This is a genomic window from Streptomyces sp. NPDC053474 (assembly GCF_044544845.1).
Classification (GTDB): Bacteria; Actinomycetota; Actinomycetes; order Streptomycetales; family Streptomycetaceae; genus Streptomyces.
This window is the reverse complement of record NZ_JBITXV010000003.1, coordinates 230,150-287,820: the sequence shown is the minus strand read 5'-3', so window position 1 is coordinate 287,820 and position 57,671 is coordinate 230,150. Positions and strand designations below refer to the sequence as shown.

Here is a 57,671-nt window from a genome sequence, read left to right as displayed (position 1 = left end):
GCGGCGAGCCCGGTGATCATCGCGTCGGCGTAGCCCGCGTGCGGCTCGCCTGCCCGCGGCTGCGCGGGGATCGCCCGGGCCTCCTTGGCCGGGGGCCGCCCGGCGTAGAGCAGCACGCCGTGCAGCCGCTCCTCGCTGGTGGGTGGGCCGGGGTGGAGCAGGTGGACCCCTGGAAGCAGTTGCTGCCAGGGGCCGCCGGGGCGGCAGTGCGCGCTGATCTCGGCGGCGCCGACGCCGTGCGCGCGCAGCTGGGCCGCGCTCATGACGCGGCGCTGGGCGTCGGCGAGGTGGCGCAGGGGGCGGGGGGAGAGCGGGGTGTTGTGGTTCATGCCGTGGCCATTCCCGGTGCCGATCCGTCCCCTAACCGCTGTTACAGTCCCGTCGACAAAACCGGACAAGCCCGTCCTAAAGTACGGGAGTTCGAGGACCGAAAAGGTGCGGTTCGGGGAGCGTGCGGCCAGGACGGAGTGCGTCCGCTTTCTCGCGCCACCCCCTTGTGGGCGGTCGGCCCCGTCGTCATACTCGGCGCGATGCTTGGCATGGACGCGACGTAACCCCGTCGGCGGTCCGTGCCAGGAACCGGTAACTCCCCGGAGCCGCACCCGACTTGGGCGGCTCCATCCCCCCATGGAGGTACTGAGTGACACCCCCACGAGCAACCACACGGCGCCTCGTCCTCACCGGCATCGGCGTCGCCGCCCTCGTCGCGGGCACCCTCACCGCGGCGACCACCAGCTCGGCGGCATCGGACCCCACTCCGAAGGCCCTCGGCGCCACCGCGGCGGGCAGGCTCGCCGACACCCTGACCGACGGCCTCCCCGGCGGCACCGCGGGCGCCTACTACGACGCCTCCGCCAAGAAGCTCGTCGTCAACGTCCTCGACGAGGCCGCGGCCGACCGGGTCCGCGCCGCCGGAGCCGAGCCGCGGACGGTCACCCACTCCCAGGCCCAACTGGACGCCGTCCAGCGGGCCCTGGGCGAACACGCGGTCCCCGGCACGTCACGCGGCACGGACCCGGTCCTCAACAAGGTCGTCGTCACCGCCGACTCCACGGTCAAGGGCGCCGCCCTCGACCGGCTGAAGCAGCGCGTGGCGGCACAGCACGGCAAGGCGGTCCTCAAGCGCACCGCGGGGAAGTTCCAGCCCCTCATCCGCGGCGGCGACGCCATCTGGAGCTCCAGCGGCCGCTGTTCGCTCGGCTTCAACGTCGTCAAGGACGGCCAGCCCTACTTCCTCACCGCGGGCCACTGCGCCTCCCTCGCGGGCACCAGCTGGTCCGAGACCCGCGGCGGTCCCGTGATCGCCCAGGTCGAGGACTACGGCTTCCCCGGGCGCGACGACGCCATCGTGAAGTACACCGCGAACGTCGCCCACCCGAGCGAGGTCAACCTCTACAACGGCGGCTCCCAGCAGATCACCGGGGCCCGCCAGGCCGTGGTCGGCGAGCAGGTACAGCGCAGCGGCTCCACCACACACCTGCACGGCGGCACCGTGCAGCGGCTCAACGTGTCCGTCTCCTACCCGCAGGGCACGGTCAACGGCCTGATCCAGACCAACGTCTGTGCCGAGCCCGGTGACAGCGGGGGCTCGATGTTCGCGGGCAGCAGCGCGCTCGGTCTCACCTCCGGTGGCAGCGGCAACTGCTCCAGCGGCGGCCAGACCTTCTTCGCGCCGGTCGTGGACGCGCTCTCGCGCTACGGAGCGCAGATCGGCTGACGCCCGGTCTCCCGGTCCTCCGGGGCTGGGGCCGCACTGCCGCGGCCCCAGCCCTCCGGGGGAGCGGTCAGGCGGTGCCGTCGCACGCCTGGGCGCGCAGGGCCCGGGCCAGGTCGTCGCGGGACTCCAGGACGAGGCGGCGCAGGGCCGGCGGCGCCGCCTCGTGCGCGGAGAGCCACGCGTCGGCCGCGGCCACCGTCTCCGGGCTGTCCTGGAGGTGCGGGAACAGGCCCCGCACCACGTCCATGCCGATCTGGATGGACCGCTCCGCCCAGACCCGCTCGATGGCGGCGAAGTACTTCGGGGCGTACTCGGCGACGAGCCCGCGCTGCGAGGGCTGCGCGAAGCCCGAGATCGTCGCCTCCACCAGGGCGTTGGACAGCGCGTCCGACTCCACCACGGAGGCCCAGGCCTGCGCCTTGACCGCCGCCGACGGCCGCGCGGCCAGACAGCGGACCTGGTGGCGCTTGCCGGAGGCCGTGTCGTCGCGGGAGAGCTCGTCCGCGAGCGCCCGCTCGTCCGCCACCCCGTGCACCGCGAGCGGCAGCTGGAACGCCCAGCGCAGCTCCTGGTCCACATCGAGGCCGTCGATCTTCGCGGTCCCGTCCAACAGGCCCTGGAGGAGCTGGAGGTCGGCCTCCGACGAGGCCACGGAGGCGAAGAACCGCGCCCACGTCAGCTGGTGCTGGCTGCCCGGCTCGGCGATCCTGAGCTCCCGCAGCGCGCCCTCGGCCAGCAGCCGCCCGCCCGCCTCGCGCCAGCCGGGCGCGGCGTAGTGCGTGTGGGCCGTGCCCGCCCAGGCGTGCAGCATCTGGAGCACGCCGATGTCCGTCTCGCGCCCGGCGAACCGCAGCACGAGCCCGACGAAGTCCCGCGCGGGCATGAGCCCGTCCCGCGTGAGGTTCCACAGCGCCGACCAGCACAGGGCGCGGGCGAGGGGGTCGGTGACGTCGCCGAGGCGCTCGCGCAGGGTGGCGAGCGAGGTCTCGTCGAAGCGGATCTTGCAGTACGTCAGGTCGTCGTCGTTGACCAGGACGAGCTCGGGGGCCTCGGCGCCGACGAGCTCCGCGACCGTGGTGCGCGGGCCCTCGACGTCCACCTCCGCGCGGGCGTACCGCACGAGGTCGCCCGTCTCCGAGCGGCGGTACAGGCCCACGGCCACGCGGTGCGGGCGCAAAGTCGGGTGGCTCTCGGCGGCCTCCTGGACCACGGCGAGCTCCGTGACGCGGCCCTCCGCGCTCAGGGTGACCTGCGGGGTGAGGGAGTTGACCCCCGCCGTCTCCAGCCAGGCCCGCGACCAGGCGGCCATGTCGCGCCCGCTGGTCTCCTCCAGGACCGAAAGGAGGTCGCCGAGGCGGGTGTTTCCGTACGCGTGGCGCTTGAAGTAGCGGCGGGCGCCCTCCAGGAAGGCGTCGCGGCCCGCGTACGCCACGAGCTGCTTCAAGACGGAGGCGCCCTTGGCGTACGTGATCCCGTCGAAGTTCAGCTTGGCGTCCTCCAGGTCGCGGATGTCGGCCGTGACCGGGTGGGTGGAGGGCAGCTGGTCGGCGCGGTACGCCCACGCCTTGCGGTTGTTGGCGAAGGTGATCCAGCCGTTGGTGAACCGGGTCGCCTCGACCATCGAGAAGGAGCCCATGAAGTCGGCGAAGGACTCCTTGAGCCACAGGTCGTCCCACCAGCGCATGGTGACCAGGTCGCCGAACCACATGTGTGCCATCTCGTGCAGGATGACGTTCGCCCGGCGCTCGTACGACGCCTGGGTCACCTTGCCGCGGAAGATGAACTCCTCGCGGAAGGTCACGCAGCCCGGGTTCTCCATCGCGCCCAGGTTGTACTCCGGCACGAAGGCCTGGTCGTACTTCCCGAAGGGGTAGGGGAAGTCGAAGTGGTCGTGGAAGAAGTCCAGGCCCTGCTTGGTGACCAGGAAGACGTCGTCCGCGTCGAAGTGCTTGGCCAGGCCCTTGCGGCACATCGCGCCGAGGGGGATCTCCAGACGGGTGCCGTCCTCGAAGACGCGCTCGTAGGAGTCGGTCACGTAGTGGTACGGGCCCGCGACGACCGCCGTGATGTACGTCGAGATGGGCTTGGTCTCGGCGAACTGCCAGACCCCGTCCACCTGCTGTCCCGCGCCGTTGCTCCACACCGTCCAGCCCTCGGGCGCCTGGGCGGAGAAGCGGAAGGGGGCCTTCAGGTCGGGCTGCTCGAAGTTCGCGAAGACGCGGCGGGAGTCCGCGGGCTCGTACTGCGTGTAGAGATAGACCTCGCCGTCCTCCGGGTCGACGAAGCGGTGCATGCCCTCGCCGGTGCGGCTGTAGGCGCACTGGGCGTCCACCACCAGCTCGTTCTCCTCGCGCAGGTCCTCCAGCGCGATGCGGCTGCCGTCGAAGACCTCGGACGGGTCGAGGTCCTTGCCGTTCAGCGAGACGGCCGTGACGCTCGGGGCGATCAGGTCCGCGAAGCTCGCCGCGCCCGGCTCGGCGCAGCGGAAGCGGATCGTGGTGACGGAGCGGAAGGTGCGCGGCGCGGTGTCGCCCTCCTGGCTTTCGCCGACCGCCGACCGCAGGTCGAGGAAGACCTCGTACCCGTCGACGGACAACAGCGCGGCCCGCTCCTGGGCCTCGTCGCGGGACAGATTCTCACCGGGCACGGGCGGCACTCCCTCGTGGCTCGCATGACTCTCGTTGGAATGCCTCTGATCCTCGCACGTGCCCCGGTCGGCGGACATCCGGGAATGCCCGGCCACACCCCTGACGTTGCCCTGGCCAGGCTTCGCACACATTCCCTAGGGAGAGACATGTCCGCGTCCTCTGCGACCACCGAGAACGGCAAGACCCCCGTCGACTTCTGGTTCGACCCGCTCTGCCCCTGGGCCTGGATGACCTCCCGCTGGGTCCTGGAGGTCGAGAAGGTCCGTGACATCGAGGTCAGCTGGCACGTGATGAGCCTCGCCGTGCTCAACGAGGACAAGCTCGACGAGCTGCCCGAGGAGTACCGCGAGATGCTGGCGACCAAGGCCTGGGGCCCGGTCCGCGTGGTCATCGCCGCCCAGCAGGAGCACGGCGCGCAGGTGCTCGGCGACCTCTACACCGCGCTCGGCACCCGCATCCACAACCAGGGCGAGGGCCCCACCAAGGAGGCCGTCGCCGGTGCCCTGAAGGACGTCGGCCTGCCCGAGTCCCTCCTCGACCACTGGGACGAGACCCCGTACGACGCCGAGCTGCGCGCCTCCCACAACGAGGGCATCGAGAAGGTGGGCCAGGAGGTCGGCACGCCCGTCATCGCCGTCCCCGGCGCCGACGGCGAGCAGATCGCCTTCTTCGGCCCGGTCGTCACCCCCGCCCCCAAGGGCGAGGCGGCCGCCCGGCTCTGGGACGGCACCCTGCTCGTGGCCTCGACCCCGGGCTTCTACGAGATCAAGCGCACGCGGACGCAGGGCCCCCTTTTCGACTGAGAACCGAGACGCACCGCAGCCATCAATTGAGCAACCCCGGTGGCGAGCAACCAGGTCCGCGAGAGCGGCGCCGGTTTAGGCGCAAAAGGGTGAAAGGCCCCCGCGAGTCACGTCCTCGCGGGGGCCTTTCGTTCATCCGCCTGCCGACGCGAAGGTTGAGAAGACGATCACAAGGCAGGACGTGTCACGCGGGCGCGGGGCCCGCGGGGTGGCTCAGGGGGCCAGGAGCAGGCTGTTCACGCGCTGCTTGGCGGCCTCGTAGCGCTTGGCCACGTCCTGCCAGTTGACGACCTGCCACATGGCCTCGATGAAGTCCACCTTCTGGTTCTTGTACTGCAGGTAGAAGGCGTGCTCCCAGGCGTCGAAGACCAGGATCGGCGTGGAGCCCTGGCCGACGTTGCCCTGGTGGTCGTAGATCTGCTCGACGATCAGGCGGTTGCTGAGCGGCTCGTAGGCGAGCACGCCCCAGCCCGAACCCTGCGTCGTCGCCGAGGCCTTCGTCAGCTGCGCCTTGAACTTGGCGAAGGAGCCGAAGGACTCGGTGATGGCGTCCGCGAGCTCGCCCACCCCGTCGGCGTGGGTGGGCTCGCCACCGCCGCCGTCCTTGGGGCTGTTCATGTTGTGCCAGTAGATGCTGTGCAGGATGTGCCCGGAGAGGTGGAAGGCCAGGTTCTTCTCCAGGCCGTTGATGGCGCCCCACGCGTCCTTGTCGCGTGCCTCCGCCAGCTGCTCCAGGGTGTCGTTCGCGCCCTTCACGTATGCGGCGTGGTGCTTGTCGTGGTGCAGCTCGATGATCTGCGGGTTGATCACCGGCTCGAGCGCCGCGTAGTCATACGGAAGTTCAGGGAGCGTGTAAATGGCCATGAGTGAGCCCTCCGACCGTGCTCCGCGGGGGACCGTGCCGTATCGCCCGGTGCCGCGGCGCACCTCTTATTGCGACCTATGTGCAAGTGCAGGCTAGCAGCAGGTGGTGCCGGAAGTTGATCAGCCCTTGGCCCTAGGTCGCGAGCCCCGGTCCGCCGGAACGGAAACGGCCGAAGGCCGGTCCGCAGGAGCGGACCGGCCTTCGGCCGTCGGGTCGGAAAGGGGCAGGAAGGTGCGGAAAGGGCTGGAAAGGGCTGAAAAAGGGACGGAAGGAGTCGGGTCAGGCGCTCGGCGCCGTCTCGCGGCCCTCCGCCATCCTCTGCCGCACGTAGCCCACGACCATCAGGAGCAGCGTCAGACCGCCCGTGTAGTACAGCTGCGTACGGGTCTCCTCCTCGCGGGCCATCAGGACGAACACCGTGGCCATCCCGGCGAGCGCCACGTACGTCAGCCAGGGGAAGAGCCACATCTTCACGACGAGCGTCTCGGGGGCCTCGCGCTCCAGCTTCTTGCGCAGCCGCAGCTGGGCGGCGGCGATGAAGAACCAGACGACGAGGATGATCGCGCCGATGGTGTTGAGCAGCCACTGGAAGATGTCGTCGGGCCGCCAGTAGCTGAGCAGCACGCACAGGAAGCCGAAGGCCGACGAGGTGAGGACCGCGATCCGCGGCACGCCGCTGAAGAGCCGCCCCAGGGCCTTGGGGCCCTGGCCGCGCTGGACGAGCGAGTTGGCCATGCGGGAGGCGCCGTAGATGTTGGCGTTCATCGCGGAGAGCAGGGCGACCAGGATGACGACGTTCATGATCTGGCCCGCGCCGTCGATGCCGAGGTGGTCGAGCGTGGCGACGTACGGGCCCTTGGTGGCGACCTCCTCGGAGGTCCAGGGGAGCAGCGTCACGACGACGGCCATGGAGCCGATGTAGAAGATGGCGATCCGCCACATCGCGGTGCGCACGGCCTTGGCCACGCCCTGGACGGGGTGCTCGGACTCGGCGGCCGCGATGGTGACCGTCTCCAGGCCGCCGTAGGCGAAGACGGAGGCGAGCAGGCCCACGATGAGGCCGTCCACGCCGTTGGGCATGAAGCCGCCGTGCCCGGTGAGGTTGGCGCTGCCGGGCGCGTCGGTGTCGGGGAGCCAGCCGAGGATCGCGAGCACGCCGATGGCGAGGAAGAGGACGATCGCGGTGATCTTCAGGGCGGCGAACCAGAACTCGAACTCGCCGAAGTTCTTCACGGCCGCGAGGTTCGTGGCGCAGAACATCAGCATGAAGAGGGCGACCCAGGCCCACTCGGGCACGCCGGGCACCCAGCCGTGCACGATCTGCGCGGCGCCGATGCCTTCGAGGCCGACGGCCACGCAGAGCAGGAACCAGAAGGACCAGCCCGCCGTGAACCCGGCCCAGGGGCCGAGGGCCCGCTCGGCGTGCACGGAGAAGGAGCCGGACGCGGGGTTGGCCGCCGCCATCTCGCCCAGCATGCGCATGACGAGCATGACCAGGGCGCCGGACAGCGAGTAGGCCAGGATGATCGAGGGCCCCGCGGCGGCGATGGCCTTCCCGGAGCCCACGAAGAGCCCGGCGCCGATGACGCCGCCGAGGGCGATCATCGACAGATGACGCTGCTTGAGGCCGTGTCCGAGAGGGGCGTCGGCCTGGGGTGGTGCGTCTTTCACGGACGTCTGAGACATGGGCGTCCCTGTTCGCTAGCGGGGAGACGGAAGGAAGGAACCGCGCGGGAACCACAGGGGGAAGTGGGGCACAGTCTGAGCACGGGCACCGCTCACAGGGAACAGTTGACCGGTATACGGACACGACGCTCACACAAGGTGAAGACGTCTTCACGATTTCGTCATACTCGCGTGATCCAGCGGGCTGATTCCGTCGCGATGTCCCACCGGTGTCATGCGCCGTTCGTAGAAGAGTTACGTACGGCGCGTACGTCGCGTCGCCCACTCCCGCAGGAGCGCCACCGCGATCACCACCGCCGTGGCGCCCGCCGACCACAGCAGCTGCGGGCGCGCGCCGTCGTCGCGCAGCATCAGCGCGATCACCACGCCCATCCCCGCGAGCGCCGCCCACGTCAGCCAGGGGAAGAACCACATCCGCAGGGTGAGCCGCTCCGGCGCCTCGCGCTCGATGCGGCGGCGAAGGCGCAGCTGCGAGAGGGCGATCAGCGCCCAGACGAAGAGGAGGGCCGCGCCGACCGAGTTGAGCAGATACAGGAAGACGGAGTCGGGCCACTTCAGATTGAGCAGCACCGAGACGAAGCCGAAGGCCACCGAGGCGAGCACCGCGCGCCGCGGCACCCCGCCGCGCGACACCTTCAGCAGGCCCCGGGGCGCCTCGCCGCGCTCGGCGAGCGAGAAGACCATGCGCGAGGCCCCGTACAGATTGGCGTTCAGGGACGACAGGAGCGCCACGAACACCACGATGTTCATCAGGGTCCCGGCCGAGGGGACGCCGATGGAGTCGAGCACCTTCACATACGGGCTGAACCCGGCCTGCTGCGCCGTCCACGGCAGCACCGTCACGATGACCAGCATCGAACCGACGTAGAAGAAGAGGATGCGGTACACGGCGCTGCGCACCGCGCGGGCCACGGCGCGCACCGGGTCGTCGGACTCGGCGGCCGCGATCGTGACGATCTCCAGGCCGCCGAAGGCGAAGAGGACCACGACCACGCCGGAGATCACCCCGTCCCAGCCGAGCGGCAGGAAGCCGCCCTCGCCGGTGAGGTGGGTGAGCCCGACCGGGTCGGTGTCCGGCAGGAGCCCGAACACCGCGAGGAGCCCGAGCACCAGGAACGCGACGATCGCGAAGACCTTCAGGGCGGCGAACCAGAACTCGAACTCGCCGAAGTTCTTCACCGCCGCGAGGTTGGCGCCGGTGAAGAACACCATGAAGAGGAGCACCCACGCCCACTGCGGCACGCCCGGCACCCACGCGTGCGCGATCCGCGCCGCGCCGGTGGCCTCCACGGCGAGCACGACGACGAGCAGGAACCAGTACATCCAGCCGACCGAGAACCCGGCCCAGCGGCCCAGGGCCCGCTCGGCGTGCACGGAGAACGCGCCCGACGAGGGCATCGCCGCCGACATTTCGCCGAGCATCCGCATCACGCACATCGCGAGCGCGCCCGCGATCAAATACGACAGGACGATGCCGGGCCCGGCGACCGCGATCCCGGCGCCCGAGCCGACGAAGAGCCCGGCCCCGATGACCCCGCCGAGGCCCAGCATGGTCAGGTGGCGCTGCTTGAGGCCGCCGCCGAGGGGCTCGGCGGGGCCGAAGGGGTCCGCGGGAGCCGTCGAGGGCGCCCCCGAGTCGGGCCGCTGGTGATCGTGCATCGGGCTCAGCTGACTCTCAGGGTGCTCGGGGTGCTCAGAGGCGAGTTGGTGAGACTCCACAGTCTCACCGGCGCGTGCCCCTGAACGCAAAACCCGGCCCCGGCATTCCTGACCTCCGTGACCAGCATCACGCCCGGCCGGGTGTGGGCCGCGCCCTTTGTGCGGAGCCCACCAAGGCGGAGCCGCTCCCTTTGTCATCCGCGCCCCCTGATGGGGCACCCGCCCCGGGGTTAGGGTCAGGTCGTCCCACGCACCACCTGCCCCCAGACGTCCCAGAACCGCGGAGTCCCGATGAGCACAGCCGCCGCCACCACCCGCCCGGGCCAGGTCCTGGCCGACCTGATCCCCGCCTCCCGCCTGCGCGACGCGACCCTCGTGCTCGGCGGCGCCGCGCTCACCGGCCTGGCCGCCCAGATCTCCGTGCCCGTGCCGGGCTCGCCGGTGCCGGTGACGGGGCAGACCTTCGCCGCGCTCCTGGTCGGCACGGCGCTCGGCGCGCGCCGCGGCCTCCTGTCGCTCGCGCTGTACGCCCTGGTGGGCATGGCGGGCGTGCCGTGGTTCGCCGAGGCCAGGTCCGGCTACGGCATGCCCTCGCTCGGCTACGTCCTCGGCATGGTGCTCGCCGCCGCGGCGGTGGGCTCCCTGGCCCGGCGCGGCGCCGACCGGAACGTGCTGCGCACGGCCGGGACGATGGTCCTCGGCTCCGCGATCATCTACGCCGTCGGCGTGCCCTACCTGGCCGCGTCCACCGGCATGTCCCTGACCGAGGCGGTCGCCGCGGGCCTCACCCCGTTCCTCATCGGCGACGCCCTCAAGGCGGCCCTCGCCATGGGCGCGCTGCCGCTGTCGTGGAAGCTGCTCGGCGACAAGAGCTGACCCGGCGCCGGGGGCCGGGCGGCGGTCGCCGCCCGGCGGTTCAGCCGACGTTGTAGTTCCGCCTGAAGAGGTTCGCCGGGTCGTACGTGGCCTTCAGCCCGGCGAGCCTCTTTCGCGTGTCCGCGTCGTACACGCCCTCGGGGCGGTCGCCGCCCGCGAAGGCGAAGTTCACCGACCGGCCGACGGCGTGCGGGGCCAGCGGGGCGAACGCCCGCGCGTGCAGCTCCCGCAGCGCTTCGCGGTCCGTGCCCTCCAGGGGCGACAGGATCCGCACCGCCCAGGCCGCGCTCCGGTGCGGCACGGCGTTGTCGTGGTGGACGGGCCGGGCGAGCGCGCCGCCCAGGTGGTTGAGCTGGACGACGTGCATGCGGTCCGCGGCGGGCCCGGTGAGCGCGAGCAGCCGCTCCGCGCCCGGCAGGTCGAGCTCGGTGAGCATCAGGTTGTCGCCGTAGTAGGCGTGCGGGAAGTCCGGGTCGTTGTGGATCGTGTGGCTCTCCGTGTACGGCAGCTCGCGCAGGCTGTCCGAGACGGTCGGCCCGAGCGCGCGCAGCGGCGCCACGAGCCGCTCCCCGTCCTCGGCCGGGCCGGTGTAGGCGACGCGTACCGTCACCAGATAGCGGCCCCGCAGGTGCGGCGGGAGCTGCTCCATGTCCGGGTAGACCAGGGCGGCGACCGACGAGGTCAGCTCGTCGGGCACGAGCCGGGCCCAGGCGGCGTAGCCGCGCAGGAGCGCCGCCGGGTCGACCTCGCGGCCGTCGAAGGCGAGGGCCCCGCCGTACAGGCGCGCCACCGGCACCAGGCCGATCTCCAGGGCGGTCACCACGCCCAGGGTCGCGCCGCCGCCGAGCAGGCCCCAGAACAGCTCGGGTTCGCTCGCCGCCGTCACGTGCCGCAGCGTGCCGTCCGCCGTCACGACGTCCACCGAGCGCACGTGGTCGGCCGCGTAGCCGAACTCCCGCGCCAGGATGCCGATCCCGCCGCCGAGGGTGTACGACACGACGCCGACACCCGGCGCCGAGCCGTTCAGCGGGGCCAGGCCGTGCTCGGCGGCGGCCGCCACGACCTGGGACCAGCGCGCCCCGGCCCCGACCCGCGCGGTGCGCGCCCCGGCGTCGACGGCCACGGAGTCCATGCGGCGCGTGCTGATCAGGACGCCGCCCAGCGCGGCGTCCGGCAGGCCGTGCCCGGTGGCCTGGACGCCCACGGGCAGGTCCGCGTCGGCCGCGTACCGCACGGCGGCCACGACGTCCTCGGCGTCCGACGCGGCGAAGACCACGTCCGGCCGCTGGGTGAAGCCCGTCTGGAAGCCCGCGACCTCGTCCTCGTACCCCTCCTGGCCGGGGCGGAAGGTGAGTCGCTTGGCGGTGGGGTCGCTGAGTTCCACGGGTACCTCCGTCGTGCGTGGTGCGCGGCGATCGCGCTGACGGAGGTCACCCTGCCGCCGAAACCTGACAGGCGCCGTCAAGTTTTCCGCACCTGGCGTCGGCTCGCCCGCACACGGCGGCGGGGTGCCGCCCGGGCCCGAGCCCGGACGACACCCCGCCGCCGTGAACCGATGAGTAGTACCGAGTACTACGGAGTGCTACGAGTACTACGAGGAGACCCGCTCCCGGGGCGCCACCTTCTCGCGGACCAGGGCGATGCCGAGGACCAGGGCGCCGACGAGCAGCGAGAGCACCATCTGCTTGCGCCCGGCGTCGTCGTACAGCATGTAGACGATCACGAACGAGATCATGCCGATGGTGACCCAGGTCAGATACGGGAACAGCCACATCTTCACGACGAGCTTCTCCGGCTGCTCGCGCAGGATGATGCCGCGCATCCTCAGCTGCGTGAAGCAGATGACGAGCCACACGAACAGGGCGACCGCGCCGGACGAGTTCAGCAGGAAGTCGAAGACGGTCTTGGGCCACTGGTAGTTGAACCACACGGCGGCGAAGCCGAAGACGACCGAGCCGAGGATCGCGGCGCGCGGCACGCCCGAGGCGGTGGTGCGGGCGAACGCCTTCGGGGCGTCGCCGCGCTCGCCGAGCGAGAAGGCCATGCGCGAGGCCGTGTACAGGCCGGAGTTGAGGCAGGAGAGCACGGCCGTCAGGACGATCACGTTCATGACCTGGCCGGCGTGCGGGATGCCGATCGAGTTCAGCGCGGCGACGTAGGAGCCGTCCTTGACGATCGTCTTGTCGTTCCACGGCAGGAGCGTGATGACCACGAAGATCGAGCCGAGGTAGAAGACGCCGATGCGCCAGATGACGCTGTTCGTGGCCTTGGTGACGGCACGCTGCGGGTCCTCCGACTCACCGGCGGCCAGCGTGACGATCTCCGAGCCCATGAAGGAGAAGACCACCATCAGGACGCCGGTGAGGATCGCGCCCGCGCCGTTGGGCATGAAGCCGCCCGCGTCGGTGAGGTGCTTGAAGCCGTCCCCCGGGTTGTCCGAGCCGGGCAGCACGCCGAACACGGCGAGCAGGCCGATGAGGACGAAGCCGCCGATCGCCACGACCTTGATGCCCGCGAACCAGAACTCGAACTCGCCGTAGGAGCCGACCGAGACGAGGTTGGTGGCGGTGAGCACCACCATGACGATGAGCGCCCAGCCCCACTGCGGGACCGCGGGCACCCACTCGTTCAGGATCACGGCACCGGCGGTCGCCTCGACGGCGAGCACCACGACCCAGAAGAACCAGTACAGCCAGCCGATGGTGAAGCCCGCCCAGCGCCCGAGGGCCTGGTCGGCGTAGGCCGAGAAGGAACCGGAGGACGGCCGCGCCGCGGCCATCTCGCCGAGCATCCGCATCACGAGCACCACCATGGTGCCCACGAGCGCGTACGACACCAGGATCGCGGGGCCCGCGGCCTTGATGCCCGAGGCGGACCCGACGAAGAGACCCGCTCCGATCACGCCACCGATGGCGATCATCGACAGATGGCGGTTCTTGAGTCCGGCCTTGAGGCCGTCACCGTCGCCGTTCCCGCTCCCCGGCCGGGGTTTCACAGGCCCGCCGGGGGTGCTGTCTTCCTTCGCAAGGGACGGTTGCGAGGTCATAGGCAGATCCTTTGGTTCACGGGCAAGAGCTCCCGCATTAAAAGCTCATGGGCGTACGGGACGAAAGACCCGTCTCCGGATCGTTGTATTCAGCGGAATGCAGAGTGAACGATCGGTCACTGACGATGACCGGGCACCGGATTGGCCTGAACCAATCGGTGTCCGCAGGGCGCCCGAAGAGCTGCCGAAGAGCGGCCGGAGACCGGACCCACGACGGCTTCCCGCCGCCGCGCATGCCACACTCGGATCCATGCGCGTGTACCTCGGCTCCGATCATGCCGGTTACGAACTCAAGAACCACCTCGTCGAATGGCTCAAGGCCCACGGCCACGAGCCCGTCGACTGCGGGCCCCACATCTACGACGCCCAGGACGACTACCCGCCCTTCTGCCTCCGCGCCGCGGAGAAGACGGCCGCGGACCCCGACTCCCTCGGCATCGTCATCGGCGGCTCCGGCAACGGCGAGCAGATCGCCGCGAACAAGGTGAAGGGCGTGCGGGCGGCTCTCGCCTGGAGCGAGCAGACGGCGGCGCTCGGGCGCGAGCACAACGACGCGAACGTGATCTCCATCGGTGGGCGCATGCACACCCAGGCCGAGGCGACCAAGTTCGTCGAGATCTTCCTCGCCACGCCGTACTCCGGTGAGGAGCGGCACACCCGCCGCATCAAGATGCTCGCGCGCTACGAGACCTCGGGGGAGCTGCCCCCCATCCCGCCCCACCACCCGCAGGCCTGACCTCTCGCGAGGCGCCCCAGACCCGCCCCTTCCCGAAACTGGGGGCTCCGCCCCCAGACCCCCGCTCCTCAAACGCCGGAGGGGCTGGATCGTCCAGCGTGGTCTGGGGCGCCACCCGCGAGGCCCCCGACAGGAGGCGACGCCGTGCCGGAAGGGCACACCATTCACCGGCTCGCGGCCGATCACCGGAGCCGGTTCCAGGGGCACCCCGTGCACGCCACCAGCCCCCAGGGCAAGTTCTCCGACGGCGCGGCCCTCGTGCACGGCCAGCCCCTGGACACCGCGGAAGCGCACGGCAAGCACCTCTTCCTCGGCTTCGCCGCGTCCGGCTGGGTCCACATCCACCTGGGCCTCTTCGGCAAGTACACCTTCGGCGACGCCCCCGCCCCGCCGCCCACGGACACCGTCCGCCTGCGCCTGGCGAACGCCGCCCACTACAGCGACCTGCGCGGCCCCACCACCTGCGCGCTGATCACCGATGGCGAGAAGCAGGAGATACACGCCCGCCTCGGCCCGGACCCGCTGCGCCCGCAGGGCGGCGAGAACGACCCGGACAGGGCCTGGCGCCGCGTCTCCCGCAGCCGCACCACCATCGCCGCCCTCCTCATGGACCAGAAGGTCATCGCGGGCGTCGGCAACGTCTACCGCGCCGAGGTCCTCTTCCGCCACGGCATCGACCCGTACACGCCCGGCAAGGACCTCACGCACCGCCAGTGGACCGCGATCTGGGCGGACCTGGTGGACCTGATGCGCGAGGGCGTGCGCAACAACCGCATCGACACCGTGCGGCCCGAGCACACCCCCGAGGCCATGGGCCGCCCGCCGCGCGTGGACGACCACGGCGGCGAGGTGTACGTGTACCGCAGAGCCCGGATGGCCTGCCACATCTGTGGCGGCGAGATCCGCACCGCCGATCTCGCCGCCCGCAATCTGTTCTGGTGCCCGCGGTGCCAGCGCGGAAAGGGCACGTCAGCACGCCGGTGAAGGGCCAGCGTGGCTAGAAGCCGTGCGGCAGCCAGGGCGCGACCTCCGATCCGAAGGCCAGGCTCGCCTCCGCCAGGGCCCCGGGGCGCAGCTCCCGCACCCGGCCCGCCCGGGCGAGCTCCGCGAGGGTCACGCCGCCCAGGTACGCCGAGCCCAGCTCGCGCACCGACAGGGCGAGGTCGGCGGGCGCCTCGTCGTCGGCGCGCTTGCAGGAGGCCCCCTTGGGGTCGCCGGTCAGCCGCCAGCGCCCCTCGTTCCAGGGGCAGAAGGCGTCCGTGACGTCCAGGACCACGTCCACCGGCGCCCGGTACGTCCGTGCCTCCAGGGCCGCGCCGACCTCCACCGGACGCACGTGCAGCGAGTCGCGCTGCACGAGGCCGCAGCGCCGCACGTCCGAGACGAGGTGCAGCAGCGGGTCGTCCACGGGGCGGTTGAACACCTCGATCCGCGAGGTAAGGTCGATGTCGAAGAGCAGGCGCCACAGCGCCGCGTACGCCGCCGGGTCCAGGGCCTCCACGGCCCGCAGCCGGACCACGCCCTGCGGGCCCCGGACGTCCCAGTCGGGCTTGACCGCGAAGTACGCGTACCCGACGACCTCACCGGCGCGCTCCGCGAGCACGCACTGCAACGGCGAGGCGCCGTCGCGGTCCCCCGCCGGGTCGAGGAGCGGAAGGCGCTCCCAGCCCGGCTGCCGCGCCAGCATCCCGGGGCGGCCGGGCACCACGCGCGCGTACACGGCCTCGCAGGCCGCCGCGGCCTCGGCGGGCACGGCGTACCGCAGCCGCACCTCGTCCGTGCCCGCGGGCACGGACAGGCGCACCCGCGCCGTGTCGATCGACGCCTTGAACGACCACGTCGCCACGCCGTATCCGAACCGGCCGTAGATCGCGGGCTCGGACGCCGTCAGGACCGCGAGGGCCTCCCCGCGCTCCCGCAGGTCGTCGAGTTGCCGCCGCATCATCGAGGTCAGCAGCCCGCGGCGGCGGTGCGTGGCCGCGACGCTCACCATCGTGATGCCCGCCGCGTCCACCAGGGCCCCGCCCGGCACGGACATGCGGAAACTGAAGGCGCCCGCCGTGCCGACGCACTCCTCGCCGTCCCAGAGGCCGAGGGAGCGGTCGTACTCCGTCAGGTCGTCCCACAGCTCGCGTTCCTCCGGAGCCTCGGAGAGACCGCCGAAGGCCCGCTCCAGCGTTCCGTACCAGCGGTCCCAATCTCTCTGGCTCAACTCCCGCAATTCTGCTGTCATATGCCATGCCTACCAGGGCTCCTGGGACGCGGCGAGATGTTTTCCGCGTACCGGAACGCGCGTGTGGACGCTGGGAGCGGAGATACGGGCGAGGTGCCCCTGAAGGGGGACAAGAGGTACCTCCCGTGCGAAGCGCCTGGCCCGGTGGATAGGGTCCACGAGCAATGGCGGTACGACGAGACAAGCGCGAGCGGCGCGCACCGCGTGAGCGGCGCGCCGCAGCCGAGACGTTCCCGGCCCGGATGAAGAAGCGGCTCCACCGGGCCCGCATAGGGCTGCGCAAATCCGGAGTGGACTACTTCCGGGGCGACGGCTCGGACTGGGTGGCGCTCGCCGCGCTGCTCCTGACCGTGCCGGTGATCACCGTGTGCACGATCGTCAACCCGGTGTGGTTCTCGCCCTCCGTCCTCGTCCTGCCGATCGTCGCGGGCGGACTGCTGCTCAGGCCCTCCAGCCTCCTCGGCCTGTACGCGGCGTCCGCGGCCGCCCTCATCGTGGAGTCCGCCCGGCTCGGGCCGTACACCGAGGGCCCGGCCCGGGTCACCCCCGGCACCGTCCTGACCGTCGCCGCGTGCGGATTCTTCGGGCTGCTCATCGCCCAGTTCCGCAGCCGGGTCGGCGTGCCCTGGCGCGGCGGCGGAACGATGCTGTTCGACCTGCGCGAGCGCATCCGCGTGCAGAGCAAGCTGCCGAAGCTGCCGCGCGGCTGGCACCGCGAGATGGCGCTGCGCCCGGCGGGCGGCCAGTCCTTCTCCGGCGACTTCGTCGTCGCCGCCCGCACCAACGGCGGCCGCACCCTGGAGGTCGTCCTCACGGACGTCTCCGGCAAGGGCATGGACGCGGGGTCGCGGGCGCTGCTCCTGTCCGGCGCGTTCGGCGGCCTGCTCGGGTCGCTCCCGCCGCACGCCTTCCTGCCCGCCGCCAACGGCTATCTGCTCCGCCAGGACTGGGACGAGGGCTTCGCCACCTCCATCCACCTCGTCCTCGACCTGGAGACCGGCGACTACGAACTCCTGTCCGCCGGGCACCTCCCCGCGCTCCAGCTGAGCGCGGGCACGGGCCGCTGGGAGGAGAAGGCCGGGGAGGGCCCCCTCCTCGGGGTGTACGACGGCGCCCAGTTCGACCCCGTCAAGGGCTCGCTGCGCCCCGGTGACGTCCTCATGCTGTTCACCGACGGCATCGTCGAGACCGCCGACCGCGATATCGCCGAGGGCATCGACCGGTTGACGGGGGAGGCCGACCGGTATGTGGCCGGGGGCTTCCACGGCGCCGCGTGGCACCTGATCGAGGCGGTCGCCAAGGACGTCAACGACGACAGGGCACTGCTGCTGATCTGCCGCGAGGGCTAGTCCTTCGCGGGGCGCCCCAGACCCACCCCTTCCCGGTCCGGGGGCTCCGCCCCCGGACTCCCGTTTGTCGGCGCTCCGCGCCTCGTCCTCAAACGCCGGACGGGCTGGAACCTTGGGGCGGGACTGGGGCGCACCCGCGAGGCCACAGCCTGGTGGGGTTTCCCCCACCCCCGATCCGCCGGGCCACCTCATGGCCCCCCGTACCCCCGAATCCGTACGTTCGACACATCAGGCACCCACAGAACGACGGAAGGGCTGGGCAGGCCATGGGGCTGCGGAAGAAGAAGCGGCGGGACGAGAACACGGCTCCCGCACAGGGATGGGCACCGCCCGCCCCGCAGCAGGCCCCCGGCCAGAACTGGGCGGTGGAGCTGCGCGGCGTCCGCCGCCAGTACGGCCGCGGCGCCCGGGCCGTGCACGCCCTGCGCGGCATCGACCTCGCCCTGCCCCGCGGCAGCTTCACCGCCGTGATGGGCCCCTCCGGCTCGGGCAAGTCCACGTTCCTGCAGTGCGCGGCGGGCCTGGACCGCCCCACGGCGGGCACGGTCCACCTCGGCGGCACCGAGATCACCGGCATGAGTGAGAACAAGCTGACGGCCCTGCGCCGCACCCGCCTGGGCTTCGTGTTCCAGGCCTTCAACCTGCTGCCCTCGCTCACCGTCGAGCAGAACGTCCTGCTGCCGATGCGCCTCGCGGGCCACCGCCCCGACCACCGCAAGGCCGCCGACGTCCTGGCCCGCGTGGGCCTCGGCGACAAGGGCAGGCGCCGCCCGGGCCAGCTCTCCGGCGGCCAGCAGCAGCGCGTCGCGATCGCCCGCGCCCTGGTGACCGAGCCGGACGTGGTGTTCGCCGACGAGCCGACGGGCGCCCTGGACACCACCACGGCCGCGGAGGTCCTCGGCCTGCTGCGCTCGGCCGTCGACGGCATGGGTGCCACCGTGGTGATGGTCACCCACGACCCGGCAGCCGCCGCGTACGCGGACCACACGCTGTTCCTGGCCGACGGCCAGATCGTGGACCGCCTGGAGGGCGCCTCGGCCGCGCGGATCGCGGACCGGATGCGCGCCCTGACCGTGCCCGCGGCCGCGCCCACGTACGCGGGAGTGGCGGCGGCATGAGCCTCGTCCCGAACGGCCTGGCCCGCGCGGCCGTCCGATTCAAGCCCGCCGCGTTCGTGGGCACGTTCGTCGCCCTGATGATGGCGTCCCTGATCGTGTCGGCCTGCGGCATCCTCCTGGAGACGGGCCTGCGCGCCTCCGTGCCGCCCACCCGCTACGCGGACGCGCCCGTCGTGGCCGCCGCCGACCAGCGCGTCCACTTCGGCAGCGGCGACAACGCCTCCACCACGCCGGTCCCGGACCGGGCCCGCCTCGACGGCTCCCTGGTCGCCAAGGCCGCGGCGGTGCCCGGGGCGCGTACGGCGGTCGCGGACGTCACCTTCCCCGTCGCGCTCCCGGCGAAGGGCGGCGACAGGGCCCTGACCGCGCACGGCTGGGGAGCCACCGCCTTCACCGGCGAGAAGCTCACGGCGGGCCGCGCGCCCGCCGCGGGCGAGGCCGTCCTGGCCGATGCCGGGGCCCGCGTCGGCGACCGCGTGACGCTGACCACGGCCGAGGGCCCGCGCGCCGTCCGGGTCTCCGGCACGGTCTCCGGCGCCGCCGAGCCCACCGTCTGGTTCGCCGACGCCGACGCGCTCCGCCTCTCCGGGCACCCGGGCCGCGTCGACGCGATCGCGGTCCTGCCCAAGGACGGCGTCACCGAGGCGGCCCTGAAGGCCCAGGTCGCCAAGGCCCTCGACGGCAAGGCGAAGGTCTACACCGGCGAGGACCGCGGCGGCGTCGAGGACCCCTCGCTCGTCGGCGCCGAGGAGCTGCTCACCGGCCTCGGCGGCTCCTTCGGCGGCATCGCCGCGGTGGTCGCCGTCTTCACCGCGGCGGGCACCGTCGCGCTCTCCGTCGGCCAGCGGGCCCGCGAGTTCGCCCTGCTGCGCGCCATCGGCACGACCCCGCGCCAGGTGCGCCGCACCATCGCCACCGAGACGCTGCTCGTCGCCCCGCTCGCGGGCGCCCTCGGCTGCCTGCCCGGCATCGCCCTGGCGACTTGGTGGTTCGGGCAGCTCAAGGACCGCGGCGCAGTGCCGGACGCGGTGGACCTCGCCGTCTCCTGGATCCCGCTCGTCACGGCGGCGGGCACGGCCGTCCTCACCGCCCTGCTCGCCGGGTACGCGGCCGCGCGCCGCCCCTCCCGCATCAAGCCGGGCCAGGCCCTCAGCGAGGCCTCGGTGGAGCGGCTGCGGCCCGGCTGGATCCGTACGCCGCTCGGCGTCGCCGCGACCGTGGGCGGCATCGTCCTGTCCCGGGTCGCAGCCACCTCGACCGGCGACGACGCGGCGAACGCGGCCCTCGGCGTCGTCATGCTGTTCATGCTGGCGGTGGCGCTGCTCGGCCCGCTGGTGGCGCGCGGCTGCGCGGCCCTCTTCGGCCTGCCGCTGCGCGGCGCGGGCGCCTCCGCGTCCCTCGCGGCCGCCAACTCCCGTACGAACGCCCGCAGGCTGGCCTCCGCCATCACCCCGATCGTCCTCGCCATGGCGTTCGCCTCCACGCTCGTCTTCATGCACACCAGCGAGGACAAGGTGACGGCGGACCAGCAGCGGGAGGGCATCACCGCCGACCACATCGTCACGTCCGGCTCGGGCTTCGGCCCCGGCGCCGTGCGCGATGCGGCGAAGGCCCCCGAAGTGACCTCGGCGGTGGGCCTGTTGAAGACGTCCGTGCTCATCCCCATGGGCTCCGGCGGCGACCGCTGGCTGCAGTCCGCGTCCGCACAGGGCGTCACCGGCTCCGCCGCGGACCTCGCCGCGGTGCAGGACCTGAACGTGAAGAGCGGCGAACTGACCCTCCGCAAGGGCGAGATCGGCCTCGACGCGAACCTCGCGAGCTCCGCGCACCTGAAGACCGGCGACCGCGTCGAGCTGCGCCTGCCCGACGGCACGAGGATCCGGCCGACGCTCGCGGCGACCTACGAGCGGGGCCTCGGCCTCTCCCAGGTCACGCTGCCCGCGGCCGCGGTGCGCCAGCACGTCACGGCCGCACTCGACACGGAGATCTGGACGAAGGGCGGCACGGCGGCCGGGCTGAAGTCCCTCGGCACGGTCAGCGACCGGGACGGCTACACCACCGCCCAGTCCCTCGACCGGAAGCTCAACGCCTGGGCCAACACCGTCATGGCGGCCGTCCTCGGCGGCTTCGCGGCCGTCGCCGCCGTCAACACGCTGGTGATGACGGTCCTCGACCGGCGCCGCGAGCTCGGCATGCTGCGCCTGATCGGCTCGACCCGCGGCCAGGTGATGCGGATGGTCCGCTGGGAGGCGCTGCTCGTGACCTGCGCGGGCGTGATCATCGGTACGGCCATCGCGCTCGCCACGCTGGTGCCGATGGTGCGCGGCCTCACCGGGGAGTCCCCGTACATCCCGCCCCTGCTCTACGCGTCCTTCGCGGGCTCGGCGATCGTCCTGGGCCTCCTGGCAACGACCCTCCCGGCCCGCGCCGCACTGCGGACGACGGTGTAACACCATCACCCAGCTGTGGGCAGCTGGTCCGCCCAGGGGGCGAGTGGGGCATCCCCTGCTCGAGCGGAGCCGAGAGCTTGGGGAAGGGTGGGCACAGCCCCAGGCGCCGAGCAACTGTTGCGCCTGGGCTGTGCCAGAGGGGCCTACCGGGCGCCCGCCCCGGCCCGTTCCCGCGCGACCTCAGTCGCATCGCGGCGGAACGCCCACTCCATCCGAGGCTCCATCGCGAAGCGGAACACCCGCCGCACCACCGGCGTGCACAGTGCCGTGACCACCGCCGCGGCCACCACCGAGACGAACACCTCGCCCACCGGCCGGTGCAGCCACGGGTAGTCCTCGAACCAGCCCCAGAACCGGGAGCCCTTCGCGAGGAACCCGTGCAGCAGATACCCGTACAGGGTCCCCGCGCCCAGGACGGTGAACCACATCCTCCGCCGCGGCACCCACGCGAAGAAGCACGCGGTGAGCACCACGGAGCAGCCGAAGAGCGCCAGCGTCATCACGACGCCGACCCACCACGGCACGCCCAACTCCTGGGCGCTGTCGCGCCGGTAGAACCACACCGACGTCATGCGCGGCGCCGCCCAGTAGGCGAGCGCGACCGCGCAGGCGAAGACGGGCACCGACAGGATCCGGACCTCGCGCCGCCGCACCAGCTGGAAGTGCTCGGGCTTCAGGAACAGGCCGAGGACGAAGAACGGCATGAACTGCAGGACCCGTTGGAGGTCCAGGTCGTCACCGATGTCGGGGGAGATGACGGCGAGCAGGGCCACGCCCAGGGAGAGCGGCACCGGCCAGCGCACGACCTTCCACAGCGGGACCGTGAGGCGCCACACGAACAGGGCGATCAGGAACCAGGTCAGATACCAGGGGTCCAGCAGGCTGATCGGCTGCGTCGGGTCGTCGTCCGCCCACCGCTTGAAGAAGGTGTAGGCGACCTCGAAGACGACGTACGGCACGGCGACGCCCGTCACCAGGCGCTTGAGCCGGTCGGGCCGCATGTCGAAACCGCGGGAGAAATAGCCGGAGATCAGGATGAAGGCCGGCATGTGAAACGTGTACACGGTCATGTACAGCGCCTCGGCGGTGCGGCTGTGATCGGTCAGCGGCTCCCACGCGTGGGCCATCGCGACGAGCACGATCGCCAGGTACTTGGCGTTGTCGAAGAACGCGTCGCGCTGCTTGGCGGGGCGTCCGGCGGAGCCGGTGGCGGAGCGCGGGGCGGGAGCGGCGGGGCGGGAGGAGGGGAGGGGGGAAGCGGGTGCGGGGGAGTGCGGGGCCGTTTCCTGTACGGGGGGCAGCGGGGCCCGGTGCCGACCGTGCGGCTGCACGGAGTTCGTCACAGGCCCTCCCACCAAGAGCTCGGTGAGACGATCCGGGACCGCACTGCGCTTACGGGGGTCATGGCAGCGTGGAACATCTGGGGCACCCTAGCGCCGCCCCGCTGTTCCCGTAAAACTCTCGGCTCATTCATTCGTGCAATGCCTCGCCAATACGCTCGTAACGACGTCGACAACCCCGGCCGGTCCGTCCGTCCGCCGCTCGGCCGGGTTCGCGCAATTAGGTCCCGGGTACCCGGAGCGAAAGGCCGAAAACTCACTGATCGCTGTCCGATACGTCACCACTCGTACCGCTTAAATCGTGCATAACGCCTGCGGGCGACTCTGGTGAAATGTCCTGGTTGATCGGTCCGTGATGGGTTATGGGAACCCGCGCGATGTGTTCTCGGCCACCATTCGAATTCCCGGTGAACTGCCGGTGCGGGAGCCGGTGCGCGGGGCCGTAGGACGATGGCTGGCCATGGAAACGATCACGTCGAATTCGCCCTCCAGGGGAACCGTCGAATTGCCGTGCGGATGCGGGTGGCGCCCGTGCGGCACGCCCCCCGCGACCCTCCGCGGCACGGGCGGGACGGGTGCGTCACTGGTCAACGCGTGGCCGACGATGTGTCACCGGCCGCATAGGGCGGTCGTGTTGGTGGCACGATGGTTCCTGGCGGGGGAGTGCGGGGCCGTACCCCCCGGGCGGGAGAGCGACCGACCTAGGGTGTGATGAGTGTGGCCATTTCGCTGTCAGTGGTACTGCTGTTGGCGATCGTCCTCGTCTTGATGATTCGTCAAGGGAACATCAAGGTATGGCCCGCCATCGTCGCGGCGACTTTCGGCTTCACCCTCGCCTCGACGGGAATGGCAGACGACATCCAGGAGCTTCTCAACTCCTTGGCGGAGACCATCGGCGACATACAGTTCTGACGGCTGAGGGCCGGGCACGGCGACACGGGGGGTCTGGGAGCGGTGGCGCTGCGGGAAACGGACCCCGAGGCCGTCGGCGGCTATCCGGTCGAGGACCGCCTCGGCTCGGGCGGGATGGGCGTCGTCTATCTCGCGCGCTCCGCGTCCGGGCGGCGCCTCGCGGTCAAGGTCGTGCACGCGCAGTACGCCGACGATCCGGAATTCCGCACCCGGTTCCGCCGCGAGGTCGAGGCCGCGCGGCAGGTCAGCGGCGCCTTCACCGCCCCCGTCGTGGACGCCGACGCGGACGCGCCGAGCCCGTGGATGGCCACGCTCTACATCCCGGGCGAGAACCTGGGCGAGTACGTGCGCCGCCACGGCCCGCTGCCCGCGGAACGCCTCCCGGAGCTCGCGGCGGGCCTCGCCGAGGCGCTGCGCGACATCCACCGCGTGGGTGTCGTCCACCGCGATCTGAAACCGGCCAACGTGATGCTGGCCGACGACGGCCCCCGCGTCATCGACTTCGGCGTCTCCCGCGCCGCCGAAGCCCTCGCCGGAGACCCCCTCACCCAGACCGGCCGCGTCATGGGCACCCCGCCCTACATGTCCCCGGAGCAGCTCACCTCGCCCCGCGACGTGGGCCCCGCGTCCGACGTCTTCTCCCTCGGCTCCGTCCTGGTCCACGCCGCCACCGGGCGCGGCCCCTTCGACGACGTCTCCCCGTACGAGACGGCGACCCGCGTCGTCAAGGGCGAAGCCCGGCTCGACGCCGTACCCTCCGACCTGCGCGCCCTGGTCACCCTCTGCCTGGCCAAGCACCCCAAGGAACGCCCGACCCCGGACGAACTCCTGTCCCTGCTGCGGGGCGAGCCCGTGCCGCCGCGCCCCGCACCGCCCGCCGAGGACGAGCCCGCACCGCGCCCGCGCCGCCGCCGTAGGTTGCTGGTCACCGGGGCGGTGGGCGGGGTGCTCGCCGCCGCGCTGACCCTGGGCGCGGTCCAGTGGCTCAAGCCGGACGACGCCAGGGCCCGGGCCCTGCCGCCCGGCTGGCGGGCGTGGCAGGCGCAGGACGCCCGTACGCGAGACGGCGGGCAGAGCCCGTTCAGCCGCTGCCTCGCCGCCGGTGACGGCCTGGTGTGCGCGGGCGGCGGCGCGAAGGCCGTGCGCTTCTCCCTCGCCACCGGGAAGCTCGCCTGGGGCGGCGAACCCGTCGAGGGCGGGGGGATGGTGGCCGGGGAGGGCACCGTCTTCGGCACCTCGGACGACCGCAAGCGCAGCTACGTATACAGGGACAAGTCGGCCCGGCGCGCCGGGGACGATACCCCTGACCCCGTCTACGAGCTCCAGGCGCTCGACAGCCGGACCGGCGCGGTGCTGTGGAGACGAGTGCCCCTGTGGAACCAGGAGGCGGCGTCCGCACCCAACTCCGACCCGGAGCTGGGCGACGTGGCGGTCGTGAAGGACGGCCTCCTCGCCCGCTACGGCGCCGAGGCGGACAGGTACGCGCTGCTCGCCGACCGCGCGAAGGGGAAGCCGCGCTGGCAGCGCCCCCTGCCCGTCCCGGACAACTGCGGTGTCGACTCCGCGGACGGCCACGGCTATCTCATCTGCCTGTCCGAGAAGGAGACCCGTGTCTCGCACCTCGATCTGGCTACGGGCAAGCCGGACTGGACCGTCCGGCTCTCCGGCGTGCTGCGGCTCCTCGGGCGGGCGGACGGGCGCCTTGTCTTCGCGCAGAGCGGCGTGGGGCAGCTGGGCGGGGGCCTGGTCTTCGCCCGGGAGAGGGGTGACGAGACGCTCCGCACCCTGGCCACCATCGACGTGACCTCCGGCGGGCACGCGGTCCGCTCCGTGCGCCTCTCCCACCGCCAGCCCTCGGCGGCGACCGCCACCCTCAGCGGCGGCACCGTCTACTACACGCTCTGGAGCGGCCGCGTCAGCGCCGTCGACCCGCGCTCGGGCCGTCAGCTCTGGAGCAGCGACTCCGAGGTGGAGAACCCGGGCCCGCCGCTCGCCGGGGAGACCCACGTCTTCCTGGCGTCCCCCAGCGGCCGCCTCGGCGCCCTGGAGCGGAGTACGGGCAAGGTGGACTGGTCGAGCCCCGCGCGCAGCACCGACGTGCTGTCCTCCTCGGACACCCCCGGCGCCCCGCTGACCCTCGTCGGCGACGCCCTCTACGTCCCCTACGGCATCCGCTCCGTCTACAGCCTCGACATCCGCCACCCGTGACCCCGTGCGCGGGCGTGAAAAAGCCTCCGGCCCGGGGCGCAGGGCGGAACCTGCACACCGGGCCGGAGGCCGTGGAGCGGGCGACGGGAATCGAACCCGCGTAGCTAGTTTGGAAGACTAGGGCTCTACCATTGAGCTACGCCCGCACAGCTGGTGCAGCGGCTCGCAGATCGGCGAGCGCGGCACGGCATGCATCGTAGCGGGTCACGGCGGTCCGCCGCACACCCCCGTCCCCGCGCTCTTCGCGCGCTCCCGCAAGCGGGCGCCGCACCCCCCGCGGGCATGTACCCTACGTGTCGCACCGACGGGGTGTGGCGCAGCTTGGTAGCGCGTCCGCTTTGGGAGCGGAAGGCCGTGGGTTCAAATCCCGCCACCCCGACCAGCAGATTTTTCCAGCTCAGTGGCCGGTTTCCCGGGCCGAAGATCCGGATGTGGGCGCTCCGGCCGGTTTCGCGGCCTGTCTTCGGCCCGTCTTTCAAGATCGCATTGTGGGTCGGCTCCCGCGTGCCGTTACTATGCAAGCTGTGTGCCCGTGTGTCTCTCGACCGGGCAGAAACCCAAGCAGTCAGCCCACAAGGAGACCGAACCGTGAAGAGCGCCGTGGAGACCCTGAACCCGACCCGGGTTCGGCTCACTGTCGAGGTGCCCTTCGAGGAGCTCAAGGACAGCCTCGACGCGGCGTACAAGAAGATCAACCAGCAGGTCACGGTGAAGGGCTTCCGTAAGGGCAAGATCCCGGCCCGGGTCATCGACCAGCGGTTCGGCCGCGGTGCTGTGCTGGAGGAGGCCGTCAACGACGCCCTCCCGAAGTTCTACACGGAGGCGGTCAACGAGGCCGAGCTCAACGTCCTGGGCCAGCCCGAGGTCGACATCACCGAGCTGAAGGACAACGAGACCCTCAGCTTCACCGCCGAGGTCGACGTCCGCCCGACCATCGAGATCCCGGACTACTCCGGCATCGAGGTCGAGGTCGACGCGGTCGAGGTCAGCGACGAGGACGTCGACAAGGCCGTCGAGGACCTGCGGGGCCGCTTCGCGTCCACCGCGCCGGTCGAGCGCGCCGCCGAGGACGGCGACGTCGTGACGATCGACCTGGAGGCCAAGGTCGACGGCGAGGTTCTGGCGGACGGCGTCGCCAACGGCGTCTCGTACACCATCGGCTCCGGCGAGCTCCTCGAGGGCATCGACGACGCCGTGAAGGGCCTGGCGGCCGACGGCGAGGCCACCTTCACCTCCGAGCTGAAGGGCGGCTCCGCGGCGGGCAAGGAGGCCGAGGTCACCGTCAAGGTCACCCAGGTCGCCAAGCGCGAACTGCCGGAGCTGGACGACGACTTCGCGCAGCTGGCGTCCGAGTTCGACACCCTGGACGAGCTGAAGGCCGACAGCCGCAAGCGCCTGGAGACGGCCCGCCAGTTCGACCAGGCCACCCAGGCCCAGGAGCGCGTCCTGGACAAGCTCCTTGAGCTCGTCGAGGTGCCGGTCCCCGAGAAGCTCCTCGAGGACGAGATCCGCACCCGCAAGCACAACCTGGAGCACCACCAGCTCGGCCAGATGGGCCTCGACCTCGGCAAGTACCTGGAGATCCAGGGCAAGTCCGAGGAGGAGTTCGACACCGAGACCCGCGAGCAGGCGGTCAAGGGCATCAAGACCCAGTTCATCCTCGACGAGCTGGTCAACAAGGAGAAGCTGAACGTGAACCAGGAGGAGCTCACCGAGCACCTCATGCGTCGCGCCCAGTCCTCCGGCATGAGCCCCGACCAGTTCGCCCAGGCCGTCGTCGAGGGCGGCCAGGTGCCGATGCTCGTCGGCGAGGTCGCCCGCGGCAAGGCGCTCGCGGTGGTCGTCGAGGCCGCCACGGTCAAGGACACGAACGGCGAGGTCGTGGACCTCGACGACGAAGACGACTCCGTCGAGGGTGAGCAGGCCGAGGCCGCCGCCGATTCCGCCAAGGCGGATGAGGAGAAGGCTGAGGGCTGATCCCCTCGCCGCACCTGTGCAAGGGCCCCCGGGACGCCGTCCCGGGGGCCCTTCGCGCCCCAGCGCCTGCCACGCCGGGTGCGTCGGCGGGTGCCGCTGTGTCGTGGCTGAGCGCGCAGTTCCCCGCGCCCCTTCGGGGCGTGCCACCCCGCATCCTTTGGGGCCCGACCTGCACCTGCGCTCACAGCGAACAGTTGCCCTTGCGGGATTCCCCGAAGGGGGCCGCGCGTTAGGGTCCATGAATACGGGGGCAGTGGAGTCGTTGCCCTCAGAACGAAGATGCTGAGACGGCCGGTGCCGTCAGAGACGAGCAGGTGGATACGTGACGAATCTGATGCCCTACGCAGCCGGTGAGCCGTCCATCGGTGGTGGCCTCGGCGACCATGTCTACAACCGTCTGCTCGGCGAGCGGATCGTCTTCCTCGGCCAGCAGGTCGACGACGACATCGCCAACAAGATCACGGCGCAGATGCTCCTCCTCGCGGCCGACCCCTCGAAGGACATCTACCTCTACATCAACAGCCCCGGCGGCTCGGTGACCGCCGGCATGGCGATCTACGACACCATGCAGTACATCCCGAACGACGTGGTGACGATCGGCATGGGCATGGCCGCCTCCATGGGCCAGTTCCTGCTGACCGGCGGCACCGCGGGCAAGCGCTTCGCCCTGCCGCACACGGACATCCTGATGCACCAGGGCTCCGCGGGCATCGGCGGTACGGCCTCGGACGTCAAGATCCAGGCCGAGTACCTGCTGCGCACCAAGCAGCGGATGGCCGAGATCACCGCCCGCCACTCCGGCCAGACGGTCGAGGCGATCATCCGCGACGGTGACCGCGACCGCTGGTTCACCACCGAGGAGGCCAAGGAGTACGGCCTCATCGACGAGATCATCAGCGCCGCTTCCGGTGTTCCGGGCGGCGGCGGCACGGGCGCCTGAGAAGGCGCCCAGGGGGCCTCAGGAGGCCCCCGCCCGGGGCGGCCCGCACCCGGCCCGCCCCAGCCGACCAAGCCCACGCTCATCACCAGGACGGAACACCTCAGATGAACAGCTTCCCCGTCAGCGGCCAGCCCGCGGGCCTGCACACCGGCCCCCAGGTGGACAACCGTTACGTGATCCCGCGCTTCGTCGAGCGCACTTCGCAGGGCGTGCGCGAGTACGACCCGTACGCGAAGCTCTTCGAGGAGCGCGTGATCTTCCTCGGCGTCCAGATCGACGACGCCTCCGCCAACGACGTCATGGCGCAGCTCCTGTGCCTGGAGTCGATGGACCCCGACCGGGACATCTCGGTCTACATCAACAGCCCGGGCGGCTCCTTCACCGCCCTGACGGCCATCTACGACACGATGCAGTTCGTGAAGCCGGACATCCAGACGGTCTGCATGGGCCAGGCGTCCTCCGCGGCCGCCGTGCTGCTCGCCGCGGGTACCCCCGGCAAGCGCATGGCCCTGCCGAACGCGCGCGTGCTGATCCACCAGCCGTCCGGCGGCACCGGCCGCGAGCAGCTCTCCGACCTGGAGATCGCGGCCAACGAAATCCTCCGGATGCGTACGCAGCTCGAGGACATGCTGGCCAAGCACTCCTCGACGCCGATCGAGAAGATCCGCGAGGACATCGAGCGCGACAAGATCCTCACCGCCGAGGACGCGCTCGAGTACGGCCTGATCGACCAGATCATCTCCACCCGCAAGATGAACAACTCCGCGGTCGCCTGATACTCGTCCGGGGAAACCGCAGCACCAACTGCCCGCTCCTTGGCGCGGTCGCGTCGGTCCGTGGCGATCTGCGACATTTCGTGGTTCTTCACGGTTCCGCGGAGCAGCGAACCGCGCCAAGGGGGGCCCGAACGGGGGGCCAGGCAAGGTACCGTCGGATACAAGGCACCAGGAGCCGCTGGACCAACGGCGTCTCCCAGGCGAAGGGGAAGCACACCGTGGCACGCATCGGTGACGGCGGCGATCTGCTCAAGTGCTCGTTCTGCGGAAAGAGTCAGAAGCAGGTCAAGAAGCTCATCGCAGGCCCGGGCGTGTACATCTGCGATGAGTGCATCGACCTCTGCAACGAGATCATCGAGGAGGAGCTCGCCGAGACGAGCGAGGTCCGCTGGGAAGAGCTGCCCAAGCCCCGCGAGATCTACGAGTTCCTCGAGGGGTACGTAGTCGGCCAGGAGCCCGCCAAGAAGGCCCTCTCCGTCGCCGTCTACAACCACTACAAGCGCGTCCAGGCCGGGGAGAACGGCGGCGCGCAGGGCCGCGAGGACGCCATCGAGCTGGCGAAGTCCAACATCCTGCTGCTCGGCCCCACCGGCTCCGGCAAGACGCTGCTCGCCCAGACCCTGGCCCGCATGCTGAACGTCCCCTTCGCCATCGCGGACGCCACCGCGCTCACCGAGGCGGGGTACGTGGGCGAGGACGTGGAGAACATCCTCCTCAAGCTCATCCAGGCCGCCGACTACGACGTCAAGAAGGCCGAGACGGGCATCATCTACATCGACGAGATCGACAAGGTCGCCCGGAAGAGCGAGAACCCGTCGATCACGCGTGACGTCTCGGGTGAAGGCGTCCAGCAGGCCCTCCTGAAGATCCTGGAGGGCACGACGGCCTCGGTCCCGCCGCAGGGCGGCCGCAAGCACCCGCACCAGGAGTTCATCCAGATCGACACGACGAACGTGCTGTTCATCGTGGGCGGCGCCTTCGCGGGCCTGGAGAAGATCATCGAGGCCCGGGCGGGTGCGAAGGGCATCGGCTTCGGCGCCACCATCCGCTCCAAGCGGGAGCTGGAGGAGAAGGACCAGTTCGAGGACATCATGCCGGAGGACCTGGTGAAGTTCGGGATGATCCCCGAGTTCATCGGCCGCCTTCCCGTCATCACCTCGGTCCACAACCTCGACCGCGAGGCCCTGCTCCAGATCCTCGTCGAGCCGCGTAACGCGCTGGTGAAGCAGTACCAGCGACTCTTCGAACTCGACGGCGTGGAGCTGGACTTCGAGCGCGAGGCCCTGGAGGCCATCGCGGACCAGGCGATCCTGCGCCAGACCGGCGCGCGCGGCCTGCGCGCCATCATGGAGGAGGTCCTCCAGTCGGTGATGTACGAGGTGCCGTCCCGCAAGGACGTCGCCCGCGTCGTCATCACGGCGGACGTCGTCCACTCCAACGTGAACCCGACGCTGGTCCCGCGCGAGGTGCGGGGCCCGGGCGCGGGCGAGCAGAAGTCGGCCTAGCCCGACCCCGTTCGAACGACCAGGGGCGCCCGGCGAGTTGACCTCGCCGGGCGCCCCTGGTCGTGATGAGCCGCTCAGCCGCGGCCGTGCGGGCGGCTCACCGCTTCACACGGACCTCGGAGCGCAGCTTCCTCGCGGTCTCCGCGGCGTCGTCGAGGGACGGGCTCTTGCCCGCCACGATGTCCGCGATCTCCATCGGCATGGACAGGCCCACCGTGCTGTGGTCGCCCCAGATGCACACGGCCATCCGCGCCTCCTTGGGGCCGGAGCCCGTAGCGCCGCTCGCGCCCTTCTTGACGTGGGCCTCCTGGCACTTGAGGACGAAGCCGCCGGTGCTGAAGTCCCGGGGGCTGCCGACCATTTCGCCGGAGTTGCCGCCGTTCGCGCTGTCCTTCTTCGCGTCGGCCTTGGCACCGGCGAACAGGGCGTCGACGGTCTTCTCGGGGTCCTCGATCTCCCCGTAGACCCCGCCGAACTGGATCAGCTTGCCGCCCAGGGGGTTGGCCTGGTCGCGCACCTCGTAACCCGCGTGCACGGAGGTGGGGTCCTTCACCCCGTGCTTCTCGGCGTCGTCGAGGTCGTCGAAGCCGCTCGACATGGTGCCGCTGCCCTTCTTGTACTCGCCGAGCACGGTCTCGGGCGCGACCAGCTTGTGCGGCCCGTCGTCCTTGACGGCCACGGAGCCGCCGCTGTCGCCGCCGCCCCCGAGCACGAAGTACGCACCGACCCCGACCGCAGCCACGACGGCGACGGCCCCGACGACGAACCCGACCTTCTTCCGGCCCCCACCCTGCGGGGGCGGGGGCGGCGGCACCTGCCCGTAGGGGGCCTGCCCATAGGGCGCCTGCTGCGGCGGCTGCCCGTAGGGGCCCTGCGGGGGCTGCTGGCCGTAGGGGTTCGGCTGGTACTGGGTCATCGAGGTTCCTCTGTGCTGGTGCTGGTGCTGCGCGAAGGGCCCGGCCGGAGCGGCCGGGCCCTTCACAGTGATGTGCGACCCGAGGGTCAGGCCTTGACGCGGACTTCCTTGCGGAACTTGGTCGTCTTCTCGGCGCCCTCGTCCAGGTCGGCGGACTTGCCTGCCATGACGTTGGCCATGTCCGCCGTGATGCCGACGCCGATGGTGCTGTTGTCACCCCAGATGCACGTCGCCATCGACATCTCCTTGGGGCCCTTGGTGCTGCCGGTCACCGCGCCGCCGAAGCTGTACTTCATCTCCTGGCACTTCATGACGGCGCCGTCGAGCCCGGACGGGCTGAACGACTTGGGGCTGCCGACCAGGGTGACCTTGGCGCCCCCGTTGTCCTTCGCGGCCTTCTCCTCGACCGAGCCGAACATCTTGTCGACGACCGCCTCCGGGTCCTCGATCTCGCCGTAGAGGCCGTTGAACTGGAAGAGCTTCTGCCCCAGCGGGTTGTCGTCGCTGCCGTACTCGTACTGGGCCTCGACGTCCTTGGCGTTCTTGACGCCGTGCTCCTCGGCCTCCTTGGCCTTCTCCGGGGACATGGCGTCGTTCTTGGCGCTGTTCGGCTTCAGCTTGTACGTGCCGTCGAGGACGGTGTCCGGGGTGGTCAGCTTGTGGGGGCCGTCGTCCTTGACCGCGGCGGAGCCGCTGCCGCTGCTGTCGTCGCCCGCGAACAGGAAGTAGCCGCCGACCGCGACCGCCACGACCACCGCGACCGCGCCGATGACGGCGCCCGCCTTCTTGCCGCCGCCTCCGCTCGGCGGCGGGGGCGGGGGCACCTGCCCGTAGGGAGCCTGCGGCGGCTGCCCGTAGGGGGCCTGCTGCGGGTAGCCGTAGCCGGGCTGCTGCGGGGCCTGGGGCGGGTAGCCGTAGCCGGGCGGCGGGGCCTGGGGCGGCTGCCCGTAGGGGCCCGGCTGCTGCGGCTGGCCGCCGCCGTACGGACCGGGCTGCTGGCCCCCGTACGGACCAGGCTGCTGGCCGCCGTACGGGCCCGGCTGGTTGAAGCTCATTGCTGGGGTTCCCTCCGTTAACTGCTGCTGCGAGCGCGGGCGCGCGTCACTTCTTCACGCGGGCCGCGTCGCGGTACTTGGCGGCGAGGTCGGCGACGTCGTCCGTCGCCATGCCGTCCCCGCCGGAGATGAAGGCGGCGGCGTCGGTGGCGGTCACGATGCCCGCCGTGCTCCGGTCGGACCAGGCGCAGATCGGGATCTCCAGGCTCTTGCCGCCCTGGGAGACCTTGACCCGCTGGCACTTCATCAGCGCGTTGTCCAGGTCGCTGGGCGAGACCGACTCCGGGCTGCCCTGCCAGGTGACCTCTTCCTTGCCGCCGTCGCTGTCCTTCTCCGTCTCCTCGTGCATTTTGTCGAACGCCTTGTCGACGGTCTTCTCCGGGTCGCTGATCTCGCCCGACATGCCGACGACGTTCAGGCCCTTCGTCTTGAGCCCGCTGCCGGACTTGTAGTTCGCCTTCTCCTGCACGGCGTTCTTGATCCCGATCGCGGCGGCGTCCTCCTGGTCGGCGTCGCCCAGCGGGCCGTCGGAGGAGTCCGACGACGCGTCCTTCTGGTACTCGCCGACCGAGGCCGGGGAGACCAGCTTGTGCGGCCCGTCGTCGGTGACCGAGCCGGAGCCGCCGTCGTCGCCCCCGACGACGAAGTACGCGCCGACGCCGATCGCCGCGACCACCGCGACCGCGCCGATGATCAGGCCCGTCTTCTTGCCCCCGCCCCCGCTCGGCGGCGGGGGCGGCGGAACCTGCCCGTAGGGGGCCTGTCCGTAGGGGCCCTGCGGCGGCTGCCCGTAAGGCGCCTGGGGCGGCTGCCCGTAAGGGGGCGCCTGCGGGGGCTGCTGGGGGTAGCCGTAGCCGGGCGGCGGGGCCTGCGGCGGCTGGCCGTACGGGGGCTGCTGGGGCTGGCCGCCGTAGGGACCGGGCTGCTGGGGCTGCCCGCCGCCGTACGGACCCGGCTGCTGCGGCTGCTGGCCGCCGTACGGGCCCGGCTGGTTGTAGCTCATGTGAAGCTCCCCCTCGAACGCGTGTGTGCGTGCGCCTACGTTCTCCCGCACGTTTATGTGTTCCCGACATCCTGACCGACGCCTGGAGCACCGTGGGGCCCGGGGAGTCAACCGTTACTGAAGATTCCGGTTTCGGGACCACACTGTGACACCCCTAAACTGGGCCCGTGACCGAGAACGCTCAGCAGCAGCCCCCAGCGACCACTCCCGAGCTCCCGACGCAGTACGCACCGGCCGAGGTAGAGGGGACGCTGTACGAGCGCTGGGTAGAGCGCGGTTACTTCGACGCGGACGCGAAGAGCGACAAGGAGCCCTTCACCGTCGTCATCCCCCCGCCGAACGTCACCGGCAGCCTGCACCTGGGCCACGCCTTCGAGCACACCCTCATCGACGCCCTCACCCGCCGCAAGCGCATGCAGGGCTACGAGGTGCTGTGGCAGCCCGGCATGGACCACGCGGGCATCGCCACGCAGAACGTGGTGGAGCGCGAGCTCGGCAAGGAGGGCAAGTCCCGCCACGACCTCGGCCGCGAGGCCTTCGTCGAGCGCGTCTGGCAGTGGAAGGGCGAGTCCGGCGGCCAGATCTCCGGCCAGATGCGCCGCCTCGGCGACGGCGTCGCCTGGTCCCGCGAGCGCTTCACCATGGACGAGGGCCTCTCCCAGGCCGTCCAGACGATCTTCAAGCGGCTCTACGACGACGAGCTGATCTACCGCGCCGAGCGCATCATCAACTGGTGCCCCCGCTGTCTGACCGCCATCTCCGACATCGAGGTGGAGTACCAGGACGACGACGGCGAGCTCGTCTCCATGACGTACGGCGAGGGCGACGAGACGATCGTCGTCGCCACCACCCGCGCCGAGACCATGCTGGGTGACACCGCCGTCGCCGTGCACCCCGACGACGAGCGGTACAAGCACCTGGTCGGCAAGCAGATCAAGCTGCCGCTGACCGACCGCTCCATTCCCGTCGTCGCCGACACGCACGTCGACCCGGAGTTCGGCACCGGCGCCGTCAAGGTGACCCCGGCGCACGACCCGAACGACTTCGAGATCGGCCAGCGCCACGACCTGCCGAACATCACGGTCATGGACGAGCACGCGGTCATCACGGTCCCCGGCCCCTTCCAGGGCCTGGACCGCCTGGAAGCCCGCTCCGCCATCGTCGGCGCGCTGCGCGCCGAGGGCCGTATCGTCGCCGAGAAGCGCCCGTACTCCCACTCCGTGGGCCACTGCTCGCGCTGCAAGACCACCATCGAGCCGCGGCTCTCCATGCAGTGGTGGGTCAAGGTCGGCCCGCTCGCCAAGGCCGCCGGTGACGCGGTCCGCGACGGCAAGGTCAAGATCCACCCGCAGGAGATGGAGAAGCGCTACTTCGACTGGGTCGACAACCTCCACGACTGGTGCATCTCGCGCCAGCTGTGGTGGGGCCACCGCATCCCGGTCTGGTACGGCCCGAACGGCGAGGTCGTCTGCGTCGGCCCCGACGAGGAGGCACCCACCGGCGAGGGCTGGACGCAGGACACCGACGTCCTCGACACCTGGTTTTCCTCCGGCCTGTGGCCGTTCTCCACGCTCGGCTGGCCGGAGCGGACGGAGAGCCTCGCGAAGTTCTACCCGAACTCCGTCCTGGTCACCGGCTACGACATCCTCTTCTTCTGGGTCGCCCGGATGATGATGTTCGGCCTGTACGCGATGGACGGCACCCCGCCGTTCCACACCATCGCCCTGCACGGCATGGTCCGCGACCAGTTCGGCAAGAAGATGTCGAAGTCCTTCGGGAACGCGGTCAACCCGCTGGACTGGATGGACAAGTACGGCTCCGACGCCCTGCGCTTCACCCTCGCGCGCGGCGCCAACCCCGGCGTCGACGTGCCGATCGGCGAGGACTGGGTCCAGGGCTCCCGCAACTTCGCCAACAAGATCTGGAACGCGACCCGCTTCGCGCTGATGAACGGCGCCACGGTCGAGGGCCCGCTGCCGGACGCCGCCGAGATGTCGGCGACCGACCGCTGGATCCTCTCGCGCCTCAACACCGTGGTCGCCGAAGTCGACGCGTACTACGAGGACTACCAGTTCGCGAAGCTCTCCGACGCCCTGTTCCACTTCGCCTGGGACGAGGTCTTCGACTGGTACGTGGAGCTGTCCAAGACCACGTTCATGGCGGGCGGCCCGGCCGCCGAGGTCAGCAAGCGCGTCCTCGGCGAGGTCCTCGACGTCACGCTGCGCCTGCTCCACCCGGTCGTGCCGTTCGTGACGGAGACCCTGTGGACCACGCTGACCGGCGGCGAGTCCGTGGTCATCGCCGCCTGGCCCAAGGACAGCGGCTTCCGGGACGCGGGCGCCGAGAAGGAGATCGCCTCCGTCCAGGACCTGGTCACCGAGGTCCGCCGGTTCCGCGCCGACCAGGGCCTCCAGCCCGGCCAGAAGGTCCCGGCCCGCCTCACGCTCGACGGCACGCCGTTCGCCGCGCACGAGGCCGCCGTCCGCCAGCTCCTGCGCCTCCAGCCGGAGGGCGAGGGCTTCGCGGCGACGGCCACCCTGCCGGTCGCGGGCGCCACGGTCGCGCTCGACCTGTCCGGCACGATCGACGTGGCGGCGGAGCGCAAGCGGCTCGCCAAGGACCTGGCCGCCGCCGAGAAGGAGAAGGCCCAGGCCACCGCCAAGCTCGGCAACGAGGCGTTCCTGGCGAAGGCCCCCGACCAGGTGGTCGACAAGATCCGCGCCCGCCTCACCAAGGCCGACGAGGACATCACCCGCCTCCAGACCCAGCTGGACAACCTCCCGGCGGCGTAAGAGAGTTCCCCGCGCCCCAAAGGGGCGCGGGGCTCTGTCGATTTGCGGCTCCGCCGCGTGGGCGCGACCAGCCACAACGGACCCGCAGACGAAGTACTTACGCCTCCGTCGCCACCGGCCCCGTCCCCACGGCTTCCGCGTTGCGCCGTGTCTTCGCCCAGCCATTGCGCCCCCGCAGCAACCGCAGGAAGCCCCGCGCCGACACGACGAACACGTGGTACGCGTACACCCACAGGGCGAGCCCCCACAGCAGGCCGGTGAGCCGGGAGCGGTCGGGCGCGTAGTCACGGCGGTAGAGCGGACCCCAGGCCACGAACGGCAGCACCGACAGGGCGCACAGGCCCAGGATCAGCGGCCAGGCGCCGAGGAACGCGTCACGCATCGAGCCGCCCACGACGACGCTGCCGAGCAGCAGCAGGCTGAGGACGAGCGTCGCGACGTGCGCGAGGGGCTGCATGAACGTGTACAGGGTCTCCAGGACGCCGCGGCCCGAGTAGTGGCGCGAGGCGACGATGCGCGGCGCGTACCGCACGCACTGGAGGTTGCCCTGCGCCCAGCGGGTGCGCTGGGTGAGGAAGCGGCGCAGGCGCGGCAGGCCCTCCTGCGAGACGTAGGTGTCGGCGATGTGCGCGATCCGGTAGCCGCCCAGGATCATGTGCAGGCCCAGCTCGTAGTCCTCCAGGAGGGCGTCGCGCTGCCAGGGGCGGCGCTCGGCGGCGGCGATGTGGTCCAGGGCGGTGAGCCGGGTGAACTGGCCGTTGCCGCCCAGGCCCACGGAGCCGGTGCGGCCGCGCAGGAGCTGCATGCCCGCGTTGGACACGGCGAACTCCATGTCCTGCATGCGCACCAGGAGCCGCGCCACGGCGTTGGCGAGGCGCCCGCGCTCGGGCAGCGGCGGCCGCTCCTCGTCGACGTTGCGCATCCGCACGCTGACCTGTACGCCGCCCACCTCGGGGTCGGCGAACCCAGCCGGGCCGCTGACCCGGGCGAGCGCGTCCGGGGCGAGCCGCCCGTCGGCGTCCACGACGCACACGACGACCAGGGCCCTGTCGGTGTCCTCGGGCAGGAAGGCGTTCAGCGCCGCGTACGCGGAGTTGAGGGCCGCGCCCTTGCCGACGCGGGCGTCGGGGCGGCGGCGCGAGACCAGGTGCACCCGGGCGTCGTCCGCCGCGAGCGCGGTGACGACGGCCGCGGTGGTGTCCTCGCTGTCGTCGTCGACGACCCAGACGTGCGCGGCGGGGAAGTCGGCCCGCAGCTGCGCGACGGTCGTGCCGATGACGGTCTCCTCGTCGCGGCACGGCACGAAGAAGTGCCAGCTGAAGGGCGCGGAGTCGCCCTCGGGCACCTCGGGTCGGCGGACGTAGGCGTGGCGGGCGCCTGCCCAGTACAGCAGGAAGCAGGCGAGCAGGAGGAACGGCAGGGCGTAGAGCAGGACGTGGGAGCTGGGCATGGGGTCCTCGTGCGGGTGGGGGACGGGGGAGGAGCCGGTCAGGCGGCGGCGGGGAGCTCGCGCTCGGCGCCCGCGGCGAGGGCGCCGAGGAGGACGGCGATCCGCTGCGAGGCGAGGCCGTCGCCGAACGGGGACGGCAGCCCGGCGAGGTGCCGCAGGCCGTCCTGGCCCTCCGCGAGGCGGCGGCGCGCCGCGCGGCCGATCTCCCGGCCCGGCGGGACGAGCTCGGCGAACCCGGCGTCCATGGCCTCGGGCCGCTCCGTGGACCGGCGTACGACCACGAGGGGACGGCCGAGGACGGTGGTCTCCTCCTGGATGCCGCCCGAGTCGGACACGATGACGGCGGCGTGCCGGGCGAGGCCGAGGAACTCGCCGTAGCCGAGGGGCGCCAGCTCGGTGAGCGGTGCGAGCAGGTGGGTGAGCCCGGCCGCCTCGATCCGGGCGCGGGTGCGCGGGTGGACGGCGAACAGGACCGGCAGTTCCTCGGCGAGGGCGGCCAGCTCGCGCAGGATGGCGGCGAGCGCGGCGGGGTCGTCGGTGTTCTCCGGGCGGTGGGCGGTGGCGAGGACGTAGTGGTCGGCGCGCACGCCGTGCGCGGCGAGCAGCGCGGCGCGCTCGTCGGCGGTGGGCAGGTGCTCCTGGACGGCCTCGACGACGGTGTTGCCGGTGACGGTGATCCGCCCGGCCGGGACCCCTTCGGCGCGCAGCAGGTCGCGGTTGTCCTCGGTGGCCGCGCAGAGCACGTCCGCGAGCTGGTCGATGACGACGCGGTTGTGCTCCTCGGGCATCGCCCGGTCGTGGCTGCGCAGGCCCGCCTCGACGTGGACGAGCGGCAGCGAGCGGGCGTTCGCGGCGAGCGCTCCGGCCAGGGCGGCGTTGGTGTCGCCCTGCACCACCACGGCCAGCGGCGGCTCCGCGGCGAACAGGGTGTCGAGCTGGGCCAGGGCCGCGGAGATCTGCACGGCGCGGGGCTTGCCGCCGACGCCGTCGAGCAGGGTGGGCTCGGGCAGGCCCAGCTCGGTCAGGAACCGGCCGGAGAGCGCGGCGTCGTAGTGCTGGCCGGTGTGCACGAGGTGCGCTGCCGGGCCGAGGACGCGGACCAGGTGGGCGATCTTGACGAGCTCGGGGCGGGTGCCGATGACGATCGCGACCGAGCGGGGCGGGAGGGCGGGGGCGTGCAACGGGGCTCCTGGCGGGTGGGGCTTGGCGGTACGCAGGAGCTTGTGGGGCGTGGGTTGCGGGGGTGGCTCGCGTTCGGTTGCCCAACGGTTGCGGTGCCTGCGGCCGCGCGTGTTCGGGGCCAAGGCCCTGGCCCACCGGCCCCGCCCGACCGGGACTTAGGTCCTGGGGGCTCCGCCCCCAGACCCCCGCTCCTCAAACGCCGGAGGGGCTGAAAGATCCAGCCCGTCCGGCGTTTGAGGACGAGGCGCGGAGCGCCGAAAAACGGGGGTACGGGGGCGGAGCCCCCGGAATCGGGAAGGGGCGGGTCTGGGGCGCCCCGCGAGGGTCAGGCCTCGCCCCGGTAGCGATAGCCAAGCCCCCGCACCGACTCCAAGGGGTCGCCCCCCTCACCCACCGCGAGCTTGCGCCGCAGCCGAAGCACCGCGAACTTCACCCGCTCCCGCCCGCCCCCGCCGGGATCGTCCCAGACGAGGTCGAGGAGCTGCTCGATGGTGACGACCCGCCCCCGGTTGCGGACGAGGACCTCAAGGAGCCGGTACTCGATCGCGCTCAGCCGCGTCTCGTGGCCCTGCCACACAGCCGACCGCCGCTCGGGCACGAGCCGCAGGCCCGCCTCGACGTAGTCGCCCCGCCACTGCTCGGGGTTGGAGCGCCGCAGGAGCGCCTCCACGCGCGCGAGCAGCTCGACGTGGTCGAAGGGCTTGCACAGGTAGTCGTCGGCGCCGGAGCGCAGGCCGCGGACGCGCTCGGCGGGGCTCGTGCGGCCGGACAGGATGAGGACGGGCAGGTCGGTGAGGTCGCGGGTGCGGTCCAGGACCTCCCAGCCGTCGAGGCCGGGCAGGACCAGGTCGAGCACCATGAGCGCGGGCCGCTGGGCGAAGAGGAGCTTGAGCGCGGCCTGCCCGTCGTCGGCGGTGACGACGTCGTACCCGGCGCGGGTGAACAGGACCCGCAGGGCGAGCCCCAGGTCGGGGTCGTCCTCGACGAGCAGCAGCCGGGTCATGCCGGTCCGGTCCCGGGCGGGCCGCCGAGCGGCAGCCACACCTCCACGCTGGTGCCGTGCCCCTCGTCGCTGTGGACGGCGACGGTGCCGGAGTGCAGCCGTACGGCGTCGCGTACGACGCTCAGGCCGAGGCCGGTGCCCGGGTAGCCGCCGCGCCGGGCGTTCGGGGCGCGGACGAACTCGGTGAAGACCTCCTCCTGGAACTCCTTGGGGATGCCGATGCCGCTGTCGGCGACGGTGATGCGCCAGCCGGGCGGCGCGGGCGGCTCGGTGGCGCCGGGCCCGTCGCACGGCCGGGCGGTCACGGTGACGGTGCCCCCGGCGGGGGTGAACTTCACGGCGTTGTCGAGCAGCGAGGTCAGTGCCCGCTCCAGCTGGTCGGCGTCGCCGGTCAGCGGGGGCGGCTCGCCGCCGGGCAGGTCGAGGGCCACGAAGACGCCGTCGCGGGTGGCCCACGGGGTGATGTCGTGCACCAGGCGGTTCAGCAGGCGGCCCGGGTGGAGCGGGGCGAAGGACGGCGGGGCGCCGCTCGCGGCCTCCGCGTACCGGTGCAGGAGCCCGTCGGCCATGTCCTGCATGCGGGTGGCGGCCCGCCGGATCGTGTCCAGGTACGCGCGCTGGGCCTCGTCGAGGGCGCCGCCCGCGGGGTCGCTGAGGAGTTCGCAGAAGGTGAGCACGGTGGCCAGCGGGGTGCGCAGCTCGTGCGAGGTGCGGGCGGCGAACTCGGCGCGGTCGCGGGCAAGGTCGCCGAGCGTGTCGATGTGCCGGTGCAGGTCGGCCTCGTAGCGGCGCTGCTCGGTGACGTCCTCGACGAGCCACAGGACGCCCAGGTGCCGCTCGCCCGCGTCGATGGGCTGGCGGCTGCGGCGCAGCGTGCGCCCGTCGCGCAGGCGGAGCTCGGCCTTGCGGACGAACTGGCCGCGCAGGGCGGGCAGCGCGGCGGCGTCCTGCTCCGTGAGCTGCCGCACCACGGCGTCCGCGATGGGGTCGACGGGCGCGCCCGTCGAGGTGTCGACGCCGTGCAGGCCGAAGACCTCCGTGAACTGGGGGTTGGCCGCCACGACCCGGCCGTCGTCGCCGACGAGCAGCGCCCCCATCGGGATGGCCCGCAGCACGGCCGCGGAGAACGGGGCGTGCAGGCCCCGGGGCTCCGTCGTCATGCGCGGGGCCTAACCCGCGGGCTCGGCCACGGGCGGGCCCAGCGGTTCGGGGCCCGGCGCCGGGGCGAGGCCGAGGCGCTCCAGCTCGGCGTCCGCGAGCGCGTCCAGGGTCCGCGGGTCGGCGGTGCGCCAGCCCTCGGCGAGGCTGCCGGGGGTCGCGTCCGGCAGGGTGGCGGCGGTCGCGGCCACCTCGTCGAGGGGGCGGAGCAGCGCGCGCAGGGCGAGCAGCTCGCGCCCGTTGGCGAAGGCGCCGAGTTCGCGGGCGGCGGCGGCCTGCCGCACCCAGCGCACCCGGCGCGGCAGCCAGAGCGCGAGGACGAGGCCGATGGGCAGCAGGAACAGGCCCGCGGCGGCCACGGCGAGCGCGGCGCGCAGCGTCACCGGGTCGACGTCGTCGACGAAGCCCACCACCGAGCGCAGCGCGGCGCCCACGTCGTCGCCGACCAGGGGCAGGCGCGCGGCGGGGGACCGCGACGAGGCGAGGCCCGAGTCGGGGCCGGGGTGGCCGAGCAGCACGGCGAGCCGGTAGGCGACGAGGGCGGCGCCGGTCCACAGCGCGGTCCACACCACGACGGCCGCGTCCCCGGCGAGCTGACGGGCCCTGCGACCCGGGTTCTGGGCATACCACATGGTCCGATTGGAACGCCGGTCCGCGCGGGGGCGGGGCCGCCGCGCCGGGGAGTACACCCGTTGTCGTACGAGGACGACGCCCGGCTCCGGCGCGTGCCGTGCGGTACGTCACTCCGCCGGGCGGGCGCGCGGGCCGGAAGTCCGATGTGTCGGGTCGAAAGCCTCAGCGATGATGGAGGGGATATGCACGACCGGCCCGCCGCTGTCACGGCGCTCAGCCAGGCGGTGGCCGCGGGCCGTCGCCTCGCTCGGCGTTGCATGCGTGAACCTCGTGTACTGGATCTCCTCACGGCGGGCTCCTGCCTCGCCCTGATGGCCCTTGACGTGCCGGGCCTGGCCGCGGCCGACAATTCGCTGACCGGGGTCACGGCCGCGCTCGTCCTCACGGCGGGCGCGGCGACACTGCTGCTGCGGCAGGTCGCGCCCTGGGTGCCGTACCTGGTGGCGCTGGTGCTCCTCGGCTGGCTGCACGAGCTGACCCTGGCGCAGTTCGCCCTGTACTCGCTGGCCCGCTACCGGGGCCGCCTGGCGGGGGCCGTGGGCGTGATCGGCTATGTGTCCTTCGCGTACGTGATGTTCAATCTGCCCGGCTGGCCGGTGCACAGGGGCGACACGCTCAGCGAGTTCCTCAGCCTCGTCGTGCCGATCGGGGCGCTCGCCGCGGGCGTCGGCGTCGCCGCCAACCGGCAGGACCTGGTCCGCGCGCTCCAGGCCCAGCGGGCCGAGACACAGACGCTTCAGGCGGTGCAGCGGGAGCGGGCGCGCATCGCGCGCGACGTGCATGACTTCGTCGGCCGCGAGCTCACGCTGCTCAGCGTCCGGTCCCAGGTGCTCGCGCGGCGCGCGGCGGGCGGCCCGCACGCCGACGGCTTCGAGGAGCTCTCCGAGACCGCGCGCTCCGCGCACCGCATGCTGAACGAGATCATCGTCCAGCGCGGCGTCGACGGCCGCCCCACGCCCGGTGTGGAGGCCCTCCCGGAGCTGGTCCGGCGCAGCGCCCTCGCGGGCAGCCCCGTCGACCTCCACGTCGACGCCGCGGCCCACCGCCTCTCGCCCCTGCGCCAGGCGGCCGTGCACCGGGTGGTGCAGGAGTGCCTCACGAACGCGGCGAAGTACGCGCCCGGGGAGGTCGTGGAGGTCCGCGTCACCGTGCGCGAAGGCCGCCTGCGGGTCCGCGTCAGCAACCCGATGCCCGCCGGGGAGCCCGACGGGCCTGAGGCGCCGGTGTCCGCGGGGACGGGGACGGCCGGGATGGGCGAGCGCGTCTGGACCCTGGGCGGCACGTTCTTCGCGGGCCCGCGCGACGGCGCCTACGAGGTCGAGGCCGACCTCCCTGCCGACGAACCGGCTTGAACCGGCCCCGGCCGGGTGGCCGGGGTGAAACGGGTGGGTGGGTGGGAGAAACCCGCCGCGGTAGCGGCGGGGCGGCTTCCCGGCCCGGCCCGAGGGCTACGCCGCAGACATCACGCGCTCAAGCCCGTCGAAGTCCTCCACACACTTCCCGCACCCCAGCGCCACGCTGTCCAGCGGATCGTCGGCCGCGAAGACGGGAATCCCCGTCGCGGAGGCGAGCCGCAGATCGAGGCCGGGCAGCAGTGCCCCGCCCCCGGTGAGGACGATGCCGTGCTCCATGACGTCCCCGGACAGCTCCGGCGGACACTCCTCCAGGGTGGCCCGCACCGCCGCGATGATCGCCTCCACGGGCTCGTCGAGAGCGGCCCGCACCTCCCGCACGGTCAGCTCCACCGTCTTGGGCAGACCGCCCACCTTCTCGCGGCCCCGCACGGTGAAGGTGCGGTCCTCGAAGGAGTCCTCGCCGGGCACCGGCCACGCCGAGCCGATCCCGACCTTGATGTCCTCGGCGGTGCGCTCGCCGATGAGGAGGGCGTGCTCCTTGCGGACGTAGTCGGTGATCGCGGTGTCGAGGCGGTCGCCGCCGACGCGCAGGGACTGGGCGGTGACGATGCCGCCCAGGGAGATCACGGCGACCTCGGTGGTGCCGCCGCCGATGTCGACGACCATGGAGCCGCGCGGCTCCGCCACGGGGAGCCCCGCGCCGATCGCCGCCGCCATCGGCTCCTCGACCAGGTGCACGGCCCGCGCCCCGGCCCGCTGCGCGGCGTGCACGATGGCGCGCCGCTCGACAGGCGTGACGCCGCTGGGCACGCACACCACCATGCGCGTGCGCGGGCGGCGCCCCGGGACGGCCTTGCGCACGAAGTGCCGGATCATCTCCTCGGCCGCCTCGAAGTCGCTGATCACGCCGTCCTTGAGGGGGCGGATGGCCGTGATGGAGCCGGGCGTGCGGCCGATGGTCTCCTTGGCCTCCGTCCCGACGGCGAGCGCGGCGCGCGCGCCCTCCTTGACGGCGACCACGGACGGTTCGTTGAGCACGATGCCCTGACCGCGGACGTACAGAAGCGTGTTGGCGGTGCCGAGGTCGATCCCTATGTCCATGATCGCCAAGTTTGCCGGGCCCATGCGGGTGACGGAGGGACCAAGGTCCCGAATCGGACAGGCCCAAAGTCCCGACCCGGGGCGGAGGCGGCCCGCGCGGCCTCTGTGGGCGGCCGCCCCGGGCCGGTCGGGCGCGGGGGAGCGGGGTCCGGGGCGGGCGGGGCCCCGCCCGCCCGGCCGCTGTCGGTGGGTCTCCGTAGACTGGCGTACGTGAGTGACCTCCCTCCGAACGACAGCCCGCGCGACGACGAGAGCGGCCCGGCCGACTCCTTCGACCAGTTCGACGACATCGTCGCCGCCGAGACCGAGCGCGACCCCGACCTCGCCGTGATCGAGGCGGGCAGCCGCACCCTGCGCACCCAGGGCGGCCCGCCGCAGGGCGACGTCCCGGCCCGCCCCGCCGACCCCGAGGTGGACAGGGCGCTGCGCGAGGTCGAGAGGGAGCTCGCGGCCCGCTGGCCCGAGACCAAGCTGGACCCGTCGCTGCGGCGCATCGCCCTGCTGATGGACGTCCTGGGCGAGCCCCAGCGCGCGTACCCCTCGATCCACATCACGGGGACGAACGGCAAGACCTCCACGGCCCGCATGGTCGAGGCCCTCCTCGGCGCCTTCGAGCTGCGCACCGGGCGGTACACGTCCCCGCACGTGCAGTCGATCACGGAGCGCATCAGCCTGGACGGCGCCCCCATCGACCCCGAGCGCTTCATCGAGGCGTATCAGGACATCAAGCCGTACGTGGACCTCGTCGACGCCAAGGAGGAGCACCGCCTGTCCTTCTTCGAGGTGCTCACGGGCATGGCGTACGCGGCCTTCGCCGACGCCCCGGTCGACGTCGCCGTCGTCGAGGTCGGCATGGGCGGCACCTGGGACGCGACGAACGTGATCGACGGCGCCGTCGCCGTCGTCACCCCCATCGACCTGGACCACACCGACCGGCTCGGCACCACGCCCGCCCAGATCGCCGTCGAGAAGTCCGGCATCGTCAAGCAGGACGCGACGGTCATCCTGGCCCAGCAGCCGGTGGACGCCGCGCAGGTGCTCCTGAAGAAGGCCGTCGAGGTGGACGCGACGGTCGCCCGCGAGGGCCTGGAGTTCGGCCTCGTCGGCCGCCAGGTCGCCGTCGGCGGGCAGCTGCTCACGCTGCGCGGCCTCGGCGGGGAGTACGAGGAGGTGTTCCTGCCGCTGCACGGCGAGCACCAGGCGCACAACGCGGCGGTGGCGCTCGCCGCCGTCGAGGCGTTCTTCGGCGTCGGCGCCCAGCGCGTGGAGCCCCTGGACATCGAGACGGTCCGCAAGGCCTTCGCCTCGGTGGCGTCCCCGGGCCGCCTCGAAGTCGTCCGCCGCTCGCCCACGGTCGTCCTCGACGCCGCGCACAACCCGGCGGGGGCCCGTGCCGCCGCCGCGTCCATCAGCGAGGTCTTCGACTTCAGCAGGCTGATCGGCGTCCTCGGCGTGAGCGACGGGAAGAACGCGCGCGGCATGCTGGAGGCCTTCGAGCCGATCTTCGCCGAGGTCGTCGTCACGCAGAACTCCAGCGACCGCGCGCTCGGCGCCGACGAGCTCGCGGCCATCGCCGTCGAGGTCTTCGGCGACGACCGGGTCCAGGTCGAGCCGCGCCTGGACGACGCCTTGGAGGCGGCGATCACCCTCGCCGAGGAGGAGGGCGAGTTCGCGGGCGGCGGCGTCCTGGTCACCGGCTCCGTCATCACCGTGGGCGAGGCCCGACTGCTCCTGGGGAGGGGCTGACCGCTGTGCGTACGCTCTGTTCTTCGACCCTCATCGGCGAGTTCCTCGTCATCGGCTTCGCCGGTCTGGTCGCCATGAAGGACCCGGACCTGGAGACGAGCACGGTCTGGACGGTGTGCGGCGTCGCGATGGCCCTGTCCGTCCTGCTGTGCGGCATGGTCACCCGGCCGGGTGGGGTCCAGCTCGGCTGGGCCCTCCAGGTCGCGCTGATCGCGAGCGGATTCGTGGTGCCGATCATGTTCTTCATGGGGGCGATGTTCGCCGCGCTGTGGTGGGCTTCCGTGCACTTCGGTCAGAAGATCGACGAGGCCAAGGCGCGGTTCGCTGCGCTGGCTGAGCAGGGGGAGGCCTCCGGGGGCTGACCCGGCCTTCGCCCCCGGGCCCTGTGCCGTGCGTCGCGCTGCGCGCTCGTCCTCAAGCGCCGGACGGGCTTTCTTCGGCCTTCGGCCTCGTCCTCAAGCGCCGGACGGGCTTTATCGCCGCCGCGGCGGTCGCTTTCCCGGGAATCCGACCTGCCGGAGTGGCTCGATATCGCGCTCACCCGATGGCCACCCTCCGTAGTGCCCCCGGTATCGTGCGGAATCCATCCCATGTGATCGTGAAAACACCTCTTGGAGCCGCACACCATGAGCCAGCGCACGCTCGTCCTTCTCAAGCCCGACACCGTCCGCCGGGGGCTGATCGGAGAGATCATCGGCCGAATCGAGCGCAAGGCGGGCTGGACCATCTCCGCGCTGGAGCTGCGCACCCTGGACCAGGACACGCTGGAGGCGCACTACGGCGAGCACAAGGGCAAGCCGTTCTACGAGCCGCTGGTCGCGTTCATGGCCTCCGGCCCGGTGGTCGCCCTCGTCATCGAGGGTGAGCGCGTGATCGAGGGAATGCGCCAGCTCGCGGGCCCGACCGACCCGATCGCCGCCGCGCCCGGCTCCATCCGCGGGGACTTCGGCAGCATCGTCCGGGAGAACCTCGTGCACGCCTCCGACTCCGAGGAGTCCGCCGAGCGCGAGCTCAAGATCTTCTTTCCGGGCCTCGTCTGAGGTTCCGGGTTCTGACATGTAGTCAGTGCGATCGCTCCAGCGACCAGGGACGGCCGAAGGGATTCGGCCGTCTTTTGGCATATGCGCCCCGATTGGGGGAACCCGTGCCTCGGATGGCACGTCTCCAAGAGCGGGGCGGCTCATCATCTGCTGACAATGGCGGAGACCCTCGCGCCGTGCGCGTGCGGGCGAGACTACGATGGAAGCCTCCACGCCACACAGCACCCACCTCGCCTACCTAACAAGCCATCACACGCTCCACTAGGGAAGGCCAGACGCATCCTCATGGGGAACAACATGTCGTTCATCGGCCGTGACATGGCTGTCGACCTCGGGACCGCCAACACGCTGGTGTACGTCAGGGGTCGGGGGATCGTACTCAACGAGCCGTCCGTCGTCGCGATCAACACCAACACCGGCGGCATCCTCGCGGTCGGAGCGGAAGCGAAGAAGATGATCGGGCGCACGCCCGGCAACATCGTCGCGGTGCGTCCGCTGAAGGACGGCGTCATCGCCGACTTCGAGATCACCGAGCGGATGCTCCGCTACTTCATTCTGAAGATCCACAAGCGTCGCTATCTGGCCCGCCCGCGCGTCGTCGTCTGTGTGCCCTCCGGCATCACCGGGGTCGAGCGCCGCGCCGTCATCGAGGCCTCCTCGCAGGCGGGTGCCCGCCAGGTGCACATCATCGAGGAGCCCATGGCCGCGGCCATCGGCTCCGGCCTCCCGGTCCACGAGGCCACCGGCAACATGGTGGTGGACATCGGCGGCGGCACCACCGAGGTCGCCGTCATCTCCCTCGGCGGAATCGTCACGGCACAGTCCATCCGCGTCGCGGGCGACGAGCTGGACAACGCGATCATCCAGCACATCAAGAAGGAGTACTCCCTCCTCCTCGGTGAGCGCACGGCCGAACAGATCAAGATCACCATCGGTTCCGCGTACGACATGGACGCCGACGAGCACACCGAGATCCGCGGCCGCGACCTGGTCTCCGGCCTGCCCAAGACCGTGGTGATCTCCGCGGCCGAGGTCCGCAAGGCGATCGAGGAGCCCGTCAACGCCATCGTCGACGCGGTCAAGACCACGCTCGACAAGTGCCCGCCCGAGCTGTCCGGCGACGTCATGGACCGCGGCATCGTCCTGACCGGCGGCGGCGCGCTCCTGCGCGGCCTCGACGAGCGGCTGCGCCGCGAGACGGGCATGCCGATCCACATCGCCGAGGACCCGCTGGACAGCGTGGCGCTCGGCTCCGGCAAGTGCGTCGAGGAGTTCGAGGCGCTCCAGCAGGTGCTCGACGCCCAGCCCCGCCGCTGACCCGTAGGGGACGACGTCCCGCCGCGTGACACCAGGCGCCCGGTCACTACAGTGGCCGGGCGGCCGCGTCCGCTGACCGGACGTCACGACCCGCACACGACCTGACGTGAAAAGGTCCGCCGTACGAGTGCCTGCCGCCTCGTGCGGCGGATCGTTGATATATAGGCAAGGCATAAGAATTCCGCGGACTTCGGGGCTCCGGGGACCCCGCGGGCTCACATTCCGCAGATTCCTACTTGAGGAAGGCACGGCCGCCGCACGTGAGGGACACACGAGAGAGCCGGCTGCTCCTGGTGCTGCTGATCGCCATCGCGTTCGCACTGATCACAGTGGACATCCGCGGTGGCGAGGATTCACCGGTCGACGGTGCCCGCCAGGCCGCCGCCACGGTCTTCGGCCCGGTCGAGGACGGCATGGCGGGCGCGGTGGACCCGATCGGCAACGCCATCGGCGCGGTCCGCGACTCCGGTGGCCGCCACGACCGCATCGCCCAGCTGGAGCGGGAGAACGCCGCGCTCAAGGCCAAGCTCGGCAGCGACGACCGCAACCGCAGCCGGGTCAAACAGCTCGACTCCCTGCTCAAGACGGCGGGCGCGGGCCAGTACGGCATCAAGGGCGCGGAGGTCATCGGCATAGGAGCGGCCCAGGGCTTCTCCTGGACGGTCACCATCGACGCGGGCGCGAACGACGGCCTCAAGCGCGACATGACGGTCCTCAACGGCGACGGCCTGGTCGGCCGCGTCACCACCGTCGGCCCGTCCACCGCGACGGTCCTGCTCGCCAACGACCCCGACTTCACCGTCGGCACCCGCATGGAGAAGACCGACGAGCTCGGCTTCGCCTCCGGCCAGGGCGACCGCCCGCTGCGCGTCCAGATGCTCAACGGCAAGGCGAAGATCAAGAAGGGCGACCGCCTGGTCACCTTCGGCTCCCAGGCCGACAAGCCGTTCGTGCCGGGCGTCCCCGTCGGCCAGGTCGTCCGCGTCGACCCCTCCGGCGGCGACCTGACCCGGAACGTGTACGTCCGGCCGTATGTCGGCTTCACCAAGCTGGACGTCGTCGGCGTCGTCGTCGAGGCCCCCCGCAAGGACCCCCGCGACACCGTCCTGCCGTCCAAGCCCGCCAAGCCCAAGCCCGCCCCCACCGTCACGGTCACCGCGACGCCGTCCGGGCAGGCCCCCGCCGACGGCGCCGAGCGCGACGAGCAGTAGGAGCACTGACACCATGCGCTTCAACCGGATCCTGCTCTCCAGCGCCCTCGTCGTGGTCGCCCTCGTCGTCCAGGTCAGCGTGCTCGCCCGGCTCCAACTCCCGGGCGCGGTACCCGACCTGGTCCTGCTCACCGTCCTCGGCCTGGCCTTCGTGTACGGCCACGTCGGCGGCGCCCTGATCGGCTTCGGCGCGGGCCTGCTCACCGACCTGGCACCGCCCGCCGACCACGCCGCGGGGCGCTACGCCCTCGTGCTGTGCGTCATCGGCTACCTCGCGGGCCTCGCCAAGCCCGAGACCGGACGGCTGCGCTCCGCCAGCGGCCCGCTCGTCGTCGTGGTCGGCGCCGCCGTCGGCTCGACGCTCCTGTACGCGGGCGTGGGCGCCCTCGTCGGCGACGACGCGGCCCGCCACGTCGGCCTCGGCGGGCTCCTGTTCACGGCCGCCCTGTACGACCTGCTGCTCGCGCCGTTCACCATTCCGCTGATCATCGCGCTCGCCCGCCGCGCCGAGAACGACCCGCTGGGCGAGACCGCCACGGGCGCCAAGGCCGCCGACGTCTCCTCGGGCTTCCTGTCCTCCGGCACCGGCCTGAGCATCGGCAGCCAGCGCGGCGGCGGCCTGCGCACCAAGGCGGCCAAGGTCCGCGCCGCCCGCGCCGGACGCATCAAGGGGGTCAAGCGTCTGTGAGCGCACCGCAGTCGACGCACGGCGAGGCCGCGCACCCGTCGGCGTACGGAACCAGGGGAGGAGCGACCCAGTGACCAACATCCCGGAGACGGGCCGTACGCCGCGCGTCCAGATCCGCCTCGTCGTCATCCAGATCCTCGTCGTCTCGCTGCTCCTCACCCTCGGCGGCCGCCTGTGGTACCTCCAGGTGCGCAACGGCGCCGAGTACGCCGAGGAGGCCTCCGGCAACCACGTCCAGCAGGTCGTCCAGCCCGCGGTGCGCGGCGAGATCCTCGACGCCCGCGGCGTGCCCATCGCCGACAACCAGACCCGCCTCGTGGTCTCCGCGTCCCGCACCGAGCTGATGAAGATGAAGGACGACGGCAAGGGCGTCCTCGCCAAGCTCGCCGACGTCCTCGGCATGAGCCCCAAGGACGTCTCCGACAAGGTCCGGCTCTGCGACTCCAAGACCCCGCAGCCCTGCTGGAACGGCTCGCCGTACCAGCCCATCCCCATCACCGACGAGGCCACGCCCAAACAGGCCCTGCAGATCCGCGAGCGCTCCGAGGACTTCCCCGGCATCACCGCGGAGCCCACCGCCGTGCGCCGCTACGCCGCGCCGGGCAAGTCCAACACCGCCCAGGTCCTCGGCTACCTCTCGCCCGTCACCGACGACGAGATCAACAAGGCCAAGGACACCGACTCGCCGTTCCTGCGCTCCGACCAGGTGGGCCGCTCCGGCCTGGAGCGGACGTACGACAAGCAGCTGCGCGGCAAGGCGGGCGTCACCCGCTACGAGGTCGACAACCTCGGGCGGGTCATAGGGAAGGCCAAGTCCGACAAGGCCGAGCCCGGCTCGAACGTCGTGACCAGCATCGACGCCCGCGTCCAGGCGGTGTCCGAGTACTGGCTGAACGACGCGATGAAGAAGGCACGCGGCGAGTTCGACAAGAACACCGGCGAGAACTACAAGGCCGACGCGGGCGCTGTCGTCGTCATGGAGAACAAGACCGGGCGCGTCGTCGCCATGGCCTCCAACCCGACGTACGACCCGAACGCCTGGGTCGGCGGCATCTCCGGCAAGGACTACGCCAAGCTCACCGGCAAGAAGTCCAACTACCCGCTCCTGAACCGCGCCATCCAGGGCCAGGCCGCCCCCGGCTCGATCTTCAAGGTCATCCCGACGACCGCCGCGGTCAACGCGGGCTACGAGTTCGACGGCCGCTACCCCTGCCCCAGCTCGTACTCGATCGGCGGCCAGGTCTTCAAGAACTTCGAGTCCCAGGGCCACGGCAGCATCACCCTCGGCCAGGCCCTGGAAGTCTCCTGCGACACCGTCTACTACAAGCTGTCGCACGACGAGTGGCGCAAGGACGGCGGCAACAAGCCCGCGAAGGACCCCAAGGACTGGTTCTACAAGACCGCCCACCAGTTCGGCCTCGGCAAGGAGACCGGCATCGACCTGCCGAACGAGGTCAGCGGCCGCGTCCCCGACCGCCAGTGGAAGAAGGACTACTGGAAGGCCAACAAGGACGCCTGGTGCAAGCAGGGCAAGAAGAGCGGCGACTACGCCGAGCGCATCGCCTACGAGAACTGCCTCGAAGGCATGAAGATGCGCGCCGGTGACTCCGTCAACTACTCCATCGGCCAGGGCGACACGCTCGTCACGCCCATCCAGATGGCCACGATCTACTCCGCCATCGCCAACGGCGGCACCCTCTACAACCCCACCGTCGGCAAGGCGATCATCAGCCCCGACGGCAAGCACGTCGAGGAGATCAAGCCCCGGGCGCACGGCAAGCTGCCCATGGACGTGGCCCTGCGCAAGGACATAGACGGTGCCCTCGCCGACGTCGCCACCAAGGGAACCGCCGCCTGGCGGTTCGGCGGCTGGCCGCAGGACAAGATCCCGATGCACGCCAAGACGGGCACCGCCGAGGTCTACGGCAAGCAGACGACGTCGTGGTTCGCGACGTACACCAAGGACTACTCGATCGTGATGACGATCTCCCAGGGCGGTACGGGCTCCGGCGCGTCCGGGCCCGCCGTGCGCCAGATCTACAACGCGCTGTACGGCCTGGACGACAGCGGCAACCAGGACCTCAAGAAGGCCCTGCTGCCCCAGCCGCAGAAGTCCCTGCCGAAGATCGAGGCCGACGGCTCCATCGACGCCCCGAAGATCAAGCCGTACAAGCCCGGCAAGCCCACGCCGCCGCAGGAGCTGACCGACCAGCAGCAGGACCAGGACCAGGACCAGCAGCAGGACCAGGACCAGCAGCAACAGGATCAGCAGGACCAGGACCAGCAGGAACTCGCGGGCGCGCCCGCGGGCTGGAGGCGCGACTGATGGCCGGTACCAGCGGTTTCTCCGTCTCGGGCTACGGCCCCGAGCGCTCCACCATGGCCCGCCTGTTCGCCCGCGACTCGCTGCTGCGCAGGCTCGACTGGTGGATACTGCTCGCCGCCCTCGCGCTCTCCGTGATCGGCTCGGCGCTCGTCTACTCGGCGACCCGCAACCGCACCGAGCTGGTCGGCGACGACCCGTACGCCTTCGTGACCAAGCACGTCATCAACATCGGCATCGGCCTCGCGCTGATGGCGGGCACGATCTGGCTCGGCCACACCATGCTGCGCACCGCCGTGCCGATCCTCTACGGCATCTCGGTCTTCCTGATCCTGCTCGTCCTGACCCCGCTCGGCGCGACCGTCAACGGCGCCCACGCCTGGATCGTCATCGGCGGCCAGTCGCTCCAGCCCTCCGAGTTCTGCAAGATCACCATCATCCTGGGCATGGCGATGATGCTCGCGGCCCGCGTCGACGCGGGCGACCGGGAGCACCCCGACCACCGCACCGTCGTCCAGGCCCTCGGCCTCGCCGCCGTCCCGATCATGATCATCATGCTGATGCCCGACCTCGGCTCGGTCATGGTGATAGTGATGATCGTCCTCGGCGTCCTGCTCGCCTCCGGCGCCTCCAACCGCTGGGTCTTCGGACTGCTCGGCGCGGGCGCGCTCGGCGGCGTCGCCATATGGCAGCTCGGCGTCCTCGACGACTACCAGATCGCCCGCTTCGCCGCCTTCGCCAACCCCGCGCTCGACCCGGCGGGCGTCGGCTACAACACCAACCAGGCCCGCATCGCCATCGGCTCCGGCGGCCTCACCGGCACCGGGCTCACCCACGGCTCCCAGACCACCGGCCAGTTCGTCCCCGAGCAGCAGACCGACTTCGTCTTCACCGTCGCGGGCGAGGAACTGGGCTTCGTCGGCGCGGGCGCGATCCTGCTCCTCCTGGGCGTCGTCCTGTGGCGCGCCTGCCGCATCGCCCGCGAGACGACCGAGCTGTACGGCACGATCGTCGCCGCCGGGATCATCGCCTGGTTCGCCTTCCAGGCCTTCGAGAACATCGGCATGACCCTCGGCATCATGCCCGTGGCGGGCCTGCCGCTGCCCTTCGTCTCCTACGGCGGAACCTCCATGTTCGCCGTCTGGGTGGCCGTCGGCCTCCTCCAGTCGATCAAGGTGCAGCGGCCGCTGTCGGCCTGATCCCGTCACCGGGGCGCCCAGGGACTGCCGGGCGCCCCGGATCGCGTCTAGATTCGGCTCATGGCGGAGACGAGGCGCGAGATCGAGCGGAAGTACGACGCCGGGGCCGGGCAGGGCCTCCCTGACCTACGCGGCGTCGCCGGAGTCGCCGACGTCATCGACAAAGGCGTCACCGACCTCGACGCGGTCTACTACGACACCGCCGACCAGCGCCTGGCCCGCGCCGCCATCACCCTGCGCCGCCGCACCGGCGGCTCCGACGCGGGCTGGCACCTGAAGCTCCCCGTCTCCCTCGCGGACGGCGTGCGCGACGAGATCCAGGCCCCCCTGTCGGACGACGTGCCGCCCGCGCTCACGGGACTCGTCCGCTCCCGGGTGCGCGACACCCCCCTGGTGCCGGTCGTACGCCTCCGCTCGGCGCGCGCCCTGCGCCACCTCGTCGACGCGTCGGGCGCCCTCCTCGCGGAGGTCAGCGTCGACGACGTACGGGCCCAGCGCCTGCACGACGGCTCCGCCACGGCCGCCTGGACGGAGATCGAGGTCGAACTGGCAAAGGAGACGACCCCGGCCCTCCTGGACAAGGTCGAGAAGAGGCTGAACAAGGCGGGGGTGCGCCGCGCGAAGTCGACGTCGAAGCTGGCGCGGGCACTGGAAGAGACCTCCGGGGAAGGGCGGGCACAGCCCCAGGCGCCCCGCACAGGTGACTCGGCCGGATCCCACGTCCTGGCGTACCTCCACGCGCAGCGCGAAGCCCTCGTGGCCATGGACCCGGCCGTCCGCCAGGACCTCCCCGACTCCGTCCACCAGATGCGCGTGGCGACCCGCCGCCTGCGCAGCGCCTTCAAGACGTACCGCAAGATCCTCGACCGGAACGTCACCGACCCGCTCGGCGACGAACTGAAGTGGCTGGCCGGAGAGCTGGGCGTGGACCGCGACCGCGAGGTCCTCACCGAGCGCCTGACCACCGCCCTCGCGGACGTCCCCCGCACGCTGCGCCTCGGCCCCGTCCGCGCCCGCCTGCGGATCTGGTCGATCGCGGGCCGCACCGGATCGCGCCGCAAGACGGTCGCCGTCCTCGACTCGGCGCGCTATCTGGCCCTCCTCGACGCCGTCGACGCGCTGCTCGCCGACCCGCCGCTGCGCGAGGCCGCCGCGGCCCCCGCCGAGACCGCCCTGCCCAAGGCGATGCTCAAGGACTTCGACCGGCTCGCGGCCCGCGTGGACCACGCCCTCGCGCTGGCCCCCGGCGAGGAGCGCGATGTGGCGATGCACGAGGCCCGCAAGGCCGCCAAGCGCGCCCGGTACGCGGGCGAGGCCGCGAAGCCCGCCCTGGGCAAGCCCGCGAAGCGCTTCGCCAAGCGCATGAAGGCCGTGCAGAGCGTCCTCGGCGAGCACCAGGACAGCGTCGTCGCCCGCGAGGCCCTGCGGAACCTGGCGATCCAGGCGCACGCGGCGGGCGAGTCCGCGTACACCTGGGGCCTGCTGTACGGCCGCGAGGAGGCGGCCGCGGCGGCCCGGGAGCGGGAGCTGCCCGAGGTGTGGGCGCGGGCGGCGGCGCCGAAGGTGCGGAGCGCGCTCGGCGGCTGAGCCCGCGGCGGGGTGGGCCGATCGAGGTACGGGGCGCGGGCCCGGTCACGTTAGGCTTGAGGGTCACCCCTGTCAGCTCACGAAGGTCCAGCGATGTCTGTCGAGTCGGTTTTCCCACAGCTCGAAGCCCTGCTCCCGCATGTGCAGAAGCCGATCCAGTACGTAGGCGGCGAGCTCAACTCCACGGTCAAGCCGTGGGACTCCTGTGACGTCCGCTGGGCGCTCATGTACCCGGACGCGTACGAGGTCGGTCTGCCCAACCAGGGCGTCATGATCCTCTACGAGGTCCTGAACGAGCGTGAGGGCGTCCTCGCCGAGCGCACGTACAGCGTGTGGCCGGACCTGGAGGAGCTGATGCGGGAGCACAAGGTCCCGCAGTTCACGGTGGACAGCCACCGCCCGGTGCGCGCCTTCGACGTCTTCGGCCTGAGCTTCTCCACGGAGCTCGGCTACACGAACATGCTGGCGGCCCTGGACCTCGCGGGCATCCCCCTGGAGTCCAAGGACCGGAGCATCGACGACCCGATCGTCCTCGCGGGCGGCCACGCGGCCTTCAACCCCGAGCCGATCGCGGACTTCATCGACGCGGCGATCATCGGCGACGGCGAGCAGGCCGTGCTCGACATGACGGAGATCATCCGCGCCTGGAAGGCCGAGGGCCGCCCCGGCGGCCGCGAGGAGGTCCTCTTCCGCCTCGCCAAGACCGGCAACGTCTACATCCCGGCCTTCTACGACGTCGAGTACCTCCCGGACGGCCGCATCGGCCGCGTCGTGCCGAACAAGTCCGGGGTGCCGTGGCGCGTGTCCAAGCACACCGTCATGGACCTCGACGAGTGGCCGTACCCGAAGCAGCCGCTGGTCCCGCTCGCGGAGACCGTCCACGAGCGCATGTCCGTGGAGATCTTCCGCGGCTGCACGCGCGGCTGCCGCTTCTGCCAGGCGGGCATGATCACGCGCCCGGTGCGCGAGCGCTCGATCACGGGCATCGGCGAGATGGTCGACAAGGGTTTGAAGGCGACCGGCTTCGAGGAGGTCGGCCTGCTGTCCCTGTCCTCCGCCGACCACTCCGAGATCGGCGACATCGCCAAGGGCCTCGCGGACCGCTACACCGAGGACAAGATCGGCCTGTCCCTCCCCTCCACCCGCGTGGACGCCTTCAACGTCGACCTGGCCAACGAGCTGACGCGCAACGGCCGCCGCTCCGGCCTCACGTTCGCCCCCGAGGGCGGCAGCGAGCGCATGCGCAAGGTCATCAACAAGATGGTCTCCGAAGAGGACCTCATCCGCACCGTCGCCACCGCGTACGGCAACGGCTGGCGCCAGGTGAAGCTGTACTTCATGTGCGGCCTGCCCACCGAGACCGACGACGACGTCCTGCAGATCGCCGACATGGCGATGAACGTCATCCAGAAGGGCCGCGAGGTCTCCGGCTCGAACGACATCCGCTGCACGGTGTCCATCGGCGGCTTCGTGCCGAAGCCCCACACCCCGTTCCAGTGGGCGCCGCAGCTCAGCGCCGAGCAGACGGACGAGCGCCTCACCAAGCTGCGCGACAAGATCCGCGGCGACAAGAAGTACGGCCGCTCCATCGGCTTCCGCTACCACGACGGCAAGCCCGGCATCGTCGAGGGCCTCCTCTCCCGCGGCGACCGCCGCGTCGGCGCCGTCATCCGCGCCGTCTACGAGGACGGCGGCCGCTTCGACGGCTGGCGCGAGCACTTCTCCTACGACCGCTGGATGGCCTGCGCCGACAAGGCCCTGCCCGCCTTCGGCGTGGACGTCGACTGGTACACCACCCGCGAGCGCACCTACGAAGAGGTCCTGCCCTGGGACCACCTGGACTCCGGCCTCGACAAGGACTGGCTCTGGGAGGACTGGCAGGACGCCCTCGACGAGACCGAGGTCGAGGACTGCCGCTGGACCCCGTGCTTCGACTGCGGCGTGTGCCCGCAGATGGACACCCACATCCAGGTCGGCCCGACCGGCAAGAAGCTGCTGCCGCTGACGGTCGTCAAGTAGGCAGTCGGGTCGTCGCAGTTCGGAAACGGGGGGAACGGGGCGTCGGTGG

Annotated in this window: 44 protein-coding genes and 2 tRNA genes (1 of these 46 cut by a window edge); 27 read left to right on the top strand and 19 right to left on the bottom strand. The window is 71.7% G+C overall.

The genetic code is table 11. The features are described 5' to 3' along the window. Nucleotides 1-329: the 5' portion of a hypothetical protein gene (locus ACIG3E_RS08060; protein WP_399612690.1), read on the bottom strand. The gene continues 739 nt to the left of window position 1, outside the view; only the first 329 of its 1,068 coding nucleotides appear in the window; its start codon is at nucleotides 327-329; the stop codon falls past the left edge of the window. A 311-nt stretch (nucleotides 330-640) separates the two neighbouring features. Here ACIG3E_RS08060 and ACIG3E_RS08055 point away from each other — a divergent pair, with 311 nt between their 5' ends. Beyond that, a complete protein-coding gene (locus ACIG3E_RS08055; protein WP_399612687.1) occupies nucleotides 641-1,717 on the top strand; it encodes a S1 family peptidase in 1,077 nt (358 codons plus the stop codon). 67 nt (nucleotides 1,718-1,784) lie between these two features. Here the strand turns inward: ACIG3E_RS08055 and pepN are convergent, their stop codons facing one another. After that, entirely contained in the window at nucleotides 1,785-4,364 is a 2,580-nt protein-coding gene (gene pepN, locus ACIG3E_RS08050) for an aminopeptidase N (RefSeq protein ID WP_399612684.1), read from the bottom strand. Nucleotides 4,365-4,511: 147 nt separating this feature from the next. Here pepN and ACIG3E_RS08045 point away from each other — a divergent pair, with 147 nt between their 5' ends. Continuing rightward, the gene (locus ACIG3E_RS08045) at nucleotides 4,512-5,168 is read left to right on the top strand and encodes a DsbA family protein (protein WP_399612681.1); all 657 of its coding nucleotides are present in this window, start codon (nucleotides 4,512-4,514) and stop codon (nucleotides 5,166-5,168) included. Between the two features lie 213 nt (nucleotides 5,169-5,381). Here ACIG3E_RS08045 and ACIG3E_RS08040 read toward each other — a convergent pair whose 3' ends face one another. The 3 genes from ACIG3E_RS08040 to ACIG3E_RS08030 form a co-directional block, all read right to left on the bottom strand. Then, nucleotides 5,382-6,032 carry a superoxide dismutase gene (locus ACIG3E_RS08040; protein WP_172388058.1) on the bottom strand — a complete coding sequence of 217 codons (651 nt, stop codon included), beginning with the start codon at nucleotides 6,030-6,032 and terminating at the stop codon, nucleotides 5,382-5,384. A 280-nt stretch (nucleotides 6,033-6,312) separates the two neighbouring features. Next, the gene (locus ACIG3E_RS08035; RefSeq protein WP_399612679.1) at nucleotides 6,313-7,719 is read right to left on the bottom strand and encodes an amino acid permease; all 1,407 of its coding nucleotides are present in this window, start codon (nucleotides 7,717-7,719) and stop codon (nucleotides 6,313-6,315) included. Nucleotides 7,720-7,953: 234 nt separating this feature from the next. After that, nucleotides 7,954-9,378, bottom strand: a complete 1,425-nt coding sequence (locus ACIG3E_RS08030; protein ID WP_399612678.1) for an amino acid permease — start codon at nucleotides 9,376-9,378, stop codon at nucleotides 7,954-7,956. Nucleotides 9,379-9,669: 291 nt separating this feature from the next. Between ACIG3E_RS08030 and ACIG3E_RS08025 the strand changes: the two genes are divergently transcribed. Continuing rightward, nucleotides 9,670-10,254 carry a biotin transporter BioY gene (locus ACIG3E_RS08025; protein ID WP_399612675.1) on the top strand — a complete coding sequence of 195 codons (585 nt, stop codon included), beginning with the start codon at nucleotides 9,670-9,672 and terminating at the stop codon, nucleotides 10,252-10,254. A gap of 40 nt (nucleotides 10,255-10,294) precedes the next feature. Here ACIG3E_RS08025 and ACIG3E_RS08020 read toward each other — a convergent pair whose 3' ends face one another. Together ACIG3E_RS08020 and ACIG3E_RS08015 are read right to left on the bottom strand one after the other, a co-directional pair. Continuing rightward, nucleotides 10,295-11,638, bottom strand: a complete 1,344-nt coding sequence (locus ACIG3E_RS08020) for an FAD-binding oxidoreductase (protein ID WP_399612672.1) — start codon at nucleotides 11,636-11,638, stop codon at nucleotides 10,295-10,297. A 207-nt stretch (nucleotides 11,639-11,845) separates the two neighbouring features. Beyond that, on the bottom strand, nucleotides 11,846-13,300 hold the full coding sequence (locus ACIG3E_RS08015; RefSeq protein ID WP_399612670.1) for an amino acid permease: 1,455 nt from the start codon (nucleotides 13,298-13,300) through the stop codon (nucleotides 11,846-11,848). A 250-nt stretch (nucleotides 13,301-13,550) separates the two neighbouring features. On the opposite strand from ACIG3E_RS08015, the gene ACIG3E_RS08010 reads away from it, so the two are divergent. Together ACIG3E_RS08010 and ACIG3E_RS08005 are read left to right on the top strand one after the other, a co-directional pair. Next, nucleotides 13,551-14,036: a ribose-5-phosphate isomerase gene (locus ACIG3E_RS08010; RefSeq protein ID WP_399612668.1), complete on the top strand. Its 486-nt coding sequence runs from the start codon at nucleotides 13,551-13,553 to the stop codon at nucleotides 14,034-14,036. Nucleotides 14,037-14,180: 144 nt separating this feature from the next. Further along, a complete protein-coding gene (locus tag ACIG3E_RS08005; protein ID WP_399612665.1) occupies nucleotides 14,181-15,020 on the top strand; it encodes an Fpg/Nei family DNA glycosylase in 840 nt (279 codons plus the stop codon). A gap of 13 nt (nucleotides 15,021-15,033) precedes the next feature. Here ACIG3E_RS08005 and ACIG3E_RS08000 read toward each other — a convergent pair whose 3' ends face one another. Next, on the bottom strand, nucleotides 15,034-16,269 hold the full coding sequence (locus ACIG3E_RS08000) for a GNAT family N-acetyltransferase (RefSeq protein WP_399612662.1): 1,236 nt from the start codon (nucleotides 16,267-16,269) through the stop codon (nucleotides 15,034-15,036). Between the two features lie 164 nt (nucleotides 16,270-16,433). Here ACIG3E_RS08000 and ACIG3E_RS07995 point away from each other — a divergent pair, with 164 nt between their 5' ends. The 3 genes from ACIG3E_RS07995 to ACIG3E_RS07985 all read left to right on the top strand — a co-directional run bounded on the left by ACIG3E_RS07995 (nucleotide 16,434) and on the right by ACIG3E_RS07985 (nucleotide 21,186). Then, on the top strand, nucleotides 16,434-17,618 hold the full coding sequence (locus tag ACIG3E_RS07995; protein WP_399612659.1) for a PP2C family protein-serine/threonine phosphatase: 1,185 nt from the start codon (nucleotides 16,434-16,436) through the stop codon (nucleotides 17,616-17,618). 266 nt (nucleotides 17,619-17,884) lie between these two features. Continuing rightward, entirely contained in the window at nucleotides 17,885-18,736 is an 852-nt protein-coding gene (locus tag ACIG3E_RS07990) for an ABC transporter ATP-binding protein (RefSeq protein WP_399612656.1), read from the top strand. Further along, nucleotides 18,733-21,186: an ABC transporter permease gene (locus tag ACIG3E_RS07985; RefSeq protein WP_399612654.1), complete on the top strand. Its 2,454-nt coding sequence runs from the start codon at nucleotides 18,733-18,735 to the stop codon at nucleotides 21,184-21,186. The genes ACIG3E_RS07990 and ACIG3E_RS07985 overlap by 4 nt, the downstream gene beginning before the upstream one ends. A 143-nt stretch (nucleotides 21,187-21,329) precedes the next feature. Here ACIG3E_RS07985 and ACIG3E_RS07980 read toward each other — a convergent pair whose 3' ends face one another. Beyond that, nucleotides 21,330-22,529 (bottom strand): acyltransferase family protein, encoded by a 1,200-nt coding sequence (locus ACIG3E_RS07980; protein WP_399612652.1) that lies wholly within the window; start codon nucleotides 22,527-22,529, stop codon nucleotides 21,330-21,332. Nucleotides 22,530-23,243: 714 nt separating this feature from the next. On the opposite strand from ACIG3E_RS07980, the gene ACIG3E_RS07975 reads away from it, so the two are divergent. Further along, nucleotides 23,244-23,438, top strand: coding sequence for a hypothetical protein (locus tag ACIG3E_RS07975; RefSeq protein ID WP_030673834.1), 195 nt, complete (start codon nucleotides 23,244-23,246; stop codon nucleotides 23,436-23,438). Nucleotides 23,439-23,480: 42 nt separating this feature from the next. After that, nucleotides 23,481-25,646, top strand: coding sequence for a protein kinase (locus ACIG3E_RS07970; RefSeq protein ID WP_399612650.1), 2,166 nt, complete (start codon nucleotides 23,481-23,483; stop codon nucleotides 25,644-25,646). Nucleotides 25,647-25,718: 72 nt separating this feature from the next. Here ACIG3E_RS07970 and ACIG3E_RS07965 read toward each other — a convergent pair. After that, nucleotides 25,719-25,792 (bottom strand) — tRNA-Gly (locus ACIG3E_RS07965). A 159-nt stretch (nucleotides 25,793-25,951) separates the two neighbouring features. Between ACIG3E_RS07965 and ACIG3E_RS07960 the strand changes: the two genes are divergently transcribed. The 5 genes from ACIG3E_RS07960 to clpX all read left to right on the top strand — a co-directional run bounded on the left by ACIG3E_RS07960 (nucleotide 25,952) and on the right by clpX (nucleotide 30,844). After that, nucleotides 25,952-26,028: transfer RNA gene (locus tag ACIG3E_RS07960), tRNA-Pro, on the top strand. 206 nt (nucleotides 26,029-26,234) lie between these two features. Continuing rightward, nucleotides 26,235-27,623: a trigger factor gene (tig, locus tag ACIG3E_RS07955; protein WP_399612648.1), complete on the top strand. Its 1,389-nt coding sequence runs from the start codon at nucleotides 26,235-26,237 to the stop codon at nucleotides 27,621-27,623. Nucleotides 27,624-27,957: 334 nt separating this feature from the next. After that, nucleotides 27,958-28,563: an ATP-dependent Clp protease proteolytic subunit gene (locus ACIG3E_RS07950; RefSeq protein ID WP_030362534.1), complete on the top strand. Its 606-nt coding sequence runs from the start codon at nucleotides 27,958-27,960 to the stop codon at nucleotides 28,561-28,563. Between the two features lie 104 nt (nucleotides 28,564-28,667). Further along, nucleotides 28,668-29,339, top strand: a complete 672-nt coding sequence (locus ACIG3E_RS07945; protein ID WP_242718071.1) for an ATP-dependent Clp protease proteolytic subunit — start codon at nucleotides 28,668-28,670, stop codon at nucleotides 29,337-29,339. A 218-nt stretch (nucleotides 29,340-29,557) separates the two neighbouring features. Then, nucleotides 29,558-30,844, top strand: a complete 1,287-nt coding sequence (clpX, locus tag ACIG3E_RS07940; RefSeq protein WP_030673850.1) for an ATP-dependent Clp protease ATP-binding subunit ClpX — start codon at nucleotides 29,558-29,560, stop codon at nucleotides 30,842-30,844. 97 nt (nucleotides 30,845-30,941) lie between these two features. Here the strand turns inward: clpX and ACIG3E_RS07935 are convergent, their stop codons facing one another. The 3 genes from ACIG3E_RS07935 to ACIG3E_RS07925 form a co-directional block, all read right to left on the bottom strand. Continuing rightward, nucleotides 30,942-31,760, bottom strand: coding sequence for a hypothetical protein (locus ACIG3E_RS07935; protein ID WP_399612645.1), 819 nt, complete (start codon nucleotides 31,758-31,760; stop codon nucleotides 30,942-30,944). An 86-nt stretch (nucleotides 31,761-31,846) separates the two neighbouring features. After that, the gene (locus tag ACIG3E_RS07930) at nucleotides 31,847-32,815 is read right to left on the bottom strand and encodes a hypothetical protein (RefSeq protein WP_399612642.1); all 969 of its coding nucleotides are present in this window, start codon (nucleotides 32,813-32,815) and stop codon (nucleotides 31,847-31,849) included. Between the two features lie 46 nt (nucleotides 32,816-32,861). Then, nucleotides 32,862-33,818, bottom strand: a complete 957-nt coding sequence (locus tag ACIG3E_RS07925) for a hypothetical protein (protein WP_399612639.1) — start codon at nucleotides 33,816-33,818, stop codon at nucleotides 32,862-32,864. 167 nt (nucleotides 33,819-33,985) lie between these two features. Between ACIG3E_RS07925 and ACIG3E_RS07920 the strand changes: the two genes are divergently transcribed. Then, nucleotides 33,986-36,610: a valine--tRNA ligase gene (locus ACIG3E_RS07920; protein WP_399612637.1), complete on the top strand. Its 2,625-nt coding sequence runs from the start codon at nucleotides 33,986-33,988 to the stop codon at nucleotides 36,608-36,610. 97 nt (nucleotides 36,611-36,707) lie between these two features. Here the strand turns inward: ACIG3E_RS07920 and ACIG3E_RS07915 are convergent, their stop codons facing one another. The 5 genes from ACIG3E_RS07915 to ACIG3E_RS07895 all read right to left on the bottom strand — a co-directional run bounded on the left by ACIG3E_RS07915 (nucleotide 36,708) and on the right by ACIG3E_RS07895 (nucleotide 42,035). After that, entirely contained in the window at nucleotides 36,708-38,060 is a 1,353-nt protein-coding gene (locus ACIG3E_RS07915) for a glycosyltransferase family 2 protein (protein ID WP_399612633.1), read from the bottom strand. 38 nt (nucleotides 38,061-38,098) lie between these two features. Then, on the bottom strand, nucleotides 38,099-39,241 hold the full coding sequence (wecB, locus tag ACIG3E_RS07910) for a non-hydrolyzing UDP-N-acetylglucosamine 2-epimerase (RefSeq protein WP_399612631.1): 1,143 nt from the start codon (nucleotides 39,239-39,241) through the stop codon (nucleotides 38,099-38,101). Nucleotides 39,242-39,567: 326 nt separating this feature from the next. Next, a complete protein-coding gene (locus ACIG3E_RS07905) occupies nucleotides 39,568-40,284 on the bottom strand; it encodes a response regulator transcription factor (protein ID WP_399612628.1) in 717 nt (238 codons plus the stop codon). Then, nucleotides 40,242-41,405, bottom strand: a complete 1,164-nt coding sequence (locus ACIG3E_RS07900; RefSeq protein WP_399612625.1) for an ATP-binding protein — start codon at nucleotides 41,403-41,405, stop codon at nucleotides 40,242-40,244. Before ACIG3E_RS07900 ends, ACIG3E_RS07905 begins: the two co-directional genes overlap by 43 nt. 9 nt (nucleotides 41,406-41,414) lie before the next feature. Then, a complete protein-coding gene (locus tag ACIG3E_RS07895) occupies nucleotides 41,415-42,035 on the bottom strand; it encodes a hypothetical protein (protein WP_399612622.1) in 621 nt (206 codons plus the stop codon). A 183-nt stretch (nucleotides 42,036-42,218) separates the two neighbouring features. Between ACIG3E_RS07895 and ACIG3E_RS07890 the strand changes: the two genes are divergently transcribed. Then, on the top strand, nucleotides 42,219-43,388 hold the full coding sequence (locus tag ACIG3E_RS07890; protein ID WP_399612619.1) for a sensor histidine kinase: 1,170 nt from the start codon (nucleotides 42,219-42,221) through the stop codon (nucleotides 43,386-43,388). Between the two features lie 96 nt (nucleotides 43,389-43,484). On the opposite strand, the gene ACIG3E_RS07885 is transcribed toward ACIG3E_RS07890, so the two are convergent. Further along, entirely contained in the window at nucleotides 43,485-44,492 is a 1,008-nt protein-coding gene (locus ACIG3E_RS07885; protein ID WP_278194157.1) for a rod shape-determining protein, read from the bottom strand. A gap of 210 nt (nucleotides 44,493-44,702) precedes the next feature. Here ACIG3E_RS07885 and ACIG3E_RS07880 point away from each other — a divergent pair, with 210 nt between their 5' ends. The 10 genes from ACIG3E_RS07880 to ACIG3E_RS07835 all read left to right on the top strand — a co-directional run bounded on the left by ACIG3E_RS07880 (nucleotide 44,703) and on the right by ACIG3E_RS07835 (nucleotide 57,622). Beyond that, nucleotides 44,703-46,238: a bifunctional folylpolyglutamate synthase/dihydrofolate synthase gene (locus ACIG3E_RS07880; protein ID WP_399612616.1), complete on the top strand. Its 1,536-nt coding sequence runs from the start codon at nucleotides 44,703-44,705 to the stop codon at nucleotides 46,236-46,238. A gap of 5 nt (nucleotides 46,239-46,243) precedes the next feature. Then, nucleotides 46,244-46,600, top strand: coding sequence for a DUF4233 domain-containing protein (locus tag ACIG3E_RS07875; protein ID WP_242718040.1), 357 nt, complete (start codon nucleotides 46,244-46,246; stop codon nucleotides 46,598-46,600). A 264-nt stretch (nucleotides 46,601-46,864) separates the two neighbouring features. Further along, complete coding sequence (gene ndk / locus ACIG3E_RS07870; RefSeq protein ID WP_242718038.1) at nucleotides 46,865-47,278, top strand: nucleoside-diphosphate kinase; 414 nt, start codon at nucleotides 46,865-46,867, stop codon at nucleotides 47,276-47,278. A 297-nt stretch (nucleotides 47,279-47,575) separates the two neighbouring features. After that, a complete protein-coding gene (locus ACIG3E_RS07865; RefSeq protein ID WP_030362602.1) occupies nucleotides 47,576-48,595 on the top strand; it encodes a rod shape-determining protein in 1,020 nt (339 codons plus the stop codon). A 260-nt stretch (nucleotides 48,596-48,855) separates the two neighbouring features. After that, nucleotides 48,856-49,806 carry a rod shape-determining protein MreC gene (mreC, locus tag ACIG3E_RS07860; RefSeq protein WP_399612612.1) on the top strand — a complete coding sequence of 317 codons (951 nt, stop codon included), beginning with the start codon at nucleotides 48,856-48,858 and terminating at the stop codon, nucleotides 49,804-49,806. A 13-nt stretch (nucleotides 49,807-49,819) separates the two neighbouring features. Further along, nucleotides 49,820-50,494, top strand: a complete 675-nt coding sequence (mreD, locus tag ACIG3E_RS07855; RefSeq protein WP_399612609.1) for a rod shape-determining protein MreD — start codon at nucleotides 49,820-49,822, stop codon at nucleotides 50,492-50,494. Between the two features lie 70 nt (nucleotides 50,495-50,564). Continuing rightward, nucleotides 50,565-52,820, top strand: coding sequence for a penicillin-binding protein 2 (mrdA, locus tag ACIG3E_RS07850; RefSeq protein ID WP_399612606.1), 2,256 nt, complete (start codon nucleotides 50,565-50,567; stop codon nucleotides 52,818-52,820). Further along, nucleotides 52,820-54,016 carry a rod shape-determining protein RodA gene (rodA, locus tag ACIG3E_RS07845; RefSeq protein ID WP_138959709.1) on the top strand — a complete coding sequence of 399 codons (1,197 nt, stop codon included), beginning with the start codon at nucleotides 52,820-52,822 and terminating at the stop codon, nucleotides 54,014-54,016. Before mrdA ends, rodA begins: the two co-directional genes overlap by 1 nt. 60 nt (nucleotides 54,017-54,076) lie before the next feature. Beyond that, a complete protein-coding gene (locus ACIG3E_RS07840; protein WP_399612603.1) occupies nucleotides 54,077-55,603 on the top strand; it encodes a CHAD domain-containing protein in 1,527 nt (508 codons plus the stop codon). 93 nt (nucleotides 55,604-55,696) lie between these two features. After that, nucleotides 55,697-57,622 carry a TIGR03960 family B12-binding radical SAM protein gene (locus tag ACIG3E_RS07835; protein ID WP_399612601.1) on the top strand — a complete coding sequence of 642 codons (1,926 nt, stop codon included), beginning with the start codon at nucleotides 55,697-55,699 and terminating at the stop codon, nucleotides 57,620-57,622. Nucleotides 57,623-57,671 lie beyond the last annotated feature (49 nt).

Coding starts and splice junctions, on each gene's coding strand:
- ACIG3E_RS07935 (WP_399612645.1), bottom strand. CDS start 31,760: ATGACCCAGTACCAGCCGAACCCCTACGGCCAGCAGCCCCCGCAGGGC.
- ACIG3E_RS07925 (WP_399612639.1), bottom strand. CDS start 33,818: ATGAGCTACAACCAGCCGGGCCCGTACGGCGGCCAGCAGCCGCAGCAG.
- ACIG3E_RS07985 (WP_399612654.1), top strand. CDS start 18,733: ATGAGCCTCGTCCCGAACGGCCTGGCCCGCGCGGCCGTCCGATTCAAG.
- ACIG3E_RS07890 (WP_399612619.1), top strand. CDS start 42,219: ATGCACGACCGGCCCGCCGCTGTCACGGCGCTCAGCCAGGCGGTGGCC.
- ACIG3E_RS07865 (WP_030362602.1), top strand. CDS start 47,576: ATGTCGTTCATCGGCCGTGACATGGCTGTCGACCTCGGGACCGCCAAC.
- ACIG3E_RS07930 (WP_399612642.1), bottom strand. CDS start 32,815: ATGAGCTTCAACCAGCCGGGCCCGTACGGCGGCCAGCAGCCTGGTCCG.
- ACIG3E_RS08000 (WP_399612662.1), bottom strand. CDS start 16,269: ATGACAGCAGAATTGCGGGAGTTGAGCCAGAGAGATTGGGACCGCTGG.
- ACIG3E_RS07990 (WP_399612656.1), top strand. CDS start 17,885: ATGGGGCTGCGGAAGAAGAAGCGGCGGGACGAGAACACGGCTCCCGCA.
- ACIG3E_RS07835 (WP_399612601.1), top strand. CDS start 55,697: ATGTCTGTCGAGTCGGTTTTCCCACAGCTCGAAGCCCTGCTCCCGCAT.
- ACIG3E_RS07895 (WP_399612622.1), bottom strand. CDS start 42,035: ATGTGGTATGCCCAGAACCCGGGTCGCAGGGCCCGTCAGCTCGCCGGG.
- ACIG3E_RS08015 (WP_399612670.1), bottom strand. CDS start 13,300: ATGACCTCGCAACCGTCCCTTGCGAAGGAAGACAGCACCCCCGGCGGG.
- ACIG3E_RS08030 (WP_399612678.1), bottom strand. CDS start 9,378: ATGCACGATCACCAGCGGCCCGACTCGGGGGCGCCCTCGACGGCTCCC.
- mreD (WP_399612609.1), top strand. CDS start 49,820: ATGCGCTTCAACCGGATCCTGCTCTCCAGCGCCCTCGTCGTGGTCGCC.
- ACIG3E_RS08045 (WP_399612681.1), top strand. CDS start 4,512: ATGTCCGCGTCCTCTGCGACCACCGAGAACGGCAAGACCCCCGTCGAC.
- ndk (WP_242718038.1), top strand. CDS start 46,865: ATGAGCCAGCGCACGCTCGTCCTTCTCAAGCCCGACACCGTCCGCCGG.
- ACIG3E_RS07840 (WP_399612603.1), top strand. CDS start 54,077: ATGGCGGAGACGAGGCGCGAGATCGAGCGGAAGTACGACGCCGGGGCC.
- ACIG3E_RS07915 (WP_399612633.1), bottom strand. CDS start 38,060: ATGCCCAGCTCCCACGTCCTGCTCTACGCCCTGCCGTTCCTCCTGCTC.
- ACIG3E_RS07900 (WP_399612625.1), bottom strand. CDS start 41,405: ATGACGACGGAGCCCCGGGGCCTGCACGCCCCGTTCTCCGCGGCCGTG.
- ACIG3E_RS07945 (WP_242718071.1), top strand. CDS start 28,668: ATGAACAGCTTCCCCGTCAGCGGCCAGCCCGCGGGCCTGCACACCGGC.
- ACIG3E_RS08010 (WP_399612668.1), top strand. CDS start 13,551: ATGCGCGTGTACCTCGGCTCCGATCATGCCGGTTACGAACTCAAGAAC.
- ACIG3E_RS07885 (WP_278194157.1), bottom strand. CDS start 44,492: ATGGACATAGGGATCGACCTCGGCACCGCCAACACGCTTCTGTACGTC.
- ACIG3E_RS08025 (WP_399612675.1), top strand. CDS start 9,670: ATGAGCACAGCCGCCGCCACCACCCGCCCGGGCCAGGTCCTGGCCGAC.
- ACIG3E_RS08040 (WP_172388058.1), bottom strand. CDS start 6,032: ATGGCCATTTACACGCTCCCTGAACTTCCGTATGACTACGCGGCGCTC.
- rodA (WP_138959709.1), top strand. CDS start 52,820: ATGGCCGGTACCAGCGGTTTCTCCGTCTCGGGCTACGGCCCCGAGCGC.
- ACIG3E_RS07950 (WP_030362534.1), top strand. CDS start 27,958: ATGCCCTACGCAGCCGGTGAGCCGTCCATCGGTGGTGGCCTCGGCGAC.
- ACIG3E_RS08035 (WP_399612679.1), bottom strand. CDS start 7,719: ATGTCTCAGACGTCCGTGAAAGACGCACCACCCCAGGCCGACGCCCCT.
- ACIG3E_RS07995 (WP_399612659.1), top strand. CDS start 16,434: ATGGCGGTACGACGAGACAAGCGCGAGCGGCGCGCACCGCGTGAGCGG.